Annotated in this window: 49 protein-coding genes and 1 tRNA gene (2 of these 50 running past the window's edge); 17 read left to right on the forward strand and 33 right to left on the reverse strand. The window is 75.3% G+C overall.

Features of this window, described 5'->3' with window-relative positions; all coding sequences use genetic code 11:
• The 4 genes from B9L22_RS14530 to B9L22_RS14545 form a co-directional block, all read right to left on the reverse strand.
• Positions 1 to 3, reverse strand: partial view of a 50S ribosomal protein L25/general stress protein Ctc gene (locus B9L22_RS14530; RefSeq protein WP_021482199.1) — the start only. 624 nt of this gene lie to the left of the window's left edge; only the first 3 of its 627 coding nucleotides appear in the window; its start codon is at positions 1 to 3; its stop codon lies beyond the left edge, outside the window.
• Positions 4 to 352: 349 nt separating this feature from the next.
• On the reverse strand, positions 353 to 1495 hold the full coding sequence (locus tag B9L22_RS14535; protein WP_158097215.1) for an acyltransferase: 1143 nt from the start codon (positions 1493 to 1495) through the stop codon (positions 353 to 355).
• 165 nt (positions 1496 to 1660) lie between these two features.
• On the reverse strand, positions 1661 to 2383 hold the full coding sequence (locus B9L22_RS14540) for a GPP34 family phosphoprotein (protein WP_086150904.1): 723 nt from the start codon (positions 2381 to 2383) through the stop codon (positions 1661 to 1663).
• A 68-nt stretch (positions 2384 to 2451) separates the two neighbouring features.
• Complete coding sequence (locus B9L22_RS14545) at positions 2452 to 3096, reverse strand: SIMPL domain-containing protein (RefSeq protein WP_228088241.1); 645 nt, start codon at positions 3094 to 3096, stop codon at positions 2452 to 2454.
• 137 nt (positions 3097 to 3233) lie between these two features.
• On the opposite strand from B9L22_RS14545, the gene B9L22_RS14550 reads away from it, so the two are divergent.
• Positions 3234 to 5966, forward strand: a complete 2733-nt coding sequence (locus B9L22_RS14550; RefSeq protein WP_086150906.1) for a hypothetical protein — start codon at positions 3234 to 3236, stop codon at positions 5964 to 5966.
• A gap of 3 nt (positions 5967 to 5969) precedes the next feature.
• Here the strand turns inward: B9L22_RS14550 and B9L22_RS14555 are convergent, their stop codons facing one another.
• The 3 genes from B9L22_RS14555 to B9L22_RS14565 all read right to left on the reverse strand — a co-directional run bounded on the left by B9L22_RS14555 (position 5970) and on the right by B9L22_RS14565 (position 8803).
• A complete protein-coding gene (locus B9L22_RS14555; protein ID WP_021483711.1) occupies positions 5970 to 6953 on the reverse strand; it encodes a ribose-phosphate diphosphokinase in 984 nt (327 codons plus the stop codon).
• Between the two features lie 68 nt (positions 6954 to 7021).
• Entirely contained in the window at positions 7022 to 8701 is a 1680-nt protein-coding gene (glmU, locus tag B9L22_RS14560) for a bifunctional UDP-N-acetylglucosamine diphosphorylase/glucosamine-1-phosphate N-acetyltransferase GlmU (RefSeq protein ID WP_086150907.1), read from the reverse strand.
• Positions 8702 to 8731: 30 nt separating this feature from the next.
• Positions 8732 to 8803 (reverse strand) — tRNA-Gln (locus B9L22_RS14565).
• Between the two features lie 307 nt (positions 8804 to 9110).
• Here B9L22_RS14565 and B9L22_RS14570 point away from each other — a divergent pair.
• From B9L22_RS14570 to B9L22_RS14610, 9 genes are all read left to right on the forward strand, one after another.
• Positions 9111 to 9713 carry a TetR/AcrR family transcriptional regulator gene (locus B9L22_RS14570; RefSeq protein ID WP_086150908.1) on the forward strand — a complete coding sequence of 201 codons (603 nt, stop codon included), beginning with the start codon at positions 9111 to 9113 and terminating at the stop codon, positions 9711 to 9713.
• 166 nt (positions 9714 to 9879) lie between these two features.
• Positions 9880 to 10485, forward strand: coding sequence for a hypothetical protein (locus tag B9L22_RS14575; RefSeq protein ID WP_143317324.1), 606 nt, complete (start codon positions 9880 to 9882; stop codon positions 10483 to 10485).
• A gap of 108 nt (positions 10486 to 10593) precedes the next feature.
• Entirely contained in the window at positions 10594 to 11565 is a 972-nt protein-coding gene (locus tag B9L22_RS14580) for an ABC transporter ATP-binding protein (protein ID WP_086150910.1), read from the forward strand.
• Positions 11562 to 12770: an ABC transporter permease gene (locus B9L22_RS14585; RefSeq protein WP_076406282.1), complete on the forward strand. Its 1209-nt coding sequence runs from the start codon at positions 11562 to 11564 to the stop codon at positions 12768 to 12770. The genes B9L22_RS14580 and B9L22_RS14585 overlap by 4 nt, the downstream gene beginning before the upstream one ends.
• A 394-nt stretch (positions 12771 to 13164) precedes the next feature.
• Positions 13165 to 13665, forward strand: a complete 501-nt coding sequence (locus B9L22_RS14590) for a MarR family winged helix-turn-helix transcriptional regulator (protein WP_021482856.1) — start codon at positions 13165 to 13167, stop codon at positions 13663 to 13665.
• A gap of 63 nt (positions 13666 to 13728) precedes the next feature.
• Complete coding sequence (locus B9L22_RS14595) at positions 13729 to 15057, forward strand: CynX/NimT family MFS transporter (protein WP_086150911.1); 1329 nt, start codon at positions 13729 to 13731, stop codon at positions 15055 to 15057.
• A gap of 138 nt (positions 15058 to 15195) precedes the next feature.
• Positions 15196 to 16143 (forward strand): ATP-binding cassette domain-containing protein, encoded by a 948-nt coding sequence (locus B9L22_RS14600; RefSeq protein ID WP_086150912.1) that lies wholly within the window; start codon positions 15196 to 15198, stop codon positions 16141 to 16143.
• Positions 16140 to 16961, forward strand: a complete 822-nt coding sequence (locus tag B9L22_RS14605) for an ABC transporter permease (RefSeq protein ID WP_198947308.1) — start codon at positions 16140 to 16142, stop codon at positions 16959 to 16961. The genes B9L22_RS14600 and B9L22_RS14605 overlap by 4 nt, the downstream gene beginning before the upstream one ends.
• A gap of 160 nt (positions 16962 to 17121) precedes the next feature.
• On the forward strand, positions 17122 to 18138 hold the full coding sequence (locus tag B9L22_RS14610; RefSeq protein WP_086150913.1) for a TetR/AcrR family transcriptional regulator: 1017 nt from the start codon (positions 17122 to 17124) through the stop codon (positions 18136 to 18138).
• 70 nt (positions 18139 to 18208) lie between these two features.
• Here B9L22_RS14610 and B9L22_RS14615 read toward each other — a convergent pair whose 3' ends face one another.
• Entirely contained in the window at positions 18209 to 18811 is a 603-nt protein-coding gene (locus B9L22_RS14615; RefSeq protein WP_043656625.1) for an NADPH-dependent F420 reductase, read from the reverse strand.
• A 119-nt stretch (positions 18812 to 18930) separates the two neighbouring features.
• Here B9L22_RS14615 and B9L22_RS14620 point away from each other — a divergent pair, with 119 nt between their 5' ends.
• Entirely contained in the window at positions 18931 to 19416 is a 486-nt protein-coding gene (locus tag B9L22_RS14620) for a MarR family winged helix-turn-helix transcriptional regulator (RefSeq protein ID WP_021483746.1), read from the forward strand.
• A 70-nt stretch (positions 19417 to 19486) separates the two neighbouring features.
• Here the strand turns inward: B9L22_RS14620 and B9L22_RS14625 are convergent, their stop codons facing one another.
• From B9L22_RS14625 to B9L22_RS14660, 8 genes are all read right to left on the reverse strand, one after another.
• Positions 19487 to 19813 carry a hypothetical protein gene (locus B9L22_RS14625; protein ID WP_034654213.1) on the reverse strand — a complete coding sequence of 109 codons (327 nt, stop codon included), beginning with the start codon at positions 19811 to 19813 and terminating at the stop codon, positions 19487 to 19489.
• Positions 19810 to 21663 carry an ABC-F family ATP-binding cassette domain-containing protein gene (locus B9L22_RS14630; protein WP_086150914.1) on the reverse strand — a complete coding sequence of 618 codons (1854 nt, stop codon included), beginning with the start codon at positions 21661 to 21663 and terminating at the stop codon, positions 19810 to 19812. Before B9L22_RS14630 ends, B9L22_RS14625 begins: the two co-directional genes overlap by 4 nt.
• A gap of 94 nt (positions 21664 to 21757) precedes the next feature.
• Positions 21758 to 22735: a carbohydrate ABC transporter permease gene (locus tag B9L22_RS14635; RefSeq protein WP_228485058.1), complete on the reverse strand. Its 978-nt coding sequence runs from the start codon at positions 22733 to 22735 to the stop codon at positions 21758 to 21760.
• Positions 22725 to 23612, reverse strand: a complete 888-nt coding sequence (locus B9L22_RS14640) for a carbohydrate ABC transporter permease (RefSeq protein ID WP_233140156.1) — start codon at positions 23610 to 23612, stop codon at positions 22725 to 22727. Before B9L22_RS14640 ends, B9L22_RS14635 begins: the two co-directional genes overlap by 11 nt.
• Positions 23613 to 23614: 2 nt before the next feature.
• Positions 23615 to 24961 carry a sugar ABC transporter substrate-binding protein gene (locus B9L22_RS14645; RefSeq protein ID WP_086150915.1) on the reverse strand — a complete coding sequence of 449 codons (1347 nt, stop codon included), beginning with the start codon at positions 24959 to 24961 and terminating at the stop codon, positions 23615 to 23617.
• 53 nt (positions 24962 to 25014) lie between these two features.
• Positions 25015 to 26646, reverse strand: coding sequence for an FAD-dependent oxidoreductase (locus B9L22_RS14650; protein ID WP_086150916.1), 1632 nt, complete (start codon positions 26644 to 26646; stop codon positions 25015 to 25017).
• A 48-nt stretch (positions 26647 to 26694) separates the two neighbouring features.
• Positions 26695 to 27783, reverse strand: coding sequence for a LacI family DNA-binding transcriptional regulator (locus tag B9L22_RS14655; protein WP_034650649.1), 1089 nt, complete (start codon positions 27781 to 27783; stop codon positions 26695 to 26697).
• 250 nt (positions 27784 to 28033) lie between these two features.
• Positions 28034 to 30025, reverse strand: coding sequence for a DUF1349 domain-containing protein (locus tag B9L22_RS14660; RefSeq protein WP_086150917.1), 1992 nt, complete (start codon positions 30023 to 30025; stop codon positions 28034 to 28036).
• 258 nt (positions 30026 to 30283) lie between these two features.
• Between B9L22_RS14660 and B9L22_RS14665 the strand changes: the two genes are divergently transcribed.
• Positions 30284 to 31306: an acetylxylan esterase gene (locus B9L22_RS14665; RefSeq protein ID WP_086150918.1), complete on the forward strand. Its 1023-nt coding sequence runs from the start codon at positions 30284 to 30286 to the stop codon at positions 31304 to 31306.
• Between the two features lie 20 nt (positions 31307 to 31326).
• On the opposite strand, the gene B9L22_RS14670 is transcribed toward B9L22_RS14665, so the two are convergent.
• The 5 genes from B9L22_RS14670 to B9L22_RS14690 all read right to left on the reverse strand — a co-directional run bounded on the left by B9L22_RS14670 (position 31327) and on the right by B9L22_RS14690 (position 36567).
• Positions 31327 to 31740 (reverse strand): hypothetical protein, encoded by a 414-nt coding sequence (locus B9L22_RS14670; protein ID WP_061268078.1) that lies wholly within the window; start codon positions 31738 to 31740, stop codon positions 31327 to 31329.
• Between the two features lie 53 nt (positions 31741 to 31793).
• Entirely contained in the window at positions 31794 to 32744 is a 951-nt protein-coding gene (locus tag B9L22_RS14675; RefSeq protein ID WP_086150920.1) for a 4-(cytidine 5'-diphospho)-2-C-methyl-D-erythritol kinase, read from the reverse strand.
• Positions 32741 to 33682 (reverse strand): 16S rRNA (adenine(1518)-N(6)/adenine(1519)-N(6))-dimethyltransferase RsmA, encoded by a 942-nt coding sequence (gene rsmA, locus B9L22_RS14680; RefSeq protein ID WP_061268077.1) that lies wholly within the window; start codon positions 33680 to 33682, stop codon positions 32741 to 32743. The genes B9L22_RS14675 and rsmA overlap by 4 nt, the downstream gene beginning before the upstream one ends.
• A gap of 132 nt (positions 33683 to 33814) precedes the next feature.
• On the reverse strand, positions 33815 to 35236 hold the full coding sequence (locus B9L22_RS20705) for a resuscitation-promoting factor (RefSeq protein WP_304441593.1): 1422 nt from the start codon (positions 35234 to 35236) through the stop codon (positions 33815 to 33817).
• Between the two features lie 341 nt (positions 35237 to 35577).
• Positions 35578 to 36567 carry a YafY family protein gene (locus tag B9L22_RS14690; protein ID WP_086150921.1) on the reverse strand — a complete coding sequence of 330 codons (990 nt, stop codon included), beginning with the start codon at positions 36565 to 36567 and terminating at the stop codon, positions 35578 to 35580.
• Between the two features lie 138 nt (positions 36568 to 36705).
• On the opposite strand from B9L22_RS14690, the gene B9L22_RS14695 reads away from it, so the two are divergent.
• Positions 36706 to 37092: a VOC family protein gene (locus B9L22_RS14695; RefSeq protein ID WP_233140157.1), complete on the forward strand. Its 387-nt coding sequence runs from the start codon at positions 36706 to 36708 to the stop codon at positions 37090 to 37092.
• Positions 37093 to 37113: 21 nt separating this feature from the next.
• Here B9L22_RS14695 and B9L22_RS14700 read toward each other — a convergent pair whose 3' ends face one another.
• The 5 genes from B9L22_RS14700 to B9L22_RS14720 form a co-directional block, all read right to left on the reverse strand.
• On the reverse strand, positions 37114 to 38280 hold the full coding sequence (locus B9L22_RS14700; RefSeq protein WP_031316670.1) for a ubiquitin-like domain-containing protein: 1167 nt from the start codon (positions 38278 to 38280) through the stop codon (positions 37114 to 37116).
• A gap of 177 nt (positions 38281 to 38457) precedes the next feature.
• Positions 38458 to 39465, reverse strand: a complete 1008-nt coding sequence (locus B9L22_RS14705; RefSeq protein WP_086150923.1) for a TatD family hydrolase — start codon at positions 39463 to 39465, stop codon at positions 38458 to 38460.
• A 2-nt stretch (positions 39466 to 39467) separates the two neighbouring features.
• Positions 39468 to 41261 (reverse strand): methionine--tRNA ligase, encoded by a 1794-nt coding sequence (gene metG, locus B9L22_RS14710; protein WP_021482562.1) that lies wholly within the window; start codon positions 41259 to 41261, stop codon positions 39468 to 39470.
• A gap of 142 nt (positions 41262 to 41403) precedes the next feature.
• Positions 41404 to 42690: a ubiquitin-like domain-containing protein gene (locus B9L22_RS14715; protein WP_233140158.1), complete on the reverse strand. Its 1287-nt coding sequence runs from the start codon at positions 42688 to 42690 to the stop codon at positions 41404 to 41406.
• A 281-nt stretch (positions 42691 to 42971) separates the two neighbouring features.
• Entirely contained in the window at positions 42972 to 44216 is a 1245-nt protein-coding gene (locus B9L22_RS14720) for a sorbosone dehydrogenase family protein (protein WP_233140159.1), read from the reverse strand.
• A 211-nt stretch (positions 44217 to 44427) separates the two neighbouring features.
• On the opposite strand from B9L22_RS14720, the gene B9L22_RS14725 reads away from it, so the two are divergent.
• Positions 44428 to 45237, forward strand: coding sequence for an SDR family oxidoreductase (locus B9L22_RS14725; protein WP_086150925.1), 810 nt, complete (start codon positions 44428 to 44430; stop codon positions 45235 to 45237).
• Here the strand turns inward: B9L22_RS14725 and B9L22_RS14730 are convergent.
• Together B9L22_RS14730 and B9L22_RS14735 are read right to left on the reverse strand one after the other, a co-directional pair.
• Positions 45221 to 46405, reverse strand: coding sequence for an aminotransferase class I/II-fold pyridoxal phosphate-dependent enzyme (locus tag B9L22_RS14730; RefSeq protein WP_086150926.1), 1185 nt, complete (start codon positions 46403 to 46405; stop codon positions 45221 to 45223). The two genes, B9L22_RS14725 and B9L22_RS14730, sit on opposite strands and share 17 nt — an antisense overlap.
• Before the next feature lie 126 nt (positions 46406 to 46531).
• Positions 46532 to 47002, reverse strand: coding sequence for a hypothetical protein (locus B9L22_RS14735; RefSeq protein WP_086150927.1), 471 nt, complete (start codon positions 47000 to 47002; stop codon positions 46532 to 46534).
• An 83-nt stretch (positions 47003 to 47085) separates the two neighbouring features.
• Between B9L22_RS14735 and B9L22_RS14740 the strand changes: the two genes are divergently transcribed.
• Positions 47086 to 47685: an isochorismatase family protein gene (locus B9L22_RS14740; protein WP_043656105.1), complete on the forward strand. Its 600-nt coding sequence runs from the start codon at positions 47086 to 47088 to the stop codon at positions 47683 to 47685.
• Between the two features lie 48 nt (positions 47686 to 47733).
• Here the strand turns inward: B9L22_RS14740 and rsmI are convergent, their stop codons facing one another.
• Positions 47734 to 48624: a 16S rRNA (cytidine(1402)-2'-O)-methyltransferase gene (gene rsmI / locus B9L22_RS14745; RefSeq protein WP_086150928.1), complete on the reverse strand. Its 891-nt coding sequence runs from the start codon at positions 48622 to 48624 to the stop codon at positions 47734 to 47736.
• Between the two features lie 35 nt (positions 48625 to 48659).
• On the opposite strand from rsmI, the gene B9L22_RS14750 reads away from it, so the two are divergent.
• Entirely contained in the window at positions 48660 to 50408 is a 1749-nt protein-coding gene (locus B9L22_RS14750; RefSeq protein ID WP_086150929.1) for a phospholipid carrier-dependent glycosyltransferase, read from the forward strand.
• A 30-nt stretch (positions 50409 to 50438) separates the two neighbouring features.
• Here the strand turns inward: B9L22_RS14750 and B9L22_RS20075 are convergent, their stop codons facing one another.
• The 3 genes from B9L22_RS20075 to B9L22_RS14765 form a co-directional block, all read right to left on the reverse strand.
• Positions 50439 to 52106 (reverse strand): hypothetical protein, encoded by a 1668-nt coding sequence (locus tag B9L22_RS20075; RefSeq protein WP_233140161.1) that lies wholly within the window; start codon positions 52104 to 52106, stop codon positions 50439 to 50441.
• A 94-nt stretch (positions 52107 to 52200) separates the two neighbouring features.
• On the reverse strand, positions 52201 to 53688 hold the full coding sequence (locus B9L22_RS14760; protein WP_086150930.1) for a family 20 glycosylhydrolase: 1488 nt from the start codon (positions 53686 to 53688) through the stop codon (positions 52201 to 52203).
• A gap of 105 nt (positions 53689 to 53793) precedes the next feature.
• Complete coding sequence (locus B9L22_RS14765) at positions 53794 to 55422, reverse strand: hypothetical protein (RefSeq protein WP_086150931.1); 1629 nt, start codon at positions 55420 to 55422, stop codon at positions 53794 to 53796.
• A gap of 198 nt (positions 55423 to 55620) precedes the next feature.
• Between B9L22_RS14765 and B9L22_RS14770 the strand changes: the two genes are divergently transcribed.
• Positions 55621 to 56136, forward strand: coding sequence for a DUF4190 domain-containing protein (locus B9L22_RS14770; RefSeq protein ID WP_051028544.1), 516 nt, complete (start codon positions 55621 to 55623; stop codon positions 56134 to 56136).
• 91 nt (positions 56137 to 56227) lie between these two features.
• Here the strand turns inward: B9L22_RS14770 and B9L22_RS14775 are convergent, their stop codons facing one another.
• A protein-coding gene (locus tag B9L22_RS14775) for a formylglycine-generating enzyme family protein (protein WP_233140179.1) crosses the window boundary here: on the reverse strand, positions 56228 to 56816 show its 3' portion. 263 nt of this gene lie beyond the right edge of the window; the window shows 589 of its 852 coding nt (coding positions 264–852); its start codon lies off the right edge, out of view — the gene reads right to left on this strand; its stop codon occupies positions 56228 to 56230.

Below are 56816 nucleotides of genomic sequence, written 5' to 3' on the forward strand. Positions count from 1 at the left end.
CACGTGGATCACTCCTGGAAGATGCGTTGCGGGCCGGCCGCCAGTGGGGGACGGTCGGCTGTCCGGACGGTGAGAGGGCCCCCCGGACGGGCGGTTGCGTCGGCGCGGGACGTGTGACGGGCGCGCAGGAGGACGACCGCCCAGTCGATAACGGAGATCCAACAGGTCTGGCTGACACGTGCGGTCCCGCGCCGCCGGTGTGCTCACCGGTCCAGCGCTGCCGGCCGTCAGACGTCCCTCGCCGAGGCAACCTGATAACTGTACCCGGGCGCGGCGCGAGTCGGAAACCCGCTCCCCGCCGCCGGACCCGGAACCGCGGCCGCGAGGCGTGCGGCCGTCGTCGGGACGGACGTCAGGGCGTCGCGTCGGCGCGGGCCGTCTCGGGACGGAGCGCGGGCCGGCCGGCGAGGCGGCGCGCGAGGCCCCGGGGCAGCTCGTACAGCCAGTAGACCGGGGTCCGGGAGACGACGGCGTACACGCCGACCGAGGCCAGGGTCGCGACGAGCGCCAGCACGGGCGGCGCGAGCGCGGCCACCGGGGCGGGCACGGCGTCGAGCGCGTCGCCGCCGACGAGCAGGATCGCGTGGATGACGAGCATGTGCGTGAGGTAGACGGGCAGCGTCCGCGTCCCGAGCGCGCGCAGCGGCCGCAGCCCGCTCGTCGCGACGCCGAGCACGATGCCCGCGGCCACCCCGAGCACGCACACGACCCACAGCAGGACGCCCGACGCCACGTGCGCCGCGAGCACGCAGCCCGCGACCCAGAGCGCGACGACGCCCGCGCCGGTCCACAGCGTCAGGCGCTCGGTCAGCCCCAGGACGCGGTCGCGCAGGAGGAGGCCGCCCAGGAAGAAGACGAAGTACTTCGGCGCGCTGTCCCAGGCGTTGTTCGGCAGCTCGAGCGCGAACGCGAACGCCGCGAGCGACACGGCCGCCGCCCCGACGAGCTGCACGCGCGGGGACAGCCCCGAGAGGAGCTTCGCGACGACGAAGAACACCGCGAGCGCCCAGAGGAACCAGCGGATCCCCGACGGCCACACCCACGCCGAGAGCGCGGCCGCGCCGACCTGCAGGGCGGGGCCGCCGTCGTCGGCCAGGCCGGGCGGGAGCTCGAGCCCGACGAGCGCCTCGTGCACCGGGTCGGGGTCGCCCGCGACGACGGCCCCGAGGAGGTAGCCGAGCGCCCGGACGAACGGCCACAGGAGCAGGAGCCACGCGAAGAGCGCGACCTTCGAGGCCAGCAGCGCGCGCCAGGGCCCGCGGACCCACTTCCCGGCGAACAGGCCCGCGACGGCGAAGAAGAGCGGCATGCGCATCGTGCCGAGCGCCGCGTTCACGCGGTCCCACCCGGCCAGGACCGTGCCCCAGGCGCCGGAGAGGTCGAGGTCGCCGAGCGCGCGCGTCGCGTGCAGCACGACGACGAGCAGGATGGCGAGGCCGCGCGCGGCGTCGGGCCAGCGCAGGCGTCCTCGCTCGGCGGTCTGCTGCCGGGGCACGTCGTCACCTCCGGACGCTGCGGGCGGGACCGCGCGGGCGCTGCCACGACCGGACCGGGAGACCCCCGGCCGTCGGGACCGACGCGGACCGTGCGAACCTACCCTCGCGACGGCGACGGCCACGAGGGCCTGGCCGTCATTTCACCCGGGCGAGATCGCGCGCGCTCAGCCCGTCGCGGTGGTCGTCGCGACGGTCGTGGCCACGGTCGCGCCGACGAGGATCACCGCGGTGACCTCCTCGACGTACGCGCGCACGGCCTCGCTCGCCCAGCTCTCGCGCGCGATCTCGCGCGCCCGGGCGTCGACGTCGCGACGTTCTGCGGCGGTGCGTCCGGGCCCGCCGTCGGCGTCGCTGCCGCCGGTCGCGAGCACCCGGCCGGCCTGGCCCGTCGCGGCGAGCAGCGCGACGATCGCCGCCGCGCGCGCGTCCGGCGCCTGCCCCTCGACGAGGACGCGTCGGAGGTCGGCCCGCACCGCGTCCTCGTGGCGGGAGTCCGCCGCGGGGAAGCGCGTCGTCGGGAAGATGCCGAGCACGCGGCCCTCCTCGCGCCGCAGGACGCCGCGCTCCGCGAGCGCCACGACCGCGCGGGCGGCGGGCCGGAGCCTGGCGATCGGCGCCACGAGCGCCTTCGGCGTGGAGCCCTCGCGCGCCCGCACGACGTCGAGCGCCTCGTCGAGCAGCGCGTTGCCGGTCGGGGACGCGTCCCGCACGACGATGCGGCCCACCCGGCCGCCGTCGCCGTCGCCCGCGAGGTCGGCCCGGCCGAGGAGCGCGAGCTCGACGAGCAGCGCGCCCGCGGCGACCTGCTCGCGATACGAGGCGTCGACGACGGCCTTCCCGGTCACGTCGTCGAGCGTGAGCAGCAGGTAGTCCTCGAGGATGAGCATGCGTCCACGCTAGGACCGGGCGACGGGGCCGGGCACCTGCCGTTTGTCACCGGTGCCCGGTGCAGGTCTCACGCCGTCGGCGACGCCGGGCCCCGGTCCGCCGGGTCGGCGAGCTCCCACCGGACGGTGACGGTCGCGCGGACCTCCTGGCTGCCCGGCTCCACGACGAGCGCGTCGCTCGTCGCCTTCGCCGCGAGGACGCGCGCCACCGGGCCGGGCGCGCCGTCGTCCTCCCGGATCTCGACGACCGGGCCGAGCGAGCGTCCCGCGAGGCGGGCGTACTGCTCGGCGCGGGCGCGGGCGTCGGCGAACGCGGCCTCGCGCGCCGCGGCCGCGAGCGGGGCGGGGTCCCCCACGGCGAGGCTGGTCGAGTCGAGCCGGCCCGTCGGGCCGGCGGCGTCGAGCGCCGCGCGCACGACCTCGCCGCTCGCCCCCACGTCGCGCAGCGTCGCGCGCAGCGTGAGGCGGGCGGTCGTGCGCGGGCCGTCCTCGCGCTGCTCGGTCCACGTGGACGTCTGCGACGTGCGCAGGTCGGACGGCGCCACGCCGTGCGCGACGAGCGCGTCCCGCGCCGCGGCGAGCCCGGCGTTGGCGCGGTCGAGCGCGTCCTGGACGCCGGGCGCGCTCGCCTCGGCGCCGAGCTCGACGACGGCGACGTCCGGCGTGGCCGTCACCGCTCCCTGACCGGTGGTCGTCACCCCAGAGCCGTTCATGGCCGTCATGCTCGCACGGACCGCCCGGGGTCGCTCCCGTTTCACCCGGGTGAGCGCGGCACGGACGGCCCACCGCCTGCCACTCTCGTGTCAGAGGGGCACGACGTCGTGCCCGTCCCCGCACCCGGGAGGTCCGCGTGAGACGTCTCCTCGCTCTCGCCGCGCTGCTCGTCGCGCTCGCCCCCGTCCCGGGGGCGGCCGCCGCGGACGCCGTGGGCACCGACCCGGCCGCCACGACGCCGCGCGCGTGCGCCGACGCGCTCGCGCTGCTCGACGACTCCCGCCCCCGGGACGCGGTCGCGCTGGTCGACGCCTATCGCGCGACGGCCACGTCCCCCGCGGACCCGGCGGCGCGGGCCACGGCGTGCGCCGACGTGCGGGACGCGGCGGTCGCCGCGCGGGACACCGCCGCGAAGCTCGCCGCCGAGGCGGAGGCCCTCGAGCCCGGCGGGGCGCGGCCGACGCCCGGGGAGGCCGAGTCCTGGGCCGCCGCGCAGGCCCGCGCGGAACAGGCGCTCGCGCTCGACGCGCAGGACGCGCGGGCCGCCGCCGTGGTCCGCGCGGCGCAGGAGGAGGAGACGACGGTCCCGGACCGCGCGGCGTCCGCCTGGGACGGGTTCGTCGAGGCGGTGTCGCCCCTGGGCCCGCCCCTGCTCGCGCTCCTCGTCGGCGTCCTCGTGCTCGCCGTCGTCGCGCGGCTCGTCGTCCCCGTGACGCTGCGCTGGCCCGTCCTGTCCGCGGGCGAGCGCGTGCGCGCGGGCGCCGCCGGGTGGGGCGCCCTCGTCGCCGGCGCGGCGCTCCTCGTGTGGGGCCCCGCCGCGGGCGCGAGCACGTGGGCGGCCTCGGGCGTCGCGGGCACGACCCTCGCGGCGGTGGTCCTCGTGCTCGGGTTCGTGGCCGGTGTCGTGGCGGTGGCGCTCGCCCTCTGGCGGCTCGTCGCCCCGGGTGCCGGCCACGACCGCACCCGCTGGTGGGCGTGGGCGGCCGCCGTGGCCGGCGTCGCCGCGGTCGCGGCCGTCGTGCTGTCGGCCCGCGCCCTCGGGGCCCCGGGCACCGTCGCGGCAGGGCCCGTCGCGGCGGGGTCCCTCGTGGCGGGGTCCCTCGTGGCGGGGGCCGTCCTGGCGGCGCTCGGCGTGCTCCTCGTCGCCACGGTCCTCGCGACCCGGCTGCGGCTGACGATCGAGGTGACGTCGGGCCGCTCGGGCGACCGGACGACGTCGCACGAGGGGACGGGCGGGGCACGCCTCGTCGCGCTCCTCGGCGAGCTGGGCGCCGAGCCGCCGCGCGGCCTGGAGGTGCCCCGCGGCACGGACATCAGCGCCCTCAGCGGGTCCGCGCTGTCCGAGCTGCCCCAGGGCGCGTTCGTCAAGGCGGTCGTCAGCCTGGCCCAGGGCGTCGTCGGGTCGGTCCCCTGGCGGGTCACGGTCGAGGAGCGGGACGCCGACCACCTGGCCGTCGTCGTCACGAGGAACGGACGGGCCGCGGGCTCCGCCGCGCTCGACCGGGCGGGACTCCTGCGGTTCGACCCCGAGGACCCGACGTCGGCCGCCGCCGCGGCGCGGGTCGACCTCTACCGCGCCGCCGCGGCCGTCGTGCTGCTGACGCTCGCACGCCACCACGCGGGCTTCGAGGGGCTGTGCGGGGCGACGTCGTGGCGCAGCCTCGCCCTCCAGTACGTCGCCCAGAGCGACCTCACCGGCGCGCCGGACCGGGAGCGGGAGTTCCTCGCGCGCGCCGTCGACGTCGACCCGCGCAACGACCTGGCCCAGGTCGCCGTCGCGCACGCCGAGGGCCGGCACCACACCCTGCGCGAGGACCTCGACGCGTACGGCCGCTGGCTCGACCGGTTCGTCGCGCGGACGGCGGGCCGCAGCGGGTACCGCTCGCTGCGGCTGCGGGCCCAGTACTCGCGCGCCGCGACGACGGTGAACGCGTGCTTCGCCCCGGGCCGCGACGGGGACGACCCGGCGGGCAGGCTCGACGCGACCGCCGTCGACGCGGTCCGCGCGCTGCTGGAGGCGCTCGCGGTGGAGCGTGCCGCGGGGCGGGAGGACGCGCTCGTCGTCCGGCTCCAGGACGCCGTCGAGAGCCTCTACCGCCAGGCGGAGGACGCGGCCCGGGCGCTGGAGCCCGTCGCGGCGCAGGGGGCGCCGGCGGCACCGGGGACGGAGCCGGGCGAGCGGGCCGAGCCGAGCGAGCCGGCCAGGTCGGTCGAGACGCCCCGCGAGCGCCTGCGGCGCGCCTACCGGGCCGCCCTGGTCCGCGACCCCGACGACGGCGACGCGGGCCCGCCCTCTCCCACGACGCCGACCGGCGAGTACAACCTGGCGTGCACGTACGCCGTCCGCACGACGCCGCTCGGTGCCGCCGACGCGCTCCGCACGACCGACCACCTGCGGCGTGCGGTCGTGCTCGCCGACCTGCGCGCGTGGCTCCACGACGACCCGATGCTGGCCGCGTACCGCGAGCGGCCGGAGTACGCCGCGGAGTTCGGCCAGGACCCGCTCGACCTCCTCGCGGTCGCGCCGTTCGCCCGGTACGCGCCGGCCTTGCGCGCGTGGGGCCTGACGACGGAGCAGCGGATCGTGGCGGTCCCCCCGCCCGACCTGGCGGCGCTCCTCGGGACGACGCCCGAGGAGGCCGCGAGGGTGCGCGCCGCCGCGCACCTCGCGGCGGACCTCCCGGCGCTCCCGGGACGCTGCGACGTGCTCGACGTGCTGCTGACCCACGACGTGGGCGGCCTGCCCCCGGCCGGGCAGGGCCTCCCCGAGGACGTCGCCCGCGCCCTGCGGTCCCGCGTCGCGCGCCTGCGGCTCACGCCGTCGGAGCGCGACCGGCTGCGGGCCGCGCTGGCCGGGTGGCTGGGCTGAGCCTCAGCTGTTGCCGTCGAACAGCGAGGTGACCGAGCCGTCGTCGAACACCTCGCGGATCGCGCGCGCGATGAGCGGCGCGATGGAGAGCACCGTCAGCTGCGGGAACTGCTTGTCCGCCGCGATGGGCAGCGTGTCCGTGATGACGACCTCGCTCGCCCCGCACTCGGACAGGCGCTGTGCCGCCGGGTCGGACAGCACGCCGTGCGTCGCGGCCACGATGACCGACCGCGCGCCCGCGGCGAGGATGACGCGCACGGCCTCGGCGATCGTGCCGCCGGTGTCGATGAGGTCGTCGACGAGCACGCAGTCGCGGCCCTCGACGTCGCCGACGACGCGGTTCGCGACGGCCTGGTTGGGGCGCGTGACGTCGCGCGTCTTGTGGACGAACGCGAGCGGCCCGCCCCCGAGCTTCGCGGCCCACTGCTCGGCGACGCGGATGCGGCCCGCGTCGGGCGAGACGACCGTGACGTTCGACGTGTCGACGCGCGAGCGCACGTAGTCCGTGAGGATCGGCATCGCCCACAGGTGGTCGACCGGCCCGTCGAAGAAGCCCTGCGTCTGCGCGGCGTGCAGGTCGACGCTCATGAGGCGGTCGGCGCCCGCGGCGGTGAACAGGTCGGACATGAGGCGCGCCGAGATCGGCTCGCGACCGCGGTGCTTCTTGTCCTGGCGGGCGTACCCGTAGAACGGCTGCACGACCGTGATCGTGCGGGCCGAGGCGCGCTTCGCGGCGTCGACCATGAGCAGCTGCTCCATGATCCACTGGTTGATCGGCGCGGTGTGGCTCTGGAGGATGAAGACGTCCGAGCCGCGGACCGACTCGCCGAACCGGACGTAGATCTCGCCGTTCGCGAAGTCGTACGCGGTCGTGGGCAGCAGGTCGATGCCCAGCTCCCGTGCGACGTCGTTGGCCAGCTCGGGGTGCGCGCGCCCCGAGGCGAGGACGAGGGACTTCTCCCCGTTGCCGGCGATCGTGCTGCTCATACCAGTGGGTTCCTTCGGTGGGGTTTCCGGGTGCGGGGGTAGGTCTGAGGTCGGCTGGCCGGTCGCGGTCAGTCTGTCGTGGTGGCGGGGCGACCGCCACGCAGCGCCTCGAGCGTGTGCTCGAGCTCGGGCGCGGGCGGCGGCGGGGTGGGGCGGTCGGCCGTCGCGGCGGCGCTCTGGTCCGCGAGCTGGGCCTGCGCCTGCGCGCCGAGCGGGGGTGCCTCCGGGTCCGCGGCGCGCGCGGCGGCCGCGGCCTCGGCGGCGGGCGTGCCGGCGCGACGGCGCTCGACCCAGCCCTCGATGTTGCGCTGCTGGCCGCCGCTCACGCCGAGCGCGCCCGCGGGCACGTCGCGGCGGATGACGGACCCGGCGGCCGTGTACGCGCCGTCGCCGACGCTCACGGGCGCGACGAACATGTTGTCCGCGCCGGTGCGGGCGTGCGAGCCGATGACGGTGCGGTGCTTGTGCACGCCGTCGTAGTTGACCGTGACCGACGCGGCGCCGATGTTCGTGTGGTCGCCGATCGTCGCGTCGCCGACGTAGGACAGGTGCGGGATCTTCGACCCCTCGCCGATCTCCGCGTTCTTCGTCTCGACGAACGTGCCGATCTTGCCCTGCGCACCGAGCACGGTGCCGGGCCGCAGGTACGCGAACGGGCCGACGGACGTCCCCGCGCCCAGGACCGCGAGCGAGCCGTGCGTGCGGGTCACGGTCGCGCCGGCGCCGACCTCGGTGTCGGTGAGCGTGGTGTCCGGGCCGACCGTCGCGCCCTCGGCGACGACCGTCGCGCCGTGGAGCTGCGTCCCCGGGAGGAGCGTGACGTCTCGCGCGAGCTCGACGTCGACGTCGACCCACGTCGTGGCCGGGTCGACGACCGTCACGCCCGCGCGCATCCAGTCCTCGAGGATCCGGCGGTTGAGCTCGGCGCGCAGCGTCGCGAGCTGCACGCGGTCGTTGACGCCCTCGACGACCGTCGGGTCGTCGGAGACGAGCGCCCGGACGACGCCGCCCTCGGCGCGCGCCGCGGCGACGACGTCCGTCAGGTAGACCTCGCCCTGCGCGTTGTCGCGGCCGAGCGTGCCGAGCCCGCGCCGCAGGACGGCGGCGTCGAACACGTAGATCGACGCGTTGATCTCGCGGATCGCGAGCTCGTCGGCCGACGCGTCCTTGTGCTCGACGATGCGCAGGACGTCGCCGGTCGCGTCGTCGCGCACGACGCGGCCGTAGCCGGTCGCGTCGTCGAGCTGCGTCGTCAGCATCGTCACGGCGTTGCCGTCGGCGACGTGCGCCGCGAGGAGCTGGGCGAGGGTGCCGCCGTCGAGCAGCGGGGTGTCGCCCGCGGTGACGACCACGGGGCCCTCGAGGCCGTCGCCGACGCCGCGCCCCTCCTCGCCGTCGGGCACGCCGTGGACGAGCGCCTGCGCGTGCGCCTTCGCGTCGAGCGCGGCGAGCGCGCACTGCACGGCGCGGCCCGTCCCCGGGATCTCGTCCTGGTCCACGACGACCGCGTCCGGGTCGACCGACACGGCGTGCTCGGCGACGCGGTCGCGCTCGTGCCGGACGACCACGGCGAGCAGCGCCGGGTCGAGCGAGCGCGCGGCGACGAGCACGTGCCCGAGCAGGCTGCGGCCCGCGAGCGTGTGCAGCATCTTGGGGGTGGACGACTTCATCCGCGTGCCCTCGCCTGCGGCGAGGACGATCACGGCAGCGGGGGCGACGGTGGTGTCGGTGCCCTGCTGAGCTTCCATGGGTGTTCCCCTCGGGATCGGTGGCACGAGCTCCGCCCCCAGGACTCGAACCTGGACCAAGGGCACCAAAAACCCTTGTGCTGCCGATTACACCAAGGCGGACCGGACCCGGCGACGCCCTGCTCGCCACGTGCTCGTCACCTGCCCGTCGCCGCGCCCCCGGTTCGACCCGGGCCGCGGCGGGCGGGCCGGGTCCGGGAACAGTCTGCCAGGTCGGTCCCCGTGCCCGACGCCGCGCGTGCCCGTCTCGCCCCATCCGCGCCGGACGCGGGGCGTGGCCCGCACCACACCCGTGCGCGCGCCCGCCCGACGACGCCCGCATCGGCGGGCGCGGACCCTCCGGCTGCGGCGAGCGCCCGCACGGCATGATGGACCCGTGGCCGACTCCAGACGCACCCCCCGATCCCGCATGACCGCGAGCCAGCGGCGCGAGCAGCTGCTCGCCGTCAGCCGCAAGCTGTTCGCCGAGAAGGGGTTCGAGGGGACGAGCGTCGAGGAGATCGCCGCGCGCGCCGAGGTGTCCAAGCCCGTCGTGTACGAGCACTTCGGCGGCAAGGAGGGCATCTACGCGGTCGTCGTGGACCGCGAGGTGCAGGCGCTCACCGCGGCGCTGTCGGGCGCGCTCGACGAGGGCGGCCACCCGAAGGTGCTGCTGGAACGCACCGCGCTCGCGCTCCTGTCCTACATCGAGGCGTCCGAGGACGGCTTCCGGATCCTCGTGCGCGACTCCCCCGTCGCGCAGGCCACGGGCACCTTCTCGAGCCTCATCGGCGACGTCGCGACGCAGGTCGAGCACCTCCTCGCGCACCAGTTCCGCACGCGCGGCCTCGACCCGAAGGTCGCGCCCATCTACGCGCAGATGCTGGTCGGCATGGTCGCCCTCACCGGTCAGTACTGGCTCGACGCGCGCTCCCCCAAGAAGACGGAGGTCGCGGCGCACCTCGTCAACCTCGCCTGGAACGGCCTCGCGGAGATGGAAAAGCGGCCGCACCTCATCACCACGAGGTTCTGACGCAGATCCGCCCCCCGAACCCGCGTCATGACAGCGGGGTCAGCCCGTCTCTCTGGCGGCAGAGCAGAACGACGAAGCGGGGCAGCGGATGCACGGGCACGACCGGTCGGCCGACCAGGGGTACGGCGACCCACGGGACGAGATCCGTCCCACGGTCTGGGGGTACGTGACCTGGACGACCGCACGGTGTCTGCAGGGCGACGTCCCGGGTGCGCCCGCGCGCGTCGTCCAGCGCACCGACGTGCTCGTCCCGGGCCTCACTCCCTACGAGCTGGACCGGGTGCGCCGGCACGCGGAGTGGCGCGCGTCGGTCGACGTGGTGCGGGTCGGCCTCGTCGCGGGCGTGACGACCGCGCTCGCCGCCCTGGTCGCCGGACAGCACCTGGCGGCGCCCGAGACCCTGCTCCTCGCCGCCGTCCTGGGGCTCGCGGCGGCGCTCCTCACCGTGGTGCTCCTGCACCTGACGGGCCCGCGCCTCACGCGGGTCGAGCGTCGCGCGCTGCGCCGGGCCGTGGAGATCCGGCGCGTGCGGGTCGCGCCCCCGACGTCGGCCGTGATGCGCGTGCTCGTCGCGATGAGCGCCGTCGAGTCGGTGTCCGGGCGGCTCGACGAGCAGGACGCCGCGCTCGCCCGCGAGCTGCTCTGGGTCTCGCTCGACGCCGTCCGGCGCGACGACGCCGCAGCCGTCGACGAGGCGACCGGGACGATGCTGCGCCTCGCCGTGCGGGCCGCCCGGACGCTGCCCACCGTGCGCGACGAGCACCTCGGCTGACCGGCGGGCCAGCCCGACGTCGGCAGGGGCGCACCCCCTGCTTCCGCACGGTCAGGACGTGACATCTGTCCCGTGCCGCACGCGTTCGCGCGTGGTTGTGTGGAGCGCATGGCGACACTCGAGATCGACTCGCTGACCAAGTCCTACGGCGACGTGCGCGCCCTGCGCGGCACGTCGTTCGACGTCCGCGCCGGGGAGATCTTCGGCTTCGTCGGCTCCAACGGCGCCGGGAAGACGACGACGATGCGCATCGTCCTCGGCGTCCTCGCCGCCGACGGCGGCGAGGTCCGGTGGGAGGGCCGGCCCCTCGACCTGGCCGCCCGCCGCCGCATCGGCTACATGCCCGAGGAGCGCGGCCTCTACCCGCGCATGAAGGTCGGCGAGCAGCTCGTCTACCTCGCCCGGCTGCACGGGCTGTCCGCCGCGGCGGCGAAGGACGCGATGGAGCGCTGGACCACGACGCTCGGCGTCGAGGCGCGCCGCGGCGACGAGGTGCAGAAGCTTTCGCTCGGCAACCAGCAGCGCGTCCAGCTCGCCGCCGCGCTCACCCACGACCCCGAGCTGCTCGTGCTCGACGAGCCGTTCAGCGGGCTCGACCCCGTCGCCGTCGACGTCATGAGCGGGGTCCTGCGCGACCGCGCCCAGGCGGGCGTGCCCGTCGTGTTCTCGTCGCACCAGCTCGACCTCGTGGAACGGCTGTGCGACCGCGTCGGCATCATCAAGGACGGCACGATGGTGGAGGTCGGCACGATCGACGAGCTCCGTCGTACCGAGCAGGAGCGCTGGGTCGTGGACGGCCCGCCCGGCGCCACGTGGATCGGTGCCGTGCCCGACGCGCGGGCCGTCAGCCTGGAGGGGTCGCGCACCGTCGTGGAGCTCGCGCCCGGACCGACCGGCGACGGGACCGGGGGCGTGCCCGGCGGGCGCGAGCAGGCCGTGCTGCGCGCGGCGCTCGCCGTCGGGCCCGTGCACGAGTTCGCGCTCGTCCGGCCGTCGCTCACCGAGCTGTACCGCGACGTCGTGAGCGCCGAGGAGAAGCCGGCCGCGACGGCCGCCGAGACCGTGGAGGTGGGGGCATGAGCACGGGGACCTCGTTGACGTCCTGGGGCGCGATCCGCCTCGTCGCGGGCCGCGAGATCATGACGCGGCTGCGCTCCAAGTCCTTCGTGTGGCTGACCGTGATCCTCGTGGGCGCCGTCGTGCTCGGCGGGGTCGTGCTCAACCTCGCGAACGGGTCGGGCCCGAGCGCCGAGCGCGTGGGGGTCACGCCGCAGACCGCGGCGCTCGCCGAGGCGATCGAGACCACGGGGAGCACGCTCGGGACCGACGTCGAGACCGTCGACGTCGCGGACGACGCCGCCGGCGAGGCCCAGGTGCGCGACGGCGACCTCGACGCCCTGGTCACCGGGAGCGTCGGATCCCCCACGGTCGTCGTCGACACCGAGCTGTCGTCGGGCCTCACGGCCGTCTTCACGACGCTCGCCCAGCAGACCGCGCTGTCCGACGCCGTCGCGAGCCTCGGGGGCGACCCCGCCCAGGTCGCGGGCGACGTCGCGACCGCCGCGCCGGACGTGCGCACCATCGGGGAGCCCAGCGAGTTCGACCCGGCGCGCTACGTCACCGGCCTGGTCACCGGCATCCTGCTCTTCATGGCCATCATGATCAGCGGCCAGCTCATCGCGCAGGGGGTCGTCGAGGAGAAGACGAGCCGCGTCGTCGAGCTCCTGCTCTCGACCGTGCGCCCGTGGCAGCTCATGGCGGGCAAGGTCCTCGGCATCGGCCTCGTCGGGCTCGGGCAGGTCGCGCTCGTCGTGCTCGCGGGCGTGGGGACCGCCCTCGGCCTCGGCCTCGTCGACACCTCGACGATCGACCTCGGGACCGCCGCGGCCTGGGCGCTCGTGTGGTTCGTCGTCGGCTTCGTCAGCTACGCGCTGCTCATGGCCGGCCTCGGCGCGCTGGTGTCGCGCCAGGAGGACGTCGGCGCGGTCACCACGCCCGTCACGTTCCTCATGATCGTGCCGTACATCGTGGGCGTCTCCGTCGCGCCGTGGGCGCCAGACAACCCGCTCGTCGTCTGGCTGTCGTACGTGCCGCTGTGCTCGCCGCTGCTCATGCCGGTCCGCATCGCGCTCGGCAGCGCCGAGACGTGGGAGGCCCTCGTCGCGCTCGGCCTCTCCGTCGCGGTCATCCCCCTCCTCGTGTGGCTCGCGGCGAAGATCTACTCCAACGCCGTCCTGCGCACCGGCGCCCGCGTCAGGCTCACGGACGCCCTGCGCACGTCCTGACGGCGGGGCCCTGCCCCGCCGAGAGAGAGGCGTGGTTCGCCGAGAGAGAGCCCGGGTCGGGCGAGGTAGAGCCCGGGTCGGGCGAGGTAGAGCCCGGGTCGGGCGAGGTAGAGCCCGGGTTCGGCGAGGTAGAGGCCAGGTTCGGCGAGGTAGAGGCCAGGCCCGGTGGTCGACGACGGTGGGTCGCCACCCTGTGCTCGTGTCGCCCTGATAGGTGCGCGCCCAGGCACGACCACGCCTCTACCTCGGCGGACAGCGGCTCTACCTCGGCGGACAGCGGCTCTACCTCGCGGGGCCATGGCTCTACCTCGCGGCGGCGGGTCTTGCGGCGCGCCGCGGTGACTCCGAGCCGTCAAGAGTCTTGACGTCGAGACACGTCGAGTACCCTCGCGTCATGGACCAGCAGCACGAGGACGAGGTCGACCGCATCGTCGCGGCGTGGCAGCGCGAGCGGCCGGACCTCGACGTCGAGCCGCTCACCGTGTTCTCCCGGGTCGACCGGCTCGCCCGGCACCTGGACCGGGCGCGGCGCACGGCGTTCGCGCGCGGGCACCTGGAGACGTGGGAGTTCGACGTCCTGTCCGCGCTGCGCCGCGCGGGCGAGCCGTACCGCCTCTCCCCCGGGGCGCTCGTCACCCAGACGCTCGTCACGAGCGGGACCATGACGAACCGCATCGACCGGCTCGAGGAGCGCGGGCTCGTCGTACGCCGCCGCTCGCCCGACGACCGGCGCGGCGTGCTCGTCGAGCTCACGCCCGAGGGCCTGGAGCGCGTGGACACGGCGATGACCGACCTCCTCGCCGTCGAGGCCCGCATCCTCGACGCGCTCGAGCCGGGCGAGCGACCTGCGCTCGCGGCGCTCCTGCGTACAGTCGGAGGACAGTTCGACGACTGACCGACGGCCCGGACGACCGGGCGGGCGTCGCCGCACGCGCCCGCACCCGGAGGTCCCCGCCCGATGCCGTCGTCACGGCCGCCCCGCCCGAGCACGTTCCGCGGCGGGATCGACGGGGTCCTGCTCGTCGCCGTGCTGCTCGTGGCCGTCAACCTGCGGGCGCCGCTCACGGCGCTCCCTCCCGTCGTCGCCGACGTCGCGGCCGACCTCGACCTCACCGCCGCCGCGGCGGGCCTGCTCACCGGCATCCCGGTGCTCTGCTTCGCGCTCGCGACGCCCGCCGTCGCGGGCCTGCTCGGGCGGTCGTCGCTCCGGACGGCGATCGCCGTCGCGCTCGCACTGATCTTCGCGGGCACGGTCCTGCGCTCGGCGGACCTCGCGGCGCTCGGCGCGGCCGGGACGTTCGCGGGCACGGTGCTCCTCGGGCTGGGCATCACGACGGCGAACCTCGCGGTGCCGATGATCGCCCAGCGTGACTTCCCCGGCCACGTCGCGACGGTGACGGGCCTGTACACGGCGGCGATCAACGTCGGCACCGTCGCGACGACGGCGCTCACCGCGCCGCTGGCGGACGCCGTCGGGTGGCGCTGGGCGCTCGCGTCGTGGTCGGTGCTCGCGGTCGTCGCGCTCGTGTGGTGGCTGCGCGCGGTGCCGCGCGAGGCGCGCGAGGCGCGCGAGCGACGGAACCTGCCGGCGGAGGCCGCGCCCGACCCGACGACGGCGGAGACGAAGACCGGGGCCGCGGTCGAGGCGGACGCGCTGGCGGCGTCCGCGGCGGAGGGTGTCACGGGCACCGACCCGACGACGGCCCGCGAGCGCCACGTGCTCGCGACGCCGTTCACGTGGTGGCTGTGCGCGATGTTCGCGCTCCAGTCGTCGAGCTTCTACGCGCTCACGGCGTGGTTGCCGCTCGTCCTGGAGGACCTCGCGGGCATCCCGCGCTCCGCGTCGGGCGGTGCGGCGTCGCTGTTCCAGGGCTTCGCGATCGTCGGCGGTCTCGCGGTGCCGCTCGCCGCGCGCCGCCTCAGCCTGCGGCAGACGTTCGTCGGGATCGCGGTGCTGTGGCTGGCGCTGCCCGTGGGCCTGCTCGTCGCGCCGGGGCTCTGGGCGGTGTGGGCGTCCGCGGCGGGCGTCGCCCAGGCGGCGAACTTCGTCGTGATCTTCACGCTCGTCGCCCAGCGGTACCCGACGGTCCGGCGCGGCCGGCAGGCGTCAGCGACGGTGCAGTCCGTCGGGTACTGCCTGGCCGCCGTCGCGCCCACCGCGGCCGGGGCCCTGCAGACGGCGACGGGGACGTGGACGGTGCCGGTCGCCGTCGTGCTGGGCGCGCTCGTGGTGATGACCGGGATCGGGCTGGTCCTCACCGGCGCTCCCCGTCGTCGCGCGGGCTGAGCGCGCAGCCCCTCCACGTGGAGCACCTCCTCGACCCTTGACCCCCGCTCTCGCGGGTGTTTATGGTGTACACACAGTTTATGGCGCACACAGGCAGTGTGCGCCGCACACGAACGGCCGACGGAGAAGGAGAAGGCGATGACCGGACCGATGATCGCCGCGCAGGGGCTGGAGAAGTCCTACGGCGACCACGCCGTGCTGCGCGGCGTCGACCTGACCGTGCGCCGCGGCGAGATCTTCGCGCTGCTGGGGCCCAACGGCGCGGGCAAGACGACGACCGTCAACATCCTCACGACCCTCGTCCGGCCCGACGGCGGCACGGCCCGCGTCGCGGGCGCCGACGTCGTGCACGACGCCGCCCGGGTGCGCGAGACCATCGCGCTCACGGGCCAGTACGCGTCGGTGGACGAGTTCCAGACGGGCCGCGAGAACCTCGTGATGATGGGCGAGCTCGCGCACCTCCCCCGCCGGGCGGTGCGCCCGCGCGCCGCCGCGCTGCTCGAGCGCTTCGGCCTCACCGACGCCGCGGACCGGCGGGTCGGGACCTACTCGGGCGGAATGCGCCGTCGCCTCGACCTCGCGATCAGCCTCGTGGCCGACCCGGCGGTGCTCGTGCTCGACGAGCCGACGACGGGCCTCGACCCGGCGTCGCGCGCGCAGCTCTGGGAGGTCGTGCGGGGCCTCGCCGCCGACGGGACGACCGTCCTGCTGACGACCCAGTACTTGGAGGAGGCCGACCGCCTGGCCGACACGATCGCCGTCCTGCACGACGGCCGCGTCGCGGCGCGGGGCACGGCCGCCGAGCTCAAGGCGCTCGTCGCGGGCGACCACGTGCGCGTGGCGTTCGGCGACCCGGAGAGCCTGGCCTCCGCCGTCGGGCTCGCGCCCTCGATCGGGCTGGCCCGCCCGACCACCGACGCGAAGGACCTCTCCCTCACCGCACCGAGCGACGACCCCGTCCGCACCATCCGCGACGTGCTCGCGGCCGCCGACGCCCACGCGCTCGCGGTCGTGGGGGTCAGCGTCGTGCGGCCCACGCTCGACGACGTGTTCCTCGCCCTGACCCGGAAGGAGGGCGCCCGATGAGCGCCGCACCCACGACCACCCTGCCCCGGCCGTCCCGCACCACGCGGCCGCGCGTGCGGCAGACCCCGGCCACGGCGGCGCGCGACGTCCGCACGATGGTCGGTCGCGAGACCCGCCGCCAGCTGCGCAGCGTCGACGGGCTCGTCACAGCCTTCGCGCTGCCCGTGATGATCATGCTCGTCTTCGTCGTCATCTTCGGCGGGGCGATCGGCGGGGACGACTACATCGACTACGTCGTGCCCGGCGTGCTCGTGATGTGCCTGGGGTTCGGCTCCGCGACGGCCGCGGTCGGCGTGGCGCAGGACATGACGTCGGGCACGATCGACCGGTTCAAGACCCTGCCGATCTTCGGGCCGTCCGCGCTGTGGGGGCACGTCGTGGCGAGCGTCGTGCGCAACCTCGCGTCCGCCGTCGTCGTCGTGGGGGTCGCGCTCGCGCTCGGCTTCCGGCCCGACGCCGGGCCCGCCGACTGGGCGGGGCTCGTCACCTTCGCCGTCCTCGCCGTGCTGACGTTCACGTGGCTGAGCGTGGCGCTCGGCCTCGTGCTGAGCGTCGAGGCGTCGCAGTCGGTGAACTTCCTCTTCCTGTTCGTGCCCTACCTCAGCTCGGGGTTCGTCCCGATCGACACCATGCCGTCCTGGCTGCACGGGTTCGCGGAGAACCAGCCGTTCACGCCGGTCATCGAGACGTTCCGCGGGCTGCTCGCAGGCGCGCCCGACGCGTCGACGGCCCTGACCGCCGTCGCGTGGCTCGCCGGCTTCCTCGTCGCGAGCTGCGCCGCCGGCTCCCTGCTCTACCGCCGACGGACGGCCCGCTGACCCCCCGCGCTCTTCCCCCTGGCCCTCCCGCGCGGCCGAGCAGGTGGTCCTGGTGCGTCCGGTCGGCAGGACGCACCACGACCACCTGCTCGCGCCACCGGGAGGGCCTGCTCGGCACGGCTGCGCCCCGGGTCCGGGCGCCGTCGGGGAGGATGAGCCCATGACCGACGCACCCGACCTCCCGCCCCGGCTCGCGCTCGCGTGGGGCGTGGCCGAACGCCCCGAGCGCGCGCCGAAGCGCGAGCTGAGCATCGAGCGGATCGTCGACGCGGCCATCGAGATCGCCGACGCCGACGGGCTCGGGGCCGTGTCCATGGCGAAGGTGGCGCAGAGCCTCGGCTTCACGACGATGTCGCTCTACCGGTACGTCACGAGCAAGGACGACCTGCTGCTCCTCATGCAGGAGGCGGCGCTCGACGTCGAGTACCCGCCCGCGCACGAGCCCGCCGACTGGCGCGCCGAGCTGCGCGAGTGGGCGCAGTTCACGATGGCGGTGTTCGCGTCGCACCCGTGGTTCCTCGACATCCCGGTGACCGGCGCGCCCCTCACGCCGAACAACCTGCGCGGCGCGGACGCCGGGCTGCGCGCGCTGCGGTCCACGCCGCTCGACGACGAGGAGAAGATGTCCGTCATCCTCCTCGTCAGCGGGTACGCCCGGAACGCGGCGCGGCTGCAGACCGACCTCGCACGCGCCGTCGCGGCGGCCGGGGGCGACGAGGCGGTCCAGGGCGGCGCGTGGGCCGACGCGCTGCGCGGGCTCGTGGACGAGGTGCGGTTCCCCTACCTGCGCCCGCTCGTCGAGGCCGGCACGTACGCGGGCGAGGGCGACATCGACGACACCGCGTGGGGCCTGGAGCGGGTGCTCGACGGGATCGCCGTCTACGTCGACGCGCGGGCCGCCGGGGCGCCCGGCGCGGGCCGCGCGCCCGGGCGGCAGCCCGCCACGGTCACGGAGCCCGCACCGGCGACGGACCCGCGCGACGCCGTCGCCCCCGTCGAGGTCGCCGTGCACGTCAAGGACGCACGGGTCAAGAAGGCGACGCTCCGGCGGCGCGACGCGGAGCGGCGCGTGCGCGAGGCCCAGAAGAAGGTGCGCGAGCTCGAGAAGGCGCTGCGGGACGCCCAGAAGGCGGAGCACGACGCGGCCCGCGCGGCCGTCGAGAAGACGCGCGGCTGAGGCTCCGCGCACGACGGCGGCCGGTCACCCCGCGGGGTGGCCGGCCGCCGTCGTGCGTGAACGGGCGGGGTCACTCGGCGAGCGCGAAGCCCGTCGTCCAGGAGGTCTTCTCCCCCGCCGCGAGCGTGAGCTGCAGGAAGCCGAGGGCCTCGAGCTCGTGCGCGCGCTTGAGCGAGCCGGCGTCGACGACGCGGACCCCGGACACGGCGCCCGCGAGGGCGGCCTTCGCGTCGGCGTCGTCGCCCGCGACGAGGACCGTCGTCGGGAGCGGACCGACCTGGCCGGTGGCGAGCGTCGCCGCGAAGTTCGTGTTGAACGCCTTGAGGACCCGCGCGCCCGGGACGCGCTCCTGGATCTGCGCCGCGGCCGACGAGCCGTCGGGCACGACGAGAGAGTCGAACGTCGCGAAGTCGAGCGGGTTGGTGATGTCGACGAGCACCTTGCCGTCGAGGCGGCCCTCGTAGGCGCCGAGGACGTCGTCGAGCGCCCCGTACGGGAGGGCGAGCACGACGACGTCGCCCGTGATCTCGTCGCCGACGGTGCCCGCCGTGACGCGCGGGTCGACCTCGGTGGCCTCACGGGTCAGGACCTGCACCTGGCTGCCCGCGGCGAGCGCGAGACCGGCGATGGCCGAGCCCATGTTCCCGGCGCCGATGATGGTGATGCTGCTCATGGTGGCTTCCCTTCCTCCGCCGGCCCGACGGTCGGCTATTAGTTGTTGCTACAACTAACACCGTACGCCGCTAAAGTTGTACCGTCAACTATGCGGATCGCCGCACCGGAGGAGGCACGATGACGACGGAACCCCGCTGGCTCGACGACCAGCAGCTCGACGCGTGGAAGCGGCTCGTGGCCGTCGTGGAGCTGCTGCCGGGCGTCCTCGACTCCCAGCTCCGGCGCGACGCCGACCTCAGCCACTTCGAGTACTACGTGCTCGCGATGCTCTCGGAGGCGCCGCGGCGCACGCTGCGCATGACCGACCTCGCGGGCGCCACCAACGCCACGCTCCCCCGGCTCTCCCACGTCGTCGCGCGCCTCGAGAAGCGCGGCCTCGTCGAGCGCGTGCCGTGCCCCGAAGACCGCCGCGCGACGAACGCGCACCTCACCGACGCCGGCTGGGAGAAGGTCGTCGCGACGGCGCCCGGTCACGTCGGGACGGTCCGCGACCACGTGATCGACGCGCTCACCGACGAGCAGGTCGAGCAGCTCGACGCCATCGCGGGCGCCATCCTCGAGCGCGTCGACCCCGACGACCGCATGGGCTTCCTGCGGCGCTGAGCCGCACGCCCGCGCCCGGCTGCGCCCTCGGTACCGCGCCCCGGGCGCCCGGACCCGGGTCCCCGCGGGGTCAGCGGGTCCGCACGGGCCCCGCGAGGACGAGCCGCTCGCCCGGCGCGAGCGCGCCGAGCGCGACGAGCGGGTCGTCGACCGCGAGCTCGACCCGCCCGGGCAGGGCGGCGAGCACGTCGTCCCACTCCGGGGCGGCGTCGTCCACCTCGACGCTGTGCCCGTTCACGAGGTCGAACGACACGTACCGGGCGGTGCCGCCCGGGGCGCCGAGCGCGAACGCGGTGACGCGACGCACGTCCGCCCACGGCGCGAGAACGCCGCCCTGCCCGTCGTCGACCTCGACGCCGCGCGCGGACACCGCGACGCGCATCCGGTCGGCCGTCACCCGGCGACCTCGGCCGCCTCGAGCCACGCCGCCTCGAGCTCGTCCTTCTCCGCCGCGAGGGTGCGCAGCTCGGCGTCGAGCTCCGCGACCGCCGCGAAGTCGGTCGCGTTCGCCGCGATCTTCTCGTGCAGCCGGCCCTCGGCCTCCGCGATCTTGCTCAGGCGCCGCTCGATGCGGTTGATCTCCTTCTTCGCCGCCCGCACCTCGGCCGCGCTCGGGCCCGGGGCCTCCGCGGCGGGCCCGGCGTCCGGCGTCCCGTCGGCGCCGCCCGTGGGCGCGAACCCGGTCGACGCCGCGCCCGCGCCCGCGAGCGCCGCGCGCCGCAGCTCGAGGTACTGCTCGACGCCGCCCGGCAGGTCGCGCACCTGGCCGTCGCCGAGCAGCGCGACCTGGCGGTCCGCGACGCGCTCCAGCAGGTAGCGGTCGTGCGAGACGACGATGAGCGTGCCGGGCCAGCCGTCGAGCAGGTCCTCGAGCGCGGCGAGCGTGTCGGTGTCGAGGTCGTTCGTCGGCTCGTCGAGCAGGAGCACGTTGGGCTCGGCGACGAGCAGGCGCAGGAGCTGGAGGCGGCGCCGCTCGCCGCCCGAGAGGTCGCGCACGAGCGTCTGCGACCGCTCGCGCGTGAAGCCGAGCCGCTCGACGAGCTGGGACGCGGAGAGCTCCTTGCCGTCGACGACGACCGAGCGCTTCTCGTCCTCGATCACCTGGATCACGCGCGCGCCGGCGATGTCGTCGAGCTCGCCGACGTCCTGCGACAGCTCCGCGACGTGGACGGTCTTGCCGCGCTTGACCCGCCCGGAGTCGGGCTCGCGCCGCCCGGCGAGGAGCGCGAGGAGCGTCGTCTTCCCTGCGCCGTTGACCCCGACGACCCCGTACCGGTCGCCGGGCCCCAGGCGCCACGTGACGTCGTCGAGCAGCACGCGCTCGCCCTGACCGTCCTGGCGCGGCACCGCGACCGTCACGTCCTCGAGGTCGAGCACGTCCTTGCCGAGCCGCTTCGTCGCGGTGCGCGTGAGCTCGAGCGTGTCGCGCGGCGGCGGGACGTCGGCGATGAGCGCGGCGGCGGCGTCGAGCCGGAACTTGGGCTTGGACGTGCGCGCGGGCGCACCGCGCCGGAGCCACGCGAGCTCCTTGCGCAGCAGGTTGTCGCGCTTCTCCGCAGCGACGGCCGCGGTGCGCTGGCGCTCGGCACGCGCGAGCACGTACGCGGCGTACCCGCCCTCGTAGCCCTCGACCTGGCCCGAGCCGTCGCCCCGCACCTCCCACATGCGCGAGCACACGGCGTCGAGGAACCAGCGGTCGTGCGTGACGACCACGAGGGCGCCCTTCGCGCCCGGGCGGGCGAAGCGGTCGCCGAGGTGCGCGGCGAGCCACGCGACGCCCTCGACGTCGAGGTGGTTCGTGGGCTCGTCGAGGAACAGCACGTCGTGGTCGGCGACGAGGAGGGCCGCGAGCGCGACGCGCCGCCGCTGCCCTCCGGACAGCGTGTCCGCCGGGGCGTCGAGGTCGAGGTCGCCCAGCAGTCCCGCGTGGACGGTGCGGATGCTCGCGTCCGACGCCCAGGCGTGGGTCGCGGCGTCGCCGTGCACGAGGTCGCGGATCGTCGCGCCGGTGCCGACGTCGTCGCGCTGGTCGAGCAGGCCCACCCGCAGCCCGCCCACGCGGGTGACGCGGCCGCCGTCGGGCTGCTGCGTGCCCGCGAGGAGGCGCAGGAGGGTCGTCTTGCCGGCCCCGTTGGGGCCGACGATGCCGACGCGGTCGCCGTCGTCGAGGCCGAGCGAGACGTCGTCGAGCAGGGTGCGGGTGCCGACGGTCAGCGAGATGCCGTCGGCGCCGAGAAGGTGAGCCACGCCGTCGAGCCTAGGCCGCACCCCGTGAGTGCGGGAAATAGCCGCCGATCCGCGACGGGACCAGGACTGTCCCCCGCACCCACGGGAGGGGCGGTCAGCCCTTGAGGCCGGTGTGCGCGAGGCCCTGGACGAACTGCTTCTGGGCGACGAGGAACACCGCGAGGACCGGCAGCACCGTGAGCGTCGTCGCGGCAAGCTGGACGTTCCACATCGGGCCGCCGTAGGCGTCGACGTACTGCGTGAGCGCCTGCGGGAGCGTGAACCGGTCCTTGCTGGACAGGTACACGATCGGCTCGAGGTAGAGGTTCCACGACTTGAGGAACGTGAAGATCGCGACCGCCGAGATCGCCGAGCGCGACAGCGGGAACGCGATCCGCCAGAAGATCCCCCACCGCCCGAGGCCGTCCATGCGCCCCGCCTCCTCGAGCTCGCCGGGGAGCCCGAGGAAGAACTGGCGCATGATGAACGTCGCGAGGACGCTCGGCGCCCCGAGGATCGGGATGACCACGAGCGGCCAGTGCGTGTCGATGAGCCCGAGCGAGTTGACCATCCGGAACAGCGGGACGATCGTCACCTCCGACGGCACGAGCAGCCCGACGAGCACGAGCAGGAACAGCGCGTTCGCCCCGGGGAACCGGATGCGCGCGAACGCGTACCCGGCCATCGAGGCCACGAGGATCGTCCCGACCGTCACGACCACCGCGATGTAGAGGCTGTTCCAGTACTGCTGCGCGAACGGCTGCAGCCGGAACACCTCGCCGTAGGCCGCGAACGACGGGTCCTGGGGCCAGAGCGTCGGCACGGCCCGCAGGATCTCGCTCATCGGCTTGAGGCTCGACGTCGCCATCCACCACGTCGGGAAGACGAACGGCACGCTGAGCACCACGAGGAGCGCCACGAGCGCCGCGCGCCCCCAGCGGCGGCGCGTGCGCGCGCTCCCCGTGCGGCGCGCGGGCCGTCCGCCGCGGGTCGCCGCGCCGTCGGCGCCGCCCGTGCCCGACGCCGCGGGCCGGGCGGGGCCGTCGTCCGCGCCCGGGAGCGTGGCCGGGCCGGGCATCACGTCAGACTTCATGGAAGACCCACCTCTTGCGCGTCTGCCACTGCACGAGTGTCAGGACGAGGACGATGACGAACAGCAGGACGGAGATCGCGCTCGCGTAGCCGAAGTCGTTGAACCGGAACGCCTGCTGGTACAGGTAGTAGACGAGCACGGTGGTCGAGTTCCCCGGCCCCCCGCCCGTGAGCACGGCGATCTGCGCGAACACCTCGAGCGAGCCGACGATCGTGAGGATCGAGACCAGCAGGACGGTCGGGCTGATGAGCGGGAGCGTGATCGACCGGAACCGGCGCCACGCGCCCGCGCCGTCGATGCGCGCGGCCTCCTGGATCTCCTCGGGCACCCCCTGCAGGGCCGCGAGGAACAGGATCATGTTGAGGCCCACGTTCTTGAAGACCTGCACGACGATCACCGAGAGCATCGCCGTCGTCTCCCCGCGCAGCCAGTTCGGGCCGTCGACGCCGAGCAGCGACAGGAACCCGTTGATGCCGCCGTCCGCCTGGAGCAGGAAGCTCCAGACGATCGTCCACGCGACGAGCGACACGACGACGGGCGAGAAGAAGAACGTGCGGAACGTCGTCGTGCCGGGGAGCCGCTGGTTGAGCAGCACCGCGAGGACGAGCGCGAGCGAGATGTTGAGCACGACGAGCCCGACCGAGAACCACAGGCTCGCGAGCAGCGAGTCGCGCAGCCCGGGGTCGGCGAGCATCCGCTCGTAGTTGTCGGCGCCCGCGAACGTGAACGTGTTCGCGAGGACGTTCCACTCGTGCAGCGAGTACCAGACGACGGCGACCAGCGGCGCGACGACGAACGCGAGCGCGCCGAGCACGGCGGGCGCGACCATGGTGTAGCCCACGGCCGCGTCCCGTCGTGCGAGTGCGGAGGACGCCACGCTCAGTCCCCGAGCAGGGGCTGGATCGCCGCGCACGTGTCGGCGAGGACGCCCTCGACGTCCGCGTCGGCGGTCCACAGCGCGTCGAGCTGGGCGCGCACCGTGTCCTGCAGCTTGGCGAAGTTCTGGTGCGACGGCTTCGTCACGGCGCCCTGGATGCCGTCGACGACGACCGCCTGGAGCTGCTCCTCGCTGAGCTTCGGGTTGGCGGCCCCGAGCGTCTCGGCGGTGAGCAGCGACTCGCGCGGCGGCGGGAAGTACGCGGCGAGCGTCTCGGCGTTCTCCGGGTTGGTGAACCACGCGAGGAAGTCGGCCGCGACGTCGGGGTGCTCCCCGGCGGCGAAGACACCGATGCCGGCCTGGCCGATGACGTTCTGCTGACCCGCCGGGCCCGCCGGGAGCGGCACGACGTCCCACCCGAACGAGTCGTCGAGCGACGACGCGCGGCTGATCTGCGTGATCGTCATGGCGGAGTCGCCCGCGAAGAAGTCGGCCGTCGTGCCGGGACCGGGCAGCGCCTTGTCGACGAACGTCGCGTCGTGGACCCACGTGAGCGCGTCGACCATCTCGGGGTCGGTGAACGTGCACTGCGTGCCGTCCTCGCTCCACGGCGTCGCGTCCCAGCCGTCCCAGATCGTCGACAGGTTCTCCCACACCTTGTAGTCGAAGTCGCGCACCACGAGGCCCTGCTTGCCCGACGTCGCGGCGGCCGCCGCCGCGATCTCGCGGACCTGGTCGTAGGTCCAGTCGCCCGACGCGACGAGGTCGGCCGGGTTCGGCTGGCCCGCCGCGGCGACCTGGTCGGTGTTGACGAACAGCGCGAACGGCGAGTTGGAGAACGGGTAGGCGTAGAGGCCGCCGTCCTTCTCCCACAGCGCGAGCGACGAGTCGAGTAGGTCGTCGTACGCGTACCCCTCGGTCTCCTGCAGCTTGGGGCCGACGTCGACGAGCGCGCCGCTCGCCACGAACTCGGGCGCGTAGCTCTCGAGGATCCACGCGAGGTCCGGCGCGTTGCCGCCCGCGAGCTGCGTCGTGAGGGACGTCGTGTAGTCCTCGAACGGGATGGTCTCGAACGTCACGCCGGACACGAGGTCGGGGTTCTCCGCGACGTACGCGTCGGCGATCTCCTGGAACTGCGCGAGCTGCGTCTCGTCGGCCGTCCAGACCGTCATGCGCAGCTCGACCGGCTCGCTCGGGGTGCTCGGCTCACCCGCGACGTCGTCGCCGCCGCCGGAGCACGCGGTGAGGACGAGGGCGAGCGCGACGCCGCCGGCGGCCAGGGGTGCGCCGACGAGGCGGCGCCGGCGCGGGGCGGGCCGAGGGGCCGACCGTGGGATGAGGGGGTTCATCAGTTCTCCTTCGGACTGAGGGTGGGCGGAGGCCCGGGCGCGGGGAGCCCGGGTCAGTAGGGGTGGGCCTCGGCGGGCCAGCGCAGCTCGACGCCCGCCCGGACGAGCTCGTCCTGGTAGTCGGCGAGGAGGTCGGCCTTCGACTGGACGGCGTGCGGCGTGCGCCCGGTCGCGAGGCAGTGGGCCGCGAGGTGGCCGGCGACCTCGCCGACGTTCCACTCGACGGGGTGCAGGCGGTAGCAGCCGTTGGTGATGTGCGTCGTGCCGATGTTCTTGTTGGCGGCGAGCAGGTTGGTCACGCGCTGCGGCAGCAGCGCGCCGAGCGGGATCTCGAACGGCGTCGACGCGACGTCGATGTACGTGTCGCCGCCCGTCGAGGGGTGCAGGTCGATCCGGTACATGCCGACGCCGACCGAGTCGTCGTAGCGCGTCGCGCCGCGGTCGCCGCGCACGGCGTACGAGACGTCGTTCTCCGTCACCGTCGTCACGGCGCGCAGGCGGCGGGACTCGCGGTGGTAGGCCGCCTGGGCGAGGCCGTCGGCCGAGCCCATGACGTCGGGCCGCAGGCGCAGGCCCGGGAAGCCGGTCCCGCCGTCGGCGCGCGGCGCCTCGGTCTGCATCCAGTAGAGCATCGAGAGGCTGAGCTGCCGGGCGTCGGCGATCCGGGCCTCCTCCACGTCGCGCGGCACGTCGAGCACGGGCGCGAGGAAGTAGTCGATGCTCGGCCAGTTCACGAGGCACAGGTCGCTCGCGTAGTGGCCCGGCGCGAAGAGGTCGCGGGCCGCGATACGCCGGAACGTCCAGAGGTTCCCGTCGCCGGGGTTCTTCGACTGGTCGGCGTCGACGGCGCGCGGGTCGTCGCCCGGGTTCGGGGTGAACGACCGCACGTCCATCGCGAGCGTGCGCGGGTTGGGCGCCTCCCACGACAGCATCCGGCGCCCGTTCCACGGGCCGGGGGTGTACGTGCTCCAGAAGTCGTAGCGCTCGGGGCGGTCGATCGTGTGGTCGCCGTCCACGTGCTCGACGGCGAAGCACACGCTGAGGGCCTGCACGTTGTCGGGCTGCGCCTCGTCCGGCGCGCTCGGCTCCCCGGTCTCGCGGTTCGACTCGAACCCGGTGACGTACTCGGTGCCCGTCAGCGGCAGGAGCTCGCCCGTCTCGGTCGCGTCGACGACGAACGCCGCGTGCACCGTCACGACCGCGCCCCCGGCGTCGGCGGTGACCGGGGCGAGCGTCACGGAGGTGACGCGGTCGCCGTCGGTGGTGGCCGCCGTCGGGCGCACGCGCTCGAGCAGGCGGATGCGGCCCGCGGACCGCCACGGGGCGAGCATCTCCTCGAGCACGCCCACCGCGACGCGCGGCTCGTGGCACAGCTTGGAGACCCAGCCCGCGCCGGGGTTGAGGGCGTCCCACGTGCGCGCGGCGTCCGTGAGCGGGTAGGAGCGGCGGTAGACGTCGCGGATGCCGTCGCGCAGCGCGCGGTAGCGCGCGGTCACGCCGAACCGCTCGACCCACGGGCTCTCGTCCGGCGGTACCGCCTGGGACGTGAGCTGGCCGCCGATCCACGGGTGCTCCTCGGTGAGGACGACGCGGGCGCCGCGCTCCGCCGCCGCGAGCGCGGCGGCCACGCCGCCGAGCCCGCCGCCGACGACGAGGACGTCTGCCTGGAGGTCTGCATGGGTCACGCTGGGGTTTCCGTTTCTCTGGTGCTCGGTGGTGCGGTCTGAGGTCGGTCAGGCGGGTGCCGCGACGCCCGACGGCGCGGCGACGGTCTCGCCGTCGACGTCCACGCACTCGAGGAGCTGGTGGAGCTCGTCCTCCGGGACGGCGACGGCGCGCGACGCGCGGCGGTCCGAGCGCCCCGAGCCGGACTCGGCCGCGACGAGGCGGGACAGCAGCACGAGGGCGCGCGCGCCCATCTCCTCGCGCGGGATGGAGAAGCCCGACCAGCGGCGCCCGCCGGGGCGCCCGTGGTGCGGCTGGCCGAGCAGGAGCACCGAGACGTCCGCCGGCACGCGCACGCCCCGGTCCTCGAGCTCGTCGACGAGCTCCTCCGGGGAGTTCTCGGGTGCCACGACGACGGCGGTGAGCCGCTGGTCGACGATCTCGGCCGCCGTCGCAGGCACGTCGTCCAGCTCGACGAACCGGACGGTCAGGCCGTGCGCCTTCATCGTCGCGCGGTAGGCGTCGACGCGGTCGAGCGTGGGCTGGTCGGTGCCGCGCGGCCCGACGTACCCGATGCGCTCGTGGCCGAGCTCGACGAGCCGCTCGACCTGGCGCGCGGTCGCCGCGACGTAGTCGGCGCCGACGTAGGGCAGGCGTCCGCCGTCGCTGCCGCGCTTGCCGATGAAGACGAAGGGGTAGTTCGTGTCGAGCAGGTGCTGGAGCTCGCCGCGGTCCTCGTGCTGGCCGAGCAGCAGGCAGCCGTCGGCGATCCCGAGGCGCTGCCAGCCGTCGCGCGTGAGACGACGGCGCCCGTCGACCACGCGCGCGCTCGTGAACAGCAGGATGTCGATGCCGAGCTTCTCGGCCGCGTGCTCGATCCCGACGAGGAACGGCCCGTAGAAGTCGCGACCGGAGCGCGGGAACGTCGCCTCGTAGGTGAAGACGCCGAGGATCTGGTTGCGCCCGCCCGCCAGACGCTGCGCGACGGGGTTCGCCGAGTAGCCCGTGATCCGGATCGCGTCGAGCACGCGCTGGCGCGTCTCCTCGCTGATCCGCACCCCCGCGGGCGTGGAGTCGTTCAGCACGAACGAGACCGTCGCCTGGCTGACACCCGCCATGGCGGCGACGTCGGCCTGGGTGATGCGGTGCCTCGGCATGGATCCTCCTCGATCACGTCGTCGATGACGTGGAAGGAGTCTCGCCAGGCCGGGCCCGGCCGGTCAACGGAGTAATACGCATTATTACGCCGGGACCCGTGCGGCTCCGCGGGTGGACGCGCTCCAGGTGATCCGCATAATGCCGCGCGGTCGTTGCCTGTGGCCGGGCGTGCGGCGCGGGACGCACGACGGGCCCGGGTCCGCACCGTGGTGCGTCCCCGGGCCCGTCGCCCCCTGCTCGCGCCGCGCGCTACCCGCAGGTCAGCGCGCCGTACGGCGCGGTCGTCGTCCCCCGCCCGACGCCGTCCGCCCCCACGACCTCGACCGTCGCCTCCCCCGCCGCGACCGTCGTGGCCCGCGTCGCGAACGACTGGTACGCGCTGCGCCCGGGCGCGACGTCGGCCACGGTGCGCTCGCCGAACGGCGTCGCGAGCCGGACCGCCACCGCGTCGTCGCCCGCGGGGCGCGCCGTCACGGCCACGTACGCGCGGCCTGCGAGGCACCGCGTGACGGCCTCCACCTCGACGGCGGGCTCGTCGTCCTCGCACGCCGCCGCCTCCTGGGCGGTCGGCGTCCAGCGGAACCAGTCGAACGACGCGACGATCTCCGGCGGCGTCGCCGAGCCGCGCATCGCGAACGGACCGACGCCGGTCGCCCGGAGCGCCGCCACGTCCACCGTGCGGCCCCAGGGCGCGAACTCGACGCCGTCGACCGACACCGACGCCTGCACGGCGGTCCCGTCGCTCGTCAGGCGCAGCCAGAAGGTGTCGCCGAGGCCCGCCGGCGGGACGACCGAGTCGAAGCCGGTGTTGCGGTCCGTGCCGTTCTGGCGCCAGATGAACTCGACCCGCGGGCCGAGCGACCCGTGCACCAGGTCGAGCTTCGCGTAGTTCGCGTCGTCGCGGTACAGCAGGAGACCGCCCTGCTGGAACCGCTCCGTCGGGGACACGGAGACGGCCGTCGTGACCTCCCACGGCCCGGCGGGCACGGCCTGGAGCGGCAGCGCGGCGCCTGAGACGCCGGTCGGGTACGCCGGGACGCGCAGCGCGCCGTCCACGAGCTCGTGCCGGGCCGTCCCCGGCCGGACCACCGTCCAGCGCGCCGGGTCGAGCGTCGTGCCGTCGAACTCGTCGGACGCCGCGCCGCTGCACCGCTCGCGCAGCGGGTCGGGGTCCTGGCCCGGCTCGGGGGGCCGCACGGCGTCGGGGTCGCGCTGCGCCCACGCGATCGTCGCGCCCAGGCGGTCGCCGGACTCGTAGAAGAGGTACGTCTCGTCGCCGTCGGTGACGATCTCCGGGGCTGCGACCCGGCCCGTGTCGTCGCCCACGCCGCTCGCGCGGTGCAGCTCCCACCGCGGGCCGACCTGCGTCATCGTCGGGTCGAGCGTGCGGGCGAACGTGATGCCCGTGGAGCCGTGGTAGATCACGTAGAGCTGACCCTCCCACTCCCACAGGTTGCCGCCGGACACGTTGGTGCCGGTCGCGGCGTCGGGCACGACGAGCGGGTCCGGCCGCACGACCCAGGTCTTGCCGTCGACCGACTCGGCCAGCTTGATCCGCCGGATGTCGTCGGTCCGGTTCTGCATGTACGTCATGGCGAACCGGTAGCCGGACGACGGGTCCGGGTGCTCGACGACGCGCGCGTACGACGTCTCCGTGGTGCCCGCGCCGCTGTCGGCGTTCGTCACGGCGACCCCGGAGTCGTCGAACGCGAGCCCGTCGGGCGACGTCGCCCAGCGCGTCGTGGAGTTCTCGCCGTGGAAGTACAGGAGCACCTGGTCCGTCGCGTCGTCCCACAGGACGTCGGGCGACGAGACGTGCGAGACGCGCTCGTAGAACGGCAGCCACTCGTCCGCGACGATCGGGTTGTGCGCGTACTCCGTCCACGGGCCCTCGAGCGAGTCGGCGTACATGACCGAGATGCCGCCCGGGGAGTCGTGCGGGGCGTAGTAGAGGTACCACTCCCCCAGCGGGTCGTCGAGGTACGCACCCGCGTGGAAGACGCTCGGGAAGATGAACTCGTCCGTCGGGTTGTAGAGCATCGACTCCTTGTCGGTGACCACGCCGCGGTACTCGAACACGGGCAGGTCGGACGCGGACGGGCCGTCGGTCGTCGGTCCGGTGGTTACTCCGGTCGAGGTGGCGGCCGTGGCCGCGGGCGGCGGTCCTGCGGCGAGGGCCGTCGCGGGGACGACCGCCCCGGCGGCGAGGACCGCCGTCAGGGTGGCGACCGCCGTCGCCACGGCGCGCGGTCTGCGGCGTGGTGCTGCTGCTCGGGTTCTCACAGGGGACCTCCGTCGGTTCCTCGTCGGCGGCGTCGTCGCCGCCGGGTGCCACGTGGAGACGTGGGCTGGTGGCAGTGTCGCCGGACGGGCACGGCGCAGGTCAAAGGGATGATGCGCATTATTAGCGTGCTCACGGTGCGCGGGGCCGCGACGCTAGAGTCGTCCCGACCGCACCTGAATGTCGGACATCAGACGTATTGACCGGAGGATCGCCCCGTGCCGCTCTTCGACCTGCCCCTCGCCGAGCTCGAGACCTACGCCCCCGTGCTCGACGAGCCCGCCGACCTCGACGCCTTCTGGGCGCGGACCCTCGCGGAGTCGCGCGAGGCGGGCGGGGACCCGGCCGGGACGGTGCGGCTGGAGCGCGTGGAGACCGGCCTCGACCTGGTCGTGGTCGACGACGTGACGTTCCCCGGGTTCGGCGGCCAGCCCGTCAAGGCGTGGCTCGTGCGGCCCGCCGAGGCCGCCCGTGCCGCCGCGACCGGCGACGGCGCCCCGCTGCCCGCGGTCGTCGAGTTCCTCGGGTACGGCGGCGGTCGCGGGCTGCCCCACGAGCACCTCGCGTGGGCGAACGCCGGGTATGCGCACCTCGTCGTCGACACGCGCGGGCAGGGCAGCCAGTGGGGCAGCGGCGGCGGCACGCCCGACCCGGCCGGGTCGGGGCCCGCCGTCCCGGGCGTCCTCACGCGCGGCATCGAGGACCCGCACGACCACTACTACCGCCGCGTCTTCACCGACGGCGTGCGCGCGGTCGACGCCGTGCGCTCGGTGCCCGGCGTCAACCCGGAGCGCGTCGCCGTGCACGGCGTGAGCCAGGGCGGCGGCATCGCCATCGCCGTCGCGGGCCTCGCCGACGGGCTCGTCGCGGCCCTCCCCGACGTCCCGTTCCTGTGCCACTACCGCCGCGCCGTCGAGATCACGGACCGCGACCCGTACCGCGAGCTGACGCGCTACCTCGCCGTCCACCGCGACGCGGAGGAGACCGTGTTCCGCACGCTGTCCTACCTCGACGGGGCGGTGCTCGGCCGCCGCGCCACCGCGCCGGCGCTGTTCTCCGTCGCGCTCATGGACCAGGTCTGCCCGCCGTCCACCGTCTACGCGGCGTACAACGGCTGGGGCGCGGCCGCCGGGGCGGCGCCCGGTGCCGAGCGCGCGATCGACGTCTACCGCTACAACGAGCACGAGGGCGGCCAGGGCTACCGCTTCGCCCGTCAGCTCGCCTGGCTGCGCGACCGCTAGACCGCCTGGCTGCTCGACCGCTAGACCGCCGGGCCACGCGACCGCGAGGTCGCGCCGCCCGGCGCGGCGCGCAACCGGCGCAGCGCGACCGCCTGGGAGCCCGCGAACAGCCCGACGTCCGCCGCGACCGCGAGGACCGCGAGCAGCACGAGGACGCCCGCCGTCGTCGCCGAGAACGCGGCGACGGCAGCGGCGGCCACGACGTTCGCGACCATGACCGTGCGCAGGGCGGCGCGCAGCGGCAGCCGCGCGGTCATCCAGACGACGGCACCCGCCCACACCACGACCGCCACCCCGAGCCCTGCGAGGACCGGGACCGGCACCCGCAGCGCGGGTGCCCACGACGGCGCGAGGGCGGCGACCACGACGCCGAGCACGAGGCAGTACGCGGCGTCGAGCCGCAGGCTGAGCAGTCCGAGCCGTTCCCCCACCATGTCGGCGAGCCTACGCGCACGCCCCTCGGGGGCGCCCGCTGCGGGCCGGGTGGTCAGTGCGCGACGACGCGCGCGCCCGCCGCGGGGGCCGTGGTGCACCACACGGTGTCGCACGCGTCGTTCGCGGTCCACGAGGCCGCGATCGCGAGCGCGTGCTGGCGGCTGCGGGCCAGCGCGGCGACGGTCGGGCCGGAGCCGGAGACGATCGCACCCAGCGCGCCGGCCTCCGTCGCGACGTCGATCGTCCGCTGGAGCTCGGGCCGCAGCGTGAGCGCCGGGCCCTGCAGGTCGTTGCGCAGCACCTGCCCGAGCCCGACGGCGTCACCCGCGCGCAGGGCCTGCATGAGCGCGGTGTCCTCGGCGAGGTCCAGCTCGGCGGGCCCGCCCACGGTCTCGTCGAAGGTGCGGTAGACCTGCGCGGTCGACAGGCCCTCGGCCTGGACGGCGAACACCCAGTGGAACTCCCCGCGCGTCATCGCGGGGGTGAGCACGTCGCCGCGCCCCGTCCCGACGGCGGTGTGCCCGACGAGCCCGAACGCGACGTCGGCCCCGAGCCCCGCGGCGAGGGCGACGAGCTCGGCGCGCGGCACGCCCGCGTCCCACAGCGCGTCGCACGCGACGAGCGCGGCGGCGGCGTCGGCCGACCCGCCGGCCATGCCGCCCGCGACGGGGACCTCCTTGTGGATCTCCAGCCGCACGTCCGGGTCGAGCCCCACGTGCTCCGCGAGCGCGACGGCGGCGCGCCACGCGAGGTTCGTCTCGTCGGTCGGCACGGCGTCCGCCTGGAGGCCCGAGACGCTGAGCGAGACCCCGGAGCCGGGCGGCACCTGGTGCGCGACGACGTCCTCGCTGAGCCCGACGGCCTGGAAGATCGTCACGAGCGGGTGGTAGCCGTCGTCCTGCACCGCCCCGACGCGCAGCGAGAGGTTGACCTTGCCGGGCGCGCGCACGCGGACGGACGGGGGCGGCGCGAGGGAGATGCTCGGCGGGCGCGGGGGTGTCACGCGTCCACTGTGCCAGGTCGACCGGTGGGTCGCTCCGCGGCGGGGGCGGCGCCGCGCGCCGGACGGTCGGCGAGGCCGACGCGGCGGACGAGCTGCTCGGCGACGCGCGCGAAGGCCGCGACGTCGAGCACCTCGCCGCGCGCCTGCGGGTCGACGTCGGCGGCCTCCAGCACCTCGGCCGCGACGCTCGCGGAGCCCGCCAGGCCGGACAGCGCCGAGCGCAGCATCTTGCGGCGCTGCGCGAACGCGGCGTCCACGACGGCGAAGACCTGCTCGCGGGTCGCGGCGGTGGCGGGCGGCTCGCGGCGGTCGAGCGCGACGAGGGCCGAGTCGACGTTGGGGACGGGCCAGAACACGGAGCGCCCGATCGTGCCCGCGCGCCGCGCGTCGGCGTACCAGGCGGCCTTGACCGACGGCACGCCGTACGTGCGCGACCCGGGGGGCGCGGCGAGCCGGTCCGCGACCTCCGCCTGCACCATGACGAGCACGCGCTCGAGCGAGTCGAAGCGCTCGAGGAACGTGAGCAGCACGGGCACCGCGACGTTGTACGGGAGGTTCGCGACGAGCGCGGTGGGCGGCTCGCCGGGCAGCGACGTGACCTCGAGCGCGTCGGCGCCCACGACCTCGAGCCGGTCGCCGACGTCGGGCACGTGCGTCGCGACCGTGTCCGGGAGCTGCCGCGCGAGGACGGGGTCGATCTCGACCGCGACGACGCTCGCGCCGGCCTCGAGCAGCCCGAGAGTCAGCGAGCCGAGCCCGGGCCCGACCTCGACGACGCGCTCGCCCGGGCGGACGTCCGCCGCGCGCACGATCTTGCGGACGGTGCCGCCGTCGTGCACGAAGTTCTGGCCGAGGGTCTTGGTGGGGCGGACGCCGAGACGCCCCGCCAGGTCACGGATCTCGGCCGGACCCAGCAGGGCGCCTCGGGTATCGCTCATGGGACGCAAGCCTACCGACCCGGCACCGACGGGCCCTCGCCGGGGACGACGAAGGGCGGGACGCCGTGCGCCCCGCCCTTCGTCGTCGTCCACCGGTCCGCCCTCAGGCGGCCGGGTGCGTGCCGTGCAGGCTCAGAGGAGCCCGAGCTTGCGCGCGCACGCGGGCCACTGGCCCCAGCCCGAACGGGCCTGGAGCGCCTGGGCACGCTGCGTCTGCTCGGCCGCCGAGGCCTCCGACGGGAGGCCGGAGCCGCCCATCGCCCGCCACGTGGAGAGCGAGAACTGGTAGAGGCCGTAGTAGCCGTTACCGGTGTTCGTCGCGGGGTTGCCCCCGGACTCGCACTGCGCGAGCGCGGACCAGACCCCTGCCGGGGCCGACCCGAGGTCGGCGGCCGGGGCGGGCGCCGGGGCGGACGAACCGCCCGACGAGGAGCCGCCCGACGACGAGGACGACGAGCGCTGCGGCGCCGCCGGCTTGGGCTCCGGCTTGGGGCGCTCCTTGGTGCCCTGCACGAGGATCTTGTTCACCGGCGGCGTCGTGACGCCCTCGGAGACGAGCTCGCGGGACTCCTCCACGCCGTCGACCGTCGTGACGCGGTGCACGGTCGTGTGGACGCCCTCGGCGCCCTCCTGCTTGACGACCGGGTCGAGGTCCTTGAAGCGGTCGGCGTCCTCCTCGGTGACCGTCTCGAACGGGACGGCCGCCTCGGTGGGCACCTCCTCGACCTTGACGCGCTGCACGACGAGCGAGACGGGCGCGGCGTCCGCCGCGGCCTCGGTGTCCTCGGACGTCGCGACGGCGGCCGGCTCCTCGGTGGCGGCCGCGGCGGCCTGGGCCGCCTCGACCTGCTCGGTCTTCTCGACGTGGACGCGGTCGAGCTCGCCGAGCTGGACGCCCTGCTGGTCGAGGATCGCGTCGATGCCGATGCTGCCGTCGGGGGCGACCTTGGTCTCGCCGTCGACGACGACGTTCACGGGGCCGTCCGCGTCGAGGCGGATCGGGAGGGAGGCGCGCTCGCCGGAGCGCGACGCCACGAGGCGCACGTCGCTGCCGCGCGAGGCGAGGGTCGTGAGCGCCTCGTCCGCGTCGAGCGACGTGAGCCACACGGAGGACTGGGAGCCGTCGACCTGCACGGGCACCTCGCGCCCGTAGCGCACGACGACGTCGCCACCGCCGCGCAGGGCGGAGTCGACGTCCGGGACGACGAGGTCGCGGTCGCCCACGGCGACGTCCTGCTCGGCGAGCAGGCCCTCGACCGAGCCGGCGAAGGTCGTGACGGTGGTGATCTGGCCGTCGACGTCGAGCTCGACGGTCTTGCGCGCCTGGCCGTAGGCGACGGCACCGGTCGCGAGGAGCACGACGGTGGTCGCGCCGGCGACGAGCGGCCAGCGGCGGCGACGGTGCGCGGTGGTGGTCGCGGGGCTCTGGGGGCTCTCCGCGAGGGTCTCGGTGGTGTCGGGGGTGATGTCGGCGCCCTCGGGGGCGCCGGCCGCGTCAGCGGTCCGGTGGAAGGGGTTCTTCACTCGGGTCCAGTCGTCGTGCGTCCCGGGCACGGAGGCTCGACGGCGCGTGGCACCACCCGTGGCCCACGGCGGGCTGACGTCCTCCGCGGCGGGCGCACACGTGCGACCACGGGTCTCGAGCGGCCGATCCGGCTGCCGGCGCCACCCTCGGCACCCCTTCCCCAGGGCCCGTCGACGGCGCACCGCTCGCGTCGGTCCGGGCGCGTCCCGCCGGTCCGGGTGGACCGTCGGAGCACGCCGTTCACGCGCGAGCGACGATCGACCGTAACCGATCTGTTATCGAAGTCCAACCCCTGGGGGGATACGCTGGCGAGTTCTGTCCGGATTTAGGCGTGAATGTCGTGCACTCTCCACGAGTCCCGCACGCCGCCTCACGCGCCCTTCCCCTCCCCGTGCTCGTGCGCGCGCACGCGCCCGGCGCGCACGCCGCGCGCCCCGATCCGCGCCAGGACCGTCGCGAGCTCGGGCGGGTCCAGCACGGTGACGTCCACGTCCAGGCTGAGCAGGAACCCCGCGACCTGGGCGAGCGACGTACCCCCGGTCTCGAGCACGCACGCGTCGGGGCCGTCGTCGGCGAGCGCGCCCGCGACCGGGGAGAGCCGCTCCGCCACGACGCCCGCCGGGGCGTGCAGCCGCACCCGCACGGGCCGCGCCCACGCGGCGGAGCCGACGCCCCGAACGACGTGCGCGACGGCGTCGCCGCCCGGCACGGGGCGCGGGACGAACCGCGGGCCACCGGGCGTGCGCAGCGTCAGCCGGTCCACGCGGAAGGTGCGCCAGTCGTCCCGGTCGAGGTCGAACGCGAGCAGGTACCAGCGGCGCCCCACGTGGACGAGGCGGTGGGGCTCGACGGCGCGGGACGTCGTCGTGCCGTCGTGCGCGCGGTAGTCGAGGCGCAGCCCCGTGCGCGCGGCGATCGCCGCCGCGACGTCGGCCAGCACCTGCGCCCCGACGGCGGGCCCGCCACCGGGTGCGCTCGCGACGGCGGCACGCAGGGCGTCCGCCCGGACGCGCAGGCGGGCGGGCAGGACCGTGTCGAGCTTGACGAGCGCGCGCGCCGCGACCTCCTCGACCCCGGCGATCGACCCGGTGGCCGCGGCGCGCAGCGCGACCGCCACGACGGTCGCCTCCTCGTCGTCCAGCAGCAACGGCGGCAGCGCCGCCCCCGAGGCCAGCCGGTACCCGCCCGCGGCTCCCGGGGACGACCGCACCTCGTAGCCGAGCAGGCGCAGGCGCTCGACGTCGTTGCGCACCGTGCGGGTCGTCACGCCCAGGCGGTCCGCGAGCTCGGGCCCGGACCAGGACGCGCGCGCAGGCAGGAGCGCCAGGAGGCGCAGGAGCCGGACCGAGGTGTCGAGCACGTCCCCATCGTGCCGCACGCTGCGGAACCGCACGTTCCGCAGCGGGGCCTACGGTCGACGTGTCGGCCCTGCCGGGGGCGACGGGACGACGGGACCGGGCACCGCCCGACGACGGAGGAGACGACGATGCTGCGTGGGATGGCGACGCTGAACCTGTGGGCCGACGACCTCGAGGCCGCAGCCGCGTGGTACGCGGAGGTGCTCGGGACCGAGCCCTACTACCTGGTGCCGGGCGGGTACGTGGAGTTCCGCGTCGGCGACCGGCAGGACGAGCTGGGCATCATCGCCCGGTCGTGGTCGCCGCGCCCCCAGCCGGGGACCCCGGGCGGCGCGATCGTGAACTGGCACGTCGACGACGTGCGGGCCGCGTTCGCCCGACTCCTCGCGCTGGGCGCGACGGAGTACGAGGGCGTCGTCGAGCGCGGGCAGGGCGAGGGCTTCGTCACCGCCTCGGTCGTGGACCCGTTCGGCAACGTCCTCGGGATCATGCAGAACCCGCACTACCTCGAGATGCTCGGGCGGTAGCGGGGCGACTGCGGGGAGCGGTCAGTACCAGCCCTTGGCGACGGAGTGGGACCACGCCGAGCACGGCGTGCCGTAGCGGCCCTCGATGTACCCGAGGCCCCACGTGATCTGCGTCGCCGGGTTGGTGCGCCAGTCGGAGCCCGCGCTCGCCATCTTGGAGCCGGGGAGCGCCTGCGGGATCCCGTACGCGCTCGAGCTCGGGTTGTCCGCGTCGACGCGCCAGTTGCTCTCCTTGGTCCAGAGCTTGTCGAGGCACACGAACTGGTCGTCGCCCCAGCCGCGCTGCGCGGCGAGGGAGCGGCCCACGGCGCGCGCCGAGCCCGGGTCCACCGAGACCGAGACGTCCATCGTCCCGACCTTGATGACCTCGTTCCGCGGCTCCGTCGTGACCGTGCGCGTGAGGACCGTGCGCGACACCTCGGCCCCGCCGAGCGTCTGCACCGAGTAGGTCGTGACCGCCTCGCCGACGCGACCGGACTGCACGACGACGCGGTGGCCCTGCGGGAGCGTCGGGTCCTCGCGCTCCTCCGTCTCGAACGGCAGGACCTCGGTGACCGTGTCCGCCGTGGCCGCCGCGCGGCTCACGAGCACGAGCATCCCGTCCACCGCCGCGGCGTCGAGCGGCGCGGACGTGCCGTCGCCCTCGGCCAGCACGATGCCCGCGGTCGCGAGGACCCCGCGCACCGTGGGCTCGGCCGTCGTGATGGGCATGACGGCGCCGTCCACCGCGACGTGGACCGTCTTGAGCGTGGAGACCCGGATCGGCTCGCGCCCGAGGGCCTGCGTGCGCGACACCTCGGTCACGGCGCCCTCGGCGCGCGGACCGAGGTAGGTGAGCAGCTCGCCCACGGTGCGGGCCGTCGTCGGGATCGTCTGCACCTGGCCGTCGATCTCGACGGTGACGTCGTGGCTCGTGCGCACGACGATCGTGCCGCCGTCGCGCGCCGGGTCGGCGAGCGCGGGCTCGACGAGGTCCTGCTCGCCGACCGCGACGCCCTGGTAGTCGAGCACCGCGGCGACCGTGCGCCCGTACGCGGAGACCTGGTGCAGCTCGCCGTCCACGTCGAGCGTGACGTCCTTGTGGAGCGTGGCGAACGCGCCGGTGACCCCGACGAGGCTCGCGACGACGAGGCCCTGGGCCGCGAGGCGCTGCACGCGCCGCCGGCCGGTTCCGTCAGGTGCGAGCACGCGGGCGGTCCCTTCTGCGGGAGGACGCCCGCCGGCGAGCGCCGGGGGCGAGGTGCGGGACGTCGTCGGCGCGGGGCGCACGACGCACGGACCCGACCGTAGCCGAAACGTGACCTGGGGCGAAACCTCGCAGCCCTCGCGCACCGGACGCGGTCGTCCCGCCCGGGTGCGTGGTCGTCACCAGGGGCCGTACACCGCGACGGAGGTCGCGGCCAGGCGCTCGCACACGTCCGCGAGCGGTCGGTCCACGACCTCGGCGACGGTACGGACCGTCGTCGGCAGGACGTACGGCGCGTTGGGACGCCCCCGGTACGGGTGCGGCGTGAGGTACGGGGCGTCGGTCTCGACGAGGACCTGCCCGAGCGGGACGGCGCGCAGCGCGGCCCGCAGCTCGTCGTTCGCGCGGAACGTCACCGGGCCCGCGAAGGACAGGTACCAGCCCTGCTCGGCGCAGAACCGGGCCATCCCGGCGTCGCCCGAGTAGCAGTGGAAGACCGTCCGCTCGGGGGCGCCGTCGCGCGCGAGGACGTCGAGCACCTGCGCGTGGGCGTCGCGGTCGTGGATCTGGAGCGCGAGGCCGAGCTCCTTCGCGAGCGCGACGTGCGCGCGGAACGCCTCGCGCTGGACGGCCTCGCCCCGGGCACCGGTCCGGAACAGGTCCATCCCGGTCTCGCCGATCGCGCGCACGCGGTCGTTCGCGCGCGCGATCGCCGCGATCTCCGCGACCGCGTCGTCGAGCGGCACGTCGTGGTGCGGCCGCGGGTCGGGCTCGAGCCCGTCCGGCCCGACCTCCCGCACCCCGCCGTGCAGCACGGCCTCGTTCGGATGGACGGCCACGGCCCCGAGCAGCCGCCCGACCCCCGGCGCCCCCGCGCCGCCGACCAGGTGGTCCTGGCTCGTCCCCGCCTCCGCACGCGCCGGATCCGCCTGCTCGCGACCCCAGACCGCCTGGTCGCCGCGCAGGAGGGCGTCCGTCCAGCGGGCCGCCGGGAGGTCGCAGCCCACCTGCACGACCCGGTCCACCCCGACGGCCGCCGCCCGGGCCAGGTGGTCCGCGACGGTCGGGGCAGGGGTGCCCTCGGGGAGGACGTGCGCGATCGAGTCGAGGTGCGTGTGGTTGTCCACCACCGGGACCGGCAGCGGCTCCGGGTCCGGCGGCCAGCCGCGCTCGCGCTGCTTGGCCACCGTCAGGCGCCCTCGCGCAGGCGGTCGAGCTCCTCCTCGACGATCGAGTCGTCGAGCTTGGTGAACACCGGCGTCGGCTTGCCGACCGGGGTGCCCGGCACGACGGCCTTCGGCTCCCACGTCGCCAGGCCCTCGGCACGGTAGTCGCCCGTGATGACCGGGTAGTGGCGCGAGTCGTCGTCGAGGTCGGTCACCTCGTCGATGCGCGGCTGGGCCGCGAACGTGCCCGTGCCGCCGAACGCCTCGTGCACCTGCTGCGCCGAGTGCGGCAGGAACGGCGACAGGATCGTGTTGAGGTCGCTCACCGCCTGGGTCACGGTGTGCAGCACGGTCGCGAGCCGGTCCGGGTCGGTCTTGAGCTTCCACGGCTCGGTGTCCGACACGTACTTGTTCACCTCGCCGACCGTCTTCATCGCCTCGGCGACGGCGGCGCGCTGGCGGTGCGTCGCGATGAGCTCGCCCACGCGCCCGAACGCGGTCGTCGTCGTCGCGAGGACGCCCTCGTCGATCGGCTGGCGCTGCCCCGGCTCCGGGATCGCCCCGAAGTTCTTGTGCACGAGGTTCGCCGTGCGGTTCACGAGGTTGCCCCAGCCGGCCACGAGCTCGTCGTTCGTGCGGCGCTGGAAGTCGGCCCACGTGAAGTCGACGTCCTGCGTCTCCGGACCGGCGGACGCCACGTAGTACCGGAACGCGTCCGGCTGGTAGCGGGCCAGCATGTCGCGCACGTAGATGACGACGCCGCGCGACGACGAGAACTTCTGGCCCTCGACGTTGAGGAACTCGCTCGACACGACCTCCGTCGGGAGCTGGAGGTTCCCGTACGGGCCCGGCGCCCCGCCCTTGCTCCCCCGGCCGTCGTAGCCGAGGAGCTCGGCCGGCCAGATCTGGGAGTGGAACGTGATGTTGTCCTTGCCCATGAAGTAGTACGACCGCGCCTCGGGGTCGTTCCAGAACGCGCGCCACGCGTCCGGGTCGCCGCTGCGCCGCGCCCACTCGATCGACGCCGAGAGGTACCCGATCACCGCGTCGAACCACACGTAGAGGCGCTTGCTCGAGTTCTCCTCCCACCCGGGCAGCGGGACCGGGATGCCCCAGTCGATGTCGCGCGTCATGGCGCGCGGGCGCACGTCGTCGAGCAGGTTGAGCGAGAACTTCAGGACGTTCGGACGCCACGCGGTGCGCGTGCGCAGCCAGTCCCCCAGCGCGTCGACGAACGCGGGCAGGTCGAGGAAGAAGTGGTTCGACTCGACGAACTTCGGCGTCTCGCCGTTGATGCGGCTGTGCGGGTTGATGAGGTCGATCGCGTCGAGCTGGTTGCCGCAGTTGTCGCACTGGTCGCCGCGCGCGCCGTCGTAGCCGCAGATGGGGCACGTGCCCTCGATGTAGCGGTCGGGCAGCGTGCGGCCCGTGGAGGGCGAGATCGCGCCCATGGTCGTCTGCTCGACCATGTACCCGTTCTTGTGGACCGTGCGGAACATCTCCTGCACGACGGCGTAGTGGTTGCGCGTCGTGGTCCGCGTGAAGAGGTCGTACGACAGGCCGAGCTGGTGCAGGTCCTCGACGATGACGCGGTTGTACCGGTCCGCGAGCTCCTGCGGGGTCACGCCCTCCTTGTCGGCCTGGACGAGGATCGGCGTGCCGTGCTCGTCGGTGCCCGAGACCATGAGGACGTCGTGACCCGCCATCCGCATGTGCCGGCTGAAGACGTCCGACGGGACACCGAAACCTGCGACGTGGCCGATGTGGCGCGGCCCGTTGGCATACGGCCACGCCACGGCCGAGAGGATGTGGGTCATGGTGCCCGATCCTAGTCGGGCAGCGCCGCGCCCCGCGGCGTCGTCCACCACCGGAGAACGAGCGACGCCGAGCACGGGGTTGCCGACGTTCTCAGCTCCAGAACGTCGGCGACCCCGTGCTCGGCGGAGGGAAGGCGCGTGCTCAGTACCAGTTGACGGCCTGCGAGTGCGACCACGCGCCGCACGGCGAGCCGTAGGAGCCGGCGATGTAGTCGAGGCCCCAGGCGATCTGCGTCGCGGGGTTGGTCGCCCAGTCGGCGCCCTTGCTCGCCATCTTCGAGCCCGGCAGCGACTGCGGGATGCCGTAGGCGCTCGACGTCGGGTTGTCCGCCGTCGGGTTCCAGTTGGACTCCTTGGTCCACAGCTTCTCGAGGCACGTCCACTGCGAGCCGGTCCAGCCACGCTCGGCGGCCATGGCCTGCCCGATCGTGCGCGGGTCCTTCGGGCGCTCCTTCGTGCCGGTCGTGACGACCTCGTCCACGGGAGCGGTCGTCACCTCCTGCGAGAGCTGCTCGCGCGACTCCTCGACGCCGTCCACGAGGGTGACCTCGAACGTCGTCGTGGTGACGCCGTCGGCACCCGCCTGGGTGACGGCCGACTCGTCGGTGTACCTGGCGTCGTCGGGCTGCTGCACGGTCCCGTGCGGCACGGGGGTCGTGGTCTGCTGCTGCTCGACGACGACGCGCTGCACGACGAGCGACACCGCCGGCGCACCCGGCTCGGGCGACTCGACGCGCTGGACGCTCACGCGGTCCAGGTCGCCGAGCTCGATGCCCTGCTGGTCGAGGATGGCGGGGACGCCGATGCTGCCGTCGGGCGCGACCTTCGTCTGCCCGTCGGCCACCACGTTCACGGGGCCGTCGGCGTCGAGGCGCAGGTCGAGCGACGCGCGCTCGCCGGACCGCGACGCGACGAGGCGGACGTCGCCGCCGCGCTCGGCGAGGGTGTCGAGCGCCTCGTCGGCGTCGAGCGCGGTGAGCCAGACGTCGGACTGCGCGCCGTCGGTCTGGACGGTGACCTTCTTGCCGAGGCGCACCACGACGTCGTCGCCGTCGCTGAGCGCGGAGCCGGGGTCGGGAGCGACCTGGTCGCGCGCACCGACCTCGACGCCAGCGGCGTCGAGCGCGCCGCCGACGGAGCCGGCGAGCGTGCTGACGGTGGTCGTCTCGCCGTCGACGTCGATCGTCACGGTCTTGCTGGCCTCGCCGTAGGCGACGGCACCGGAGCCGACGAGCGCGACGGCGGTGGCCGCCGTGACGATCGACCAGCGGCGCCGGCGCGTGGAGCGCAGGGTCCGGGCCGCGCGGGCGGACCGACGGGTGGGGTTCTCGGGGCTCTCGGCGGTCGGCACCGCCTCGGGCGTGGTCTGGGGGGTGTGCGCCGTGACGTCGGCCGTCTCGGGCGCGCGGGAACGGAAGGGGTTGTGCACAGTGGTCCAAGTCGTCGGGGGCTCCCGGGCACGGGGGTCGACGGCGCGCACGCGCCCGCGAGGTGCTCCGCAGCGTGGCGGGCGCACCCGGTTCGACCAGCCGATCCGGCGTCCTGCGGCCACCGGCGCCCTGGGCGCCCGAGCGAGGCCGCGTCCCACGGCCGGCCAATACACCTGTCCCCGGTGAGCGGCTACGCGAGACACTCGACCGTAACCGATTCGTTATCGCACACCAAACCGCCTGGTCACGTCGCGCGTCCGGCGCGCACGCTCCCGGGCGCTCACCCCGCCGGCGTCACCGTGACCCGGAGCAGCCGGTCGTCGCCGTCGCGCGGGTCGCCCCGACCGTCCGTGTTGCCTGTCAGCACGTAGAGCGCCGCACTCCCGTCGTCGCCGGGCGGCGTCGCCGGGTCGACGAGCACCGCGCGCAGCCGCCCCCGGTCCGTGAGCACCGCCTGCGGCGCGCCGAACGCCGCGGCGTCGGCGCCACCGTCGGGCGAGGCGAACGGCACGCGCCACAGCCGCTCCCCGCGCAGCCCCGCGAGGTACACGCCCTCCCGGGTCACGGCGATCCCGCTGGGCGAGGCGTCCGACGTCGGCCACGTCGCCACCGGGTCGACGAACCCGGCGGCCGCCCCGCCCGTGCCCTCGACGTCGGGCCAGCCGTAGTTCCCGCCGGGCACGACGACGTTGAGCTCGTCGAACGTGTCCTGGCCGAACTCGGACGCGAGCATCCGGCCCGTCGCGTCCCACGCGACCCCCTGGACGTTGCGGTGCCCGAGGCTCCACACCGGCGAGGCCGGGTCCGGGTTGCCGGGCGCGGGGTCGCCGTCCACCGTGACGCGCAGGATCTTGCCCGCGAGCGCATCCGGGTCCTGCGCCGCGCCGCGCTGCTGCGCGTCCCCCGTCGTGACGTAGAGGTGGCCGTCGGGCCCGAACGCGAGCCGTCCGCCGTCGTGCGTGGAGGCCGCGGGGACGCCCTCGACGACCGGCGTCAGGGCGGAGAGCTCGCGCCCCGCGAGCGTGCCGCGCAGCACCTCGTTGCCGTCCGGCGCGGTCCGGTACACGAACACCTCCCCCGCCGCGGCGCCACCAGCCGGGCCCACCGCGACGCCGAGGAGCCCCGACTCGCCGCGCGCGACCGTGCCGTCGCGCAGGTCGTCCGCTCCCGGCCCGGTCACCGGCTCGACGGCGCCCGTCGCCGGGTCGACGACGACCAGCCGGCGCTCGTCGCGCAGCGAGACGAGCAGCGTGCCGTCCGCGAGCGCCGCGAGCCCCCACGGCGCGGGGAGACCGGTCGCGACCTCGGCGACGTCGACGCGCACCTCGGGCACGACGAGCAGGCCGTCGGCGGCCGGCGCCTGCGACGAGCCCGACGCGTCGGGGTCGGCCGGCGCGGACGTGGCGGTCGTGGCCGACGGCGCGGGAGCGGGCGCGTCGTCCGGCGCCCCGCCCGAGCACGCGCCCGCGCCGAGCACGACGGCGAGCCCGACGGCGAGCGCGGGCCCGCCGGTCCGCGCGGGCACGGCGGGGCCTCGCCCGGCGGCCCGGGTTCCGTGGTGGCGTCGCACCTGCCCATCGTCACCCGGGGCGGCGGGTCGCGCCGGGTGACACCGGCGGGGACGACGGACCTTCGGCCCGCGCCGCCGGTCCTTCGGCGGCCGCCCGGGCCGGGCCGGCGAGGCATGCTGGAGGTGTCCCCGAGGTCCGGGGACGTGGGCGAGGAGGCGTGTGCACATGTCGCGGACGTACGTGGTGACGGGATCGGCATCGGGCGTGGGGGCCTGCCTGGCCGGGTTGCTGCGCGAGCGGGGCGACCGGGTCGTCGGCGTGGACCTGCGCGACGCCGAGGTCCAGGCGGACCTCAGCACCGACGAGGGTCGCGAGCGTGCCGTCGAGGAGGTGCTCGCCGCCACGGACGGCACGGTCGACGCCGTCGTCGCGTGCGCCGGGATCTCGGCGCCCGTCCCGACGACGGTCGCGGTGAACTTCTTCGGCGTCACCCGGTTCCTCACGGGCCTGCTGCCCGCGCTCGGGCGCTCGCAGGCGCCGCGCGTCGCCGTCGTGTCGTCGATGGCGACGCTCCAGCCCGTGTCCGAGGCGATCGTGGACGCGTGCCTCGCGGACGACGAGGACGAGGCCCTGCGCGTCGCCGGCACGCTCGCCGAGCAGGGCCCGCAGGTCGGGTACCTCGCCTACCCGTCGTCCAAGCGCGCGCTGTCGCGCTGGGTGCGCCGCGAGTGCGTGACGGCGGCGTGGGCCGGGCGGGGCGTCCCGCTCAACGCCGTCGCGCCCGGGACGGTGCTCACGCCCATGACGACGCAGCTCCTGTCGACCCCGGAGTCGGTCGCGATGGTCGACGCCGCGGTGCCGATGCCCCTCAACGGGCACCAGTCGCCCGAGTCGGTCGCGTCGCTCCTGCTGTGGCTGACCGACGTCGCGAACACGCACGTCACGGGCCAGACGATCTACGACGACGGCGGCGCCGACGCCCTGCTGCGCGGCGACGACGTGTGGACGGGGACGGTCCCTAGCCCAGTCGCGTGAGCCCGCGGCGCAGGCCCCGGACGGCCTGACCGATGCGGTGCTCGTTCTCGATGAGCGCGAACCGCACGAACTCGTCGCCGCCGGGGCCGAACCCGACGCCCGGGGACACCGCGACGTCGCACTCCTCGACGAGGTGCGTCGCGAACTCGATCGAGCCCATGTCGCGGTACGGCTCGGGGATGCGGGCCCACGCGAACATCGTGCCGCCGGGCTTGTGGATGTCCCAGCCGATGCGCTGCAGGCCGTCGTACAGGGCGTCGCGCCGCGACTCGTACACGGACGAGATCTCCTGCGGGAACTCCGTCGCCTCGTTGAGCGTGACGGTCGCGGCGATCTGGATCGGCTGGAACGTGCCGTAGTCGAGGTAGCTCTTGAGCTTCGCGAGCGCCCCGACGACGTCGCGGCGCCCCACGAGGAACGCGACGCGCCAGCCCGCCATGGAGAACGACTTCGTCATCGAGTACAGCTCGACCGCGACCTCGCGCGCGCCCTCGCACTCCATGATCGACGGCGGCTCGAACCCGTCGTACGTCATGTCGGCGTACGCGAGGTCGTGCACGAGCACGACGTCCTTGTCCCGCGCCCAGTCGACGAGGCGCTGGAGGTCCTCCTTGGTCGCCACGGTCGTCGTCGGGTTGTGCGGGAACGACAGCACGACGACGCGCGGCTTGGGCCAGCCGAGCTCCCACGCCTCGATGATGCGGTCGATGTACCCCGCGGCGTCGGTCCCGTCGCCGATGGGGACCTGGCGCGCGTCGGCGCCCGCGAAGTAGGGCCCCCAGATGTGGATCGGGTAGCTCGGGGTGGGGACGAGCGCGACGTCGCCCGGCTGCAGCAGCACCCACATGAGGTGGCTGAAGCCCTCCTTGGCGCCGATGGTCGAGATGATCTCGGTGTCCGGGTCGAGGCTCACGCCGAACCGGCGCTGGTACAGCCCGGCCACGGCCTCGCGGAGCTTCGGGATGCCGCGCGACGCGGAGTACCGGTGGTTGCGCGAGTTCTGCGCGGCCTCGGCGAGCTTGTCGACGGCGACCTGCGGGCTCGGCAGGTCCGGGTTGCCGAACCCGAGGTCCACGACGTCGCGCCCCGCTCGGCGTGCCTCGATCTTGAGCCCGTCGATGATCGTGAAGACGTAGGGCGGCAGACCGGGGATCCGGCGGAACTCCATCGCAGTGCTCCAGCTCTGTGCGGCGCTCCCGGGCGCGGGGGTGCGCACGGGTCGCGGGTCTCGCAGGGTACGCCTGCCGCCCGACGACGTGACACCGCGTCTCGCGACCGGCTCACCGGCCTCTGGTCAGCCGGACCAGCCGAGGTTGCGCGCCATGCGCTCGAGCGTCGCGACCGTCCGCGCGTACTCCTCGCGGCTCACGCCCTGCGCGACGCGCTCGCGCGCGACCGACACCGCGTCGAGCAGGTCGTGGTACGCGTGGTTGCCCGCGACCGTCACGGACAGGCCCTGGTCGCCGCGCGCGACCCAGCCGCGGCGCACGAGGTCGTCGATCTCCGCCGTCACCGCGCTCGCGCCGCCCGCCCCGGCCACGGCGCCCGTGAACGGCGACAGCACGCCGTCGACGCTCGTCTCCTCGCTCACGCCGTCGCGGATGGTGTTGAGCACCTGCCAGTGGCGGCGCGTGAGGCCCGAGTGCTGGAACACGGCGTCGAGGTTCTCGTCGATGAGCCGGTCCACGAGCTTGAGCCAGTACCCGAGGGGTCGTCCGGCGTCCGTGCCGGAGGTCGTCGTGGGCGTTTCCTGGTCCTCGGTCATGGCTGCCTCCCGGTCGGATCACGGCTGGGCCCACTCTCGCACCCGCGCTCCCCCGGTGCCCGCCGGGGTGGCAGAGTGGGCGCATGACCGAGAGCACCCCCGCGCCGCGCCGCGCGCTGATCGTCGTCGACGTCCAGCCCACGTTCTGCGAGGGCGGCGAGCTGGGCGTCGAGGGCGGGAACGCCGTCGCCGAGCGCATCGCCGAGCACGCGCGCGACCACCGCGACGCGTACGACCTCGTCGTGACGACCCAGGACTGGCACGTGGACCCGGGACAGCACTGGAGCCCCGACCCGGACTTCGTCGACACGTGGCCGCCGCACGGGATCGCGGGCACCCCGAACGCCGAGCTGCACCCGGCGCTCGCCGACCTCGCGCCCGACGCCGGGGTGAAGAAGGGCGAGTACCAGGCCGCCTACTCGGGCTTCGAGGGCGTGGACGTCGCGGGCCGACCGCTCGCGGACCTGCTGCGCGACGCCGGGATCGAGGCGGTCGACGTCGTCGGCATCGCCGAGTCCCACTGCGTGCGCGCGACCGCGCTCGACGCGCACGCGCTCGGCCTCGCGACGCGGGTCCTCACCGACCTCACCGTGCCGGTGACGCCCGAGCTCGGCGCCGCCGCACGCGAGGAGCTCGCCGCGGCGGGCGTCACGCTCGTGGCGAGCGACGCCGTCGGGCGCTGACCACCGCGGTCGCGGTCCGGGTGACCCCGCGGGACGCCCGGACCCCGCTCACCCGCGGCGCGCGTCCAGCGCGGCGGCGTACAGGTCGCGCTTGGGCACCCCGGCACCCTGGGCGACGTCCGCGACCACGTCCTTGAGCCGCTCCCCGCCGTCGACGCGCGCCAGGACGGCGGGCACGAGCTCCGCGAGCGGGACGGGCCCGCGCGGCGGCGCGCCACCGACGACGACGCAGATCTCGCCGCGCAGCTGCTCCTCGGCAGCGCGCTCCGCGAGCTCGCCGAGGGGGCCGCGCAGCACCTCCTCGTAGGTCTTGGTGAGCTCGCGCGCGACGGCGGCCGGCCGGTCCGGGCCGAACGCGCCAGCCATCGCGGCGAGCGTCTCGGCCACGCGGTGCGGCGCCTCGAAGAACACGAGCGTGCGCGGCTCGTCGACGAGCGCCGCGAGCGCGCGCGAGCGGTCCCCCGCCTTGCGGGGCAGGAAGCCCTCGAAGCAGAACCGGTCCGTCGGGAGCCCCGAGAGCGCGAGGGCGGTGAGCACCGCGCTCGGCCCGGGCGCCGTCGTCACCGGGAGGCCGCGCTCGACCGCGCGGCCCACGACGCGGAAGCCCGGGTCGGACACGCTCGGCATCCCCGCGTCCGACACGACCAGCACCGTGCCGCCGCCGTCGACGACGTCGAGCAGGTCGTCGGCGCGCTCGGCCTCGTTGTGCTCGTGGAAGCTCACGACCCGCCCCCCGACCTGGACGCCGAGACGGCCCGCGAGCGCGTGCAGGCGCCGCGTGTCCTCCGCCGCGACGACGTCGGCCTCCGCGAGCAGGCGGCGCAGGCGCGGGCTCGCGTCCTCCGCGTTCCCGATGGGCGTGCCGCCGAGCACGAGGTGCCCGGCCTCCCGCCGGGTCGTGGGCGCGTCGGGGCCGGGCACGTCGGTCGAGGAGGACATGGCTCCCAGGGTTCCACACGTGCGCGGCCCCTACGATGGCCAACGTGTCCCAGCCGCCCGCCGACGCGACCCCCGGCCCCCGCCCCCCGGCCGACGCCACCGACGCACCTCCGAGGGACGTCACGGTGGACGGCGGCGCACCGCCGACGGACGTGACGACGGACGACGGCGCTCCGCCGTCGGACGTGACGACGGACGACGGCCCCGCGCCGAGCCACCGCGAGCGGCTCCTCCTCGCGCTGCTCGGCCCGCGGCGCCTCGCGCTCGGCGCGACCGCGCACGACCGGCTGTGGGGGTGGCTCGGCGTCGCGATCGTCGCCGTCGTCGCGGCGGTGCTGCGGCTGTGGAACCTCGGCCGGCCCGGCACCCTCGTGTTCGACGAGACGTACTACGTCAAGCACGCGTGGACGCTGCTCCAGGTGGGGTACGAGGCCGACTGGCCCGAGGAGCCGAACCCGGCGTTCGAGGCCGGGGACGTGAACTCGTTCCTGCCCACGGCCGACTACGTGGTCCATCCGCCGCTCGGCAAGTGGATGATCGCGCTCGGCATGAAGGCGCTCGGCGGCGCCGAGAACCCGTGGTCGTGGCGGATCGCGTCCGCCGTCGTCGGGGTCGTCGCGGTCGTGCTCGTCGCGCGCATCGCGCGCCGGCTGTTCGCCTCGACGGCGATGGGGATCGTCGCGGGCGCGCTCATGGCCGTGGACGGCGAGGCGATCGTGCACTCGCGCACCGGCCTGCTCGACAACATGCTCATGCTCTGGGTGCTCGTCGCCTTCGGCTGCCTGCTGCTCGACCGCGAGCAGGCCCGGCGACGCCTCGCCGAGCGCTGCGGGGCGATCCTCGACGCGGGCGGGCGCATCGGCCGCTACGGCCCCGGGCTCGGGTGGCGGTGGTGGCGGTTCGCCGCGGCCGTCGCGCTGGGGCTCGCGTGCGGGATCAAGTGGTCCGGCCTGTACTTCCTCGCGGTCTTCGCCGTCGTCTCCGTGCTCTGGGACGCGACGGCGCGGCGCACCGCGGGCGTCGGGCGCTGGTGGGAGGACGCGCTCGTGCGCGACGCGATCCCGGCCGCGCTCGTCATGCTCCCCACCGCCGCGCTCGCGTACGTCGCGACGTGGACGTCGTGGTTCCGCTCGCCCGGCGCGTACATGCGCCAGTGGGCCGTCGAGCATCCTGGCGAGGGCGTCCAGTGGCTGCCCCCGGCGCTGCGGTCGCTGTGGGAGTACCACCTGAAGATGTGGGACTTCCACACGGGGCTCACGTCCGAGCACACGTACGAGGCGCACCCGCTCGGCTGGATCCTCCAGTGGCGGCCCACGTCCTTCTACTGGCGCTCGTACGAGGCCGGCGAGGCGGGCTGCGAGGTCGAGCGGTGCGCGCGGGCGATCACGTCGCTCGGGAACCCCGTCCTGTGGTGGGCGGCGGCGCTCGCGATCCTCGTCGCGCTCTACGCGCTCGTGCGGCTCAAGGACTGGCGCGCGCTGGCCGTGCTCAGCGGGATCGTCGCCGGGTGGGCGCCGTGGTTCCTCTACGCCGAGCGGACGATCTTCACGTTCTACTCGATCGTGTTCCTGCCGTGGGTCGTGCTCACGCTCGTCTACGCGATCACGCTCGCGCTCGAGCGCACGGAGGGCCGGGCGGTCGCCCGGGCCCGGGCGCGCGTCGGGATCACGGTGCTGCTCACGACGATCGGCGCCGTGAGCGTGTTCTTCTACCCGATCTGGACGGCGTGGCAGGTCCCGTACTGGTTCTGGCGGATGCACATGTGGCTGCCCACGTGGATCTGACGCGCTGACCGGGCGCGCGCCGGGCCGGCGTCACTGGTAGCTGACGAAGTCCGGGGTCGGGCTGATGCCCCACGTCTGCTCGGGCGTGAGCATGGGCGCGTCCTCGTCGTAGAAGTTCTTCCAGCCCCAGAACAACCCCGCCGGCGCGTCCTGGTGCAGCGTCGACCACGTGGCCGCCTTCGCCTCCTGGCCGCCCTGGCCGTCGGCGTGGACGACGGTCGCGAGCTCAGGGTGGACGGTGTCGAGGCGGGCGCGGTCGGCGATCATCGACGTCCGGAACTGGTGCAGCAGGAAGACCTTCTGCGGCAGGTCGCGCTCGCGCACGAGGCCCGCGAGGTAGTCGCCGACGGCGTTCACCTCGTCGACCCCGACGGAGCCGATCTGGGCGAGGTGCACCTGGTCGGGGCCGAGGCGCCACTCCGGGTCGAGCGCGACGCCGACGTGCGGCTGCGCGACGAGGTCCTCGTACGCGCGCACCTGCGTGAGGAAGTCGGTACGTCCCGGCTGGAAGTCCAGCACGACGTACACCCCCGCCTCGCGCGCGGCGTCCACGTAGGGCCGCACGAGGTCGGCGGCACGCTCGTTCGAGTAGTTGCCGTCGGAGCCCGCGGACCCCGACGCGACCGTCGTGATGATCTCGAGCGTCGGCACCACGGGCTCGTCCGTGAAGCCCTGGTACCAGGCCGCGTGCTCCTGGGCGCGCGCGATCGTCGCGGCGACGTCCTGCTCGCCGAGCACGCCGAGCACCGGCGCCCCCGGCGACCCGTAGAGCGCGACGTAGCGCTTGCCGGGCAGGGCGAGCTGCCCGCCGCCGGGCAGCTCCGTGCCCGTCGCGGCCGCCTCGACGCGCCACCCGAGGTCGTCGGGGCTGCCGAACGACGCCCCGAGGCCGACGGTCGCCGTCGCCTCGGCCCTCGCGACCGCCTGGACGGCCTCGGACGTGGTGCGCGGGTCGCCGCCGGGGGCGTCGACGACCGTCGCACCCGACGCGCGGGCCGTCGCGGCCGCCGATCGGGCCGCGGCCCCGGCGTCGGGGTCCGTCAGCGCGAGGACGCCGGTCGACGTCTCGGCGTCGCCCGACGCCGGGAGATCCTGGACCGCGAGGTCGGCGGCGCCCGCGAGCGACTCCTCGTCGACGGCGCCGTCGGGCGCGACGCCCGCCGGGTCGACGTGCACCGTGGTCACGTCGTCGAGGCCGGGGACGCTCGTCCCCTCCGGCGCGACGACGACCGCCTCGGCGGTGTCGAGGCGTCCCAGCTCCTCGGCGAGCGCCGCGTCGTCCCCCGCGACCAGGACGGGCGCGACGACCCGCTCGGCGAGCGCCGCGGCGACGCCGACCGCGGTCGCGTCCTCGGCGGCGTCGGCCGGCACGACGACCGCGACCGGCGCGGTCGCGAAGAACGTGCGGCTCGCCGCGAGCGCGAGCGCGGCGGGGCCCTCCTCGGTGAGGGTGAGGACGCCCTCGGGCGTCGCGGCGCGGGCGCCGTCGGGCTCGGCCTCGGCGCCGGCGGCAGGCCCCGTGCTGCTCGCGGCGGGGTCCGGGTCGCCGCCCGTGCACGCGGCGAGCGCGGTCGCCAGGGTCAGCGTCGCGGCGAGCGCGGCCGCACGACGGCGCGCGCGGGAGCCGGGGCGCGGGGTCGAGGAGGGAGTTCCGGACGGGTCGTCGTGGCGGGCGGCGGAGAAGGTCACGAAGGCCATCGATCGATGGTCCGTCAGCGGTCGCCCGCCTCGCGACCGCAGGACGGGTTTTCCCCGGTGACGTCCACCACCCCGCGGGCGTCGCCCGCCCGTGTCACCAGTCGACCTGCTCCGACGGATGGAAGGGGGTGCCCGAGCGGCGCCACGCGTGCGCCTCGCGGGCGACGCGTCGGCGGTAGTCGTCCCAGTCCTTGCGGTCGGGGGCCGTCCAGGCGACCTCCGCGACGGCGCTCAGGCGCGGCAGGAGCATGGTGAACAGCGCGTCGAGCGTGGGGATGCGCTCCGTCCAGACCGCGGCCTCCACGCCCTCGATCGAGTCGGCCGGGAGCCCGGGGACCACCTGCTCGGGCTCCCAGTCGTACGCGTCGCGGACCTCGACGAGCCCCGCCCACTCCTGCCCGAGCGGGAAGTCGGCCGTGTACTTCATGTCGAGGTAGACGCGGTTCGCGGGCGACATGATGACGCGCGCTCCCGCCCCGGCCGCGTCGACGAGGTACGTGAGGTCCATGGGGTGGGTGTCCCAGTACTGCACGAGGGTGCCCGGGCGCAGGGGCGCCTTCGCCGCCTCCTGCCACGCGACCGGCTTCTTGCCCGCCTCGAGGATCAGCCGCTCGCACAGCTCGACGAAGCGCGCGTACTCGGCGGGCTCCATCTTCAGCACCTCGTCGCCCCCGAGGTGCACGTGCTCGCCGTCGGTCGCGCGGGCGAGGTCGGTGAAGACGTCGCGCAGGAAGGGCTCGGTGGCCGGCAGGTCGAACGTCAGGCGCGAGAAGCCCACCTCGATGCCGTGGTAGGCGTCCGTGGGGACGCCGTCGGGCATGAGGTCGCCGTACACGTGGGTCGCCGCGTTGATGTGGCCCGGCACGTCGATCTCCGGCACGACGCGCACGAAGCGCTCGGCCGCGTGGTCCTGCAGGGCACGGAAGTCGGCGAGGGACAGGTGGCCGCCCGTCCCGCCGGACGTGTCGCCGCCCGAGGAGAGCTTGGCGAGCTCGGGCCGCGACGGCGACTCGATGCGCCAGCCCTGGTCGTCGGTGAGGTGCAGGTGCAGCACGTTGAGCTTGTACGCCGCCGCGACGTCGACCACGGCCCGCAGCGCGTCGAGCCCGAAGAACGTGCGCGCCACGTCCACGGAGAGGCCGCGCCAGGGGTAGCGCGGCGCGTCGTGCACGACGACGTGCGGCACCCGCGCGGACGCCTCGTCACCCGGCGCGACGACGAGCTGGCGCAGCGTCTGCACCGCGTGGAGCAGCCCGGCCGGCTCGGGCGCCGTCGCGGTGACGCCGGCGGCGTCGACGACGAGGCTGTAGCGCTCGGGGCTCGTGGAGCCCTCCGGCCCCGCCGCCCCGTCGACGCGCAGGACGAGCGCGGTGCGCTCCCCGTCCGCGGCGGGAACCGCGCCGGTGGCGGGGTCGTCATGGGTCGCGGTGACGCCGTCGAGGCCGGAGAGGACGCTCGCGGCGAGGTCGGCGAGCCAGGGGGCGGCGCCGTCGAGACCGACCGCGTGGACCTCCAGGGCACCGACGGGCACGTGGCCCTCGCCGGGCTCGACGTGCAGGGGCTGGGGGATGATCGAGACCATCAGGTACCTCGTCGTCTGGGTCTGGTCGAATCGATTCGGCTTTTGCGAGCGACACACCCTAACCCGCGCTCGCGAGACCGACCAAGTGCCCTGCGGAGCGGGTCGTCAGCGCGACGGCGCCACGTAGCGCGGGCTCGGGTCGAGCGACAGGACGCCCTCGACGTCCCGCGCCGGGTCCGCCGAACCCGTGGTCCAGCCGCCCACCACGCCTGCCGGCACGTCGTCGAGCAGCGTGCCCCACTCGCGCGCGCGGGCGCCGAACCCCGCCTGCGCCGTCGGCTGCAGCACGACGGCCGCCTCGCCCGCACCCACGTCGAGCGCGGCGGCGTCGAGCACCGCGTCGGCGTCGGGTCGCTGCACGACGACGAGCTTCTGCGGCAGGCCCTGCGTGCGCACGACCTCCCCGACGGCGCCGATCGCGGCGCTGAGCTCCGCCGCGCCCACCGTGCCGGCCCGGGACCCCTCGCCCGCGCGGCGCGCGTCGACCGCGAGCGCGACGCCCACGGTCGGGCGTGCGAGCAGGTCCGCGTACTCGGCGACCTGCTCGTCGAAGCTCGCGCGGCCGGGCTCCAGGCGCAGCACGACGAGCACCCCCGCGGCCGCCGCGGTGTCGACGAGCGGGACGAGCTCCTCGGCCGGGATCTCGGTCGAGTAGTCGCGGTCCGCGCCCGGGTTCGACGACGCCCGCGTCGCCGGCACCTCGAGCACCGGGACCACCACGTCGTCCGGGGCGGCCTCGGCGTACGCCGCCGCCGCCTCCTGCGCACGCTCGACGGCCTCCGTCGCCGAGCGCTCCCCCACCGCGACGAGGCCCGACGTCACGGCGTCGGCCTCCACCGCGACGTACCGGACGCCGTCGGCCAGGACGAGCTGCGAACCGCTGGGGAGCAGGTCGCCCGCCTCGGCCGACCGCAGCCGCCACGTGAGGTCGTCGGCCGTGCCGAAGCTCGCGCCGATGCCGACGACGGCGAGCGCCTTCGCCGCCGAGATCGCGTCCACGACCTCGGCGGACGCCCGCGGGTCGCCCTGCGGCACCTCGAGCGGCACGGCGCCCGCGGCGCGCGCGGTCGCGATGGCGGCGGACTGCGGTCCGCCCGGCACCGCGAGGCTGCCCGGCTCCGTGAGGGCCAGGACCTCGGTCAGCGTCTCCGGCTCGCCCCGATCGGGCAGCGCGGCGCGGACCTCGTCGAGGTCGCGCTCGTCGAGCGTCCCGTCGGGAAGGAGCGCCCCGACCTCCAGCAGGACGCGCTCGACGCCGTCGACGTCGCCCAGGGTCGCGCGCGCGGGCTCCTCGCCCACGCCCTCCTGGCCGGGGGGCGCGTCCGGCTCGCCCACCTCGACGACGGCGACCGCACCGAGCCGGCTCAGCTCCGTGCGCAGCCCGCCGTCCGAGATGGCGCCCCCCACGAGCAGCACGGGCGCGGCGAGCTCGACGGCGGCCGCGGCCGCGGTCGCACGCGCGGCCTCGTCGTCCGCCGTCGCGAGCACGACGACCGGCGCGTTGGTGAAGAACGCCTGGCTGCTCGTCAGCGCGAGCTCCGCCGGCTCGGTCGAGCCGAGCACGAGGACGCCGTCGCTCGGCTCGGCGGCGCGGGCGACGAGCCCGGTCTCACCCGAGGACGGCCCGTCGGCCTTCGCCGTCTCCGCGGCACAGCCGCCCAGCGCCACGACGGCACCGAACGAGAGGACGACGGGGAGGGCGACAGGGACGAATCGGACCTTCCGAGTGTTCACGCCCCCATCATCGCGCACCCGGCGCGGCTCGCCGACCGAGGGATGTGAGGGACTCGTGATGGTCGGACCCGACCGGCCGCGGGGTCGCGTGACCCCTGCCACCCGGACCAGCCGCCGGGCGCGCCGCGGAATCACAGGGCGGGCGGCGGCCCCGACCGGCATACTGGGCAGGCCCTGACCGAACGCCGAGGAGATCGCATGTCGACCCCCGACCAGCCCGACCAGAACCCGCAGCAGCCCGGCGGGACGCCGTCCGGCCCGCCCGCCTACGGCGCGCCGCAGCCCGGCGAGCCGCAGCAGCCGCCGCAGGCCCCGCAGTACGGCGCACCGCAGGCCCCGCAGTACGGCGCACCGCAGGCGCCCCAGTACGGCGCACCGCAGGCGGGCGCCCCGTCGTACTCCGCCCCGGGCCAGGACCCGGGCAAGACGATGGGGATCGTCGGCCTCGTGCTGTCGTTCCTCGGCTGCCTCTCGATCGTCGGCCTGATCCTCAGCATCGTGGCCTTCAACAAGTCCAAGAAGGCCGGCTACAAGAACGGCCTCGCGCTCGCCGGCATCATCGTCGGCGCGATCGTGCTCGTCCTGACGATCATCGGCTCGATCGTGTTCTTCAGCACCGTCGGCGCCGTGACGCAGGAGGTCCTCGACGCGTGCTCCGGCGTGCCCTCGGGCACGGTCGTCGAGGTGCGTGGCGAGCCCGTCACCTGCCCCTGACCTCGTCGCGGCCATGCCGCTCCGCGAAGGCCCTCACCGCTCGGTGGGGGCCTTCGTCGTGTCGGGGCGCCAGCGGGTCACCGACCCGCGGTCAGCGGACGTCCGCGGCGCACCGGAACCCGAGGTGCGTCGTCGCGCTGTCGTCGGACTGCGCGGACCGCGCCGCGGGCCGGTAGCGACGACAGTACTCGGGCGCGCACAGGTACGAGCCGCCCTTCGTCACGCGCAGGACCTCCGGCGACGTCGTGGGGGCCAGCAGATTCGGTCGCCCACCGGCGTCCGGCCCGCGCGTGCCCGGGACGACGTGGCGCGGCGTGAACGTGTCCGCCGTCCACTCCCACGTGTTCCCGATCAGGTCCACGAGCCCGTACCCGTTCGGCTCGTACGAGCCGACGGGCGACGTCCCGCCCCAGCCCGCGTCGTCGTACGGGAACCGGCCCTGCCACGTGTTGGCCATCAGGCATCCGCCCGGTGCGAGCTCGTCGCCCCACGCGTACTCCGCGTCGTCGAGACCACCCCGTGCGGCGCGCTCCCACTCGGCCTCGGTGGGCAGACGCCGTCCCGCCCACTCCGCGTAGGCCGAGGCGTCCTCGAACGCGACGAGCACCACCGGGTGGTCCGGCCGGTCGTCGACGCCCGACCCCGGCCCCTGCGGCGACCGCCACGACGCCCCGGGCTGC

Source organism: Cellulosimicrobium sp. KWT-B (assembly GCF_002127155.1).
GTDB lineage: Bacteria > Actinomycetota > Actinomycetes > Actinomycetales > Cellulomonadaceae > Cellulosimicrobium > Cellulosimicrobium funkei.

Excerpts from the sequence above, each read along its gene's own strand:
- B9L22_RS14540 (WP_086150904.1), bottom strand. The coding sequence starts at position 2,383 with ATGCTCATCCTCGAGGACTACCTGCTGCTCACGCTCGACGACGTGACC.
- B9L22_RS14545 (WP_228088241.1), bottom strand. The coding sequence starts at position 3,096 with ATGAACGGCTCTGGGGTGACGACCACCGGTCAGGGAGCGGTGACGGCC.
- B9L22_RS14555 (WP_021483711.1), bottom strand. The coding sequence starts at position 6,953 with ATGAGCAGCACGATCGCCGGCAACGGGGAGAAGTCCCTCGTCCTCGCC.
- glmU (WP_086150907.1), bottom strand. The coding sequence starts at position 8,701 with ATGGAAGCTCAGCAGGGCACCGACACCACCGTCGCCCCCGCTGCCGTG.
- B9L22_RS14570 (WP_086150908.1), top strand. The coding sequence starts at position 9,111 with ATGACCGCGAGCCAGCGGCGCGAGCAGCTGCTCGCCGTCAGCCGCAAG.
- B9L22_RS14580 (WP_086150910.1), top strand. The coding sequence starts at position 10,594 with ATGGCGACACTCGAGATCGACTCGCTGACCAAGTCCTACGGCGACGTG.
- B9L22_RS14585 (WP_076406282.1), top strand. The coding sequence starts at position 11,562 with ATGAGCACGGGGACCTCGTTGACGTCCTGGGGCGCGATCCGCCTCGTC.
- B9L22_RS14590 (WP_021482856.1), top strand. The coding sequence starts at position 13,165 with ATGGACCAGCAGCACGAGGACGAGGTCGACCGCATCGTCGCGGCGTGG.
- B9L22_RS14595 (WP_086150911.1), top strand. The coding sequence starts at position 13,729 with ATGCCGTCGTCACGGCCGCCCCGCCCGAGCACGTTCCGCGGCGGGATC.
- B9L22_RS14600 (WP_086150912.1), top strand. The coding sequence starts at position 15,196 with ATGACCGGACCGATGATCGCCGCGCAGGGGCTGGAGAAGTCCTACGGC.
- B9L22_RS14605 (WP_198947308.1), top strand. The coding sequence starts at position 16,140 with ATGAGCGCCGCACCCACGACCACCCTGCCCCGGCCGTCCCGCACCACG.
- B9L22_RS14610 (WP_086150913.1), top strand. The coding sequence starts at position 17,122 with ATGACCGACGCACCCGACCTCCCGCCCCGGCTCGCGCTCGCGTGGGGC.
- B9L22_RS14615 (WP_043656625.1), bottom strand. The coding sequence starts at position 18,811 with ATGAGCAGCATCACCATCATCGGCGCCGGGAACATGGGCTCGGCCATC.
- B9L22_RS14620 (WP_021483746.1), top strand. The coding sequence starts at position 18,931 with ATGACGACGGAACCCCGCTGGCTCGACGACCAGCAGCTCGACGCGTGG.
- B9L22_RS14635 (WP_228485058.1), bottom strand. The coding sequence starts at position 22,735 with ATGAAGTCTGACGTGATGCCCGGCCCGGCCACGCTCCCGGGCGCGGAC.
- B9L22_RS14645 (WP_086150915.1), bottom strand. The coding sequence starts at position 24,961 with ATGAACCCCCTCATCCCACGGTCGGCCCCTCGGCCCGCCCCGCGCCGG.
- B9L22_RS14655 (WP_034650649.1), bottom strand. The coding sequence starts at position 27,783 with ATGCCGAGGCACCGCATCACCCAGGCCGACGTCGCCGCCATGGCGGGT.
- B9L22_RS14670 (WP_061268078.1), bottom strand. The coding sequence starts at position 31,740 with ATGGTGGGGGAACGGCTCGGACTGCTCAGCCTGCGGCTCGACGCCGCG.
- rsmA (WP_061268077.1), bottom strand. The coding sequence starts at position 33,682 with ATGAGCGATACCCGAGGCGCCCTGCTGGGTCCGGCCGAGATCCGTGAC.
- B9L22_RS14695 (WP_233140157.1), top strand. The coding sequence starts at position 36,706 with ATGGCGACGCTGAACCTGTGGGCCGACGACCTCGAGGCCGCAGCCGCG.
- metG (WP_021482562.1), bottom strand. The coding sequence starts at position 41,261 with ATGACCCACATCCTCTCGGCCGTGGCGTGGCCGTATGCCAACGGGCCG.
- B9L22_RS14725 (WP_086150925.1), top strand. The coding sequence starts at position 44,428 with ATGTCGCGGACGTACGTGGTGACGGGATCGGCATCGGGCGTGGGGGCC.
- B9L22_RS14730 (WP_086150926.1), bottom strand. The coding sequence starts at position 46,405 with ATGGAGTTCCGCCGGATCCCCGGTCTGCCGCCCTACGTCTTCACGATC.
- B9L22_RS14735 (WP_086150927.1), bottom strand. The coding sequence starts at position 47,002 with ATGACCGAGGACCAGGAAACGCCCACGACGACCTCCGGCACGGACGCC.
- B9L22_RS14740 (WP_043656105.1), top strand. The coding sequence starts at position 47,086 with ATGACCGAGAGCACCCCCGCGCCGCGCCGCGCGCTGATCGTCGTCGAC.
- rsmI (WP_086150928.1), bottom strand. The coding sequence starts at position 48,624 with ATGTCCTCCTCGACCGACGTGCCCGGCCCCGACGCGCCCACGACCCGG.
- B9L22_RS14750 (WP_086150929.1), top strand. The coding sequence starts at position 48,660 with ATGGCCAACGTGTCCCAGCCGCCCGCCGACGCGACCCCCGGCCCCCGC.
- B9L22_RS20075 (WP_233140161.1), bottom strand. The coding sequence starts at position 52,106 with ATGGCCTTCGTGACCTTCTCCGCCGCCCGCCACGACGACCCGTCCGGA.
- B9L22_RS14760 (WP_086150930.1), bottom strand. The coding sequence starts at position 53,688 with ATGGTCTCGATCATCCCCCAGCCCCTGCACGTCGAGCCCGGCGAGGGC.
- B9L22_RS14770 (WP_051028544.1), top strand. The coding sequence starts at position 55,621 with ATGTCGACCCCCGACCAGCCCGACCAGAACCCGCAGCAGCCCGGCGGG.